This is a genomic window from Clostridium sp. AUH-JLR23 (assembly GCF_964238065.1).
In the GTDB taxonomy this organism is placed as follows: domain Bacteria; phylum Bacillota_I; class Bacilli_A; order Erysipelotrichales; family Coprobacillaceae; genus Allocoprobacillus; species Allocoprobacillus merdigallinarum.
This window is the reverse complement of sequence record NZ_CAXSKY010000024.1, coordinates 1-45,233: the sequence shown is the minus strand read 5'-3', so window position 1 is coordinate 45,233 and position 45,233 is coordinate 1. Positions and strand designations below refer to the sequence as shown.

Genomic DNA, 45,233 nt, shown 5'->3' with positions numbered 1-45,233 from the left:
TGAAACGCCGTGTAGGGAACCCTACGCACGGTGTTGTGAAAGGGGCGAAAGATATTAATTCTTAGCCCCTATTCAATGTTTAAAATGGCAATATTTAAAAAAGTTCACATAAAGTTCTTATGAAATTCACAATGAATTCATATGGCTGGGTTAATATATAAGTGTCTTAAGACAAGACATATAATATGATAAAATATAGACGACCCCTCTCCCTATATATCAAATTCGTCTATAAAAGCAAAAAGAACGTTTCCCCACGTTCTTTTTACTTTTATATAAGATGAAAATGTTCTAAAGCATGTTGAATACCATCCTGGTTAATAGGGGTTGTTATGTAAGTGACTTGGTCCAATAAAAGAGGATGACTATTTCCCATAGCAACTGATTCATGTGTATAAGTTAACATAGGTAAATCATTAAGGGAATCCCCCATACTTATAGTGTCTTTTAAGGTATATCCAAGATAATCAATCAAGTATTGAATACCAGTTGCTTTAGAATATGGAAGAGGCACAATTTCTAAGAAATCAATATCTCTTTGAATAATAAGAAAGTCGTTTTCTAATGCTTTTTTAAAGGCTTCAATTGGTGTGTCAGATTGATACCAGACAGTGAGTTTATCAAAAGGAACATCCTCATGACTAGAAAAACTGTGAACTTGAAAATGAAGATCCTGATATTTCTTTTTAATAGCTTGAATAAATGGATGCTTTAAATGTTGTGAAAAATAAACACCACTTTTTCCTTCTAACATTGCATCGACCTGATATTGATCAATGCTTTGAATCACTTTTTTTCTTAGTTCAAAATCTAATTCAGTATGAAATAATATTTTTTGTTGATATTCGATATAGGTTCCACAACCACAGACATAGCCATCAAAAGGAAGATCAGTGATGACCTTATCAATTGTAGAAATAGGACGACCAGTATTAATAAAACAAAGATGACCATTTTTTTGAGCTTTTTCAATAGCTTCAATTGTAGAGGCTGGCACAGATCCACTCTGTTCATCCAACAAAGTCCCATCTATATCAAAAAATATAAGTTTTTTATTCATAAAACATTTCTCCTTTTTCATATCATAAGCTATGAATCCTATAGTGGTCAAGAGATAATGATGATGTTGTATTGCGAAAAAATTATCCCTGTGATATAATTTTTTAAACTACGAGAGGGGTTGATCGAAATGTATAAGATTTTACACAAAGAAAAATTAAATGATGTTGTAGAGTTAATGGTTGTTCATGCACCCCATGTTGCGAGAAAATGTGAACCAGGACAGTTTATCATTTTAAGAGTGGGTGATGATGGAGAAAGAATCCCATTGACAATTGCTGATTATGATAGAGAAAAAGAAACAATTACGATTATTTATCAAATTGTTGGATATTCTACAAAAGCATTATCTTTATTAAATGAAGGTGATGAAATTACAGATTTTGTAGGACCTTTAGGAGAACCAACAAAATTACATGCTTCAAAACATGTTATTGGTGTTGCTGGTGGTGTAGGAAGTGCACCACTTTATCCACAGTTAAGAGCTTTAGCACAAATGGGTGTTGAGGTTGATGTGATTATTGGTGGAAGAGAAGCACAATATGTTTTATGGGCTGATGAATTTAGAAAGTTCTGTAAAAATGTTTATATAACAACAGATGATGGCTCACTTGGTAGAAAAGGCTTTGTAACTCAAGTGTTAGCTGATTTGATTGAACAAGGTGAAGAGATTGATGAAGTGATTGCGATTGGACCAGTGCCAATGATGAAAGCAGTTGTAGGTGTTACAAAACCCCATAATATAAAAACATCAGTTTCTTTAAATCCAATTATGATTGATGGAACAGGTATGTGTGGATGTTGTCGTGTAACTGTTGATGGTAAAATTAAGTTTGCTTGTGTTGATGGACCAGATTTTGACGGGTTACAAGTTGATTTCGATGAACTGATGGCACGTCAAAGAATGTTTAAAGAAGAAGAACATCAAATGGATGAAAAAGCAAATCGTATGTGTAATTTAATGGGAGGTGTTCAATAATGCCTAATATGTCATTAGAAAAGGTGAAAATGCCTGAACAGGAACCTCAGATTAGAAATCAGAACTTTAAGGAAGTTGCATTAGGATATACAAAAGAACAGGCTATGGAAGAAGCTACAAGATGTTTAAATTGTAAACATAGTCCATGTAAGAATGGTTGTCCAGTCGGTGTACCTATTCCTGAATTTATTGCCGAAGTTGCAAAAGGAAACTTTGAAGAAGCATATGACATTATTACACAGGAAAATGCTCTTCCAGCTATTTGTGGACGTGTCTGTCCTCAAGAAAATCAATGTGAAGGGAAATGTGTTCGTGGTATCAAAGGAGAATCAGTAGGAATTGGACGATTAGAAAGATTTGTTGCTGATTATCATCGAGATTATGGTCAAAAGAAAGACAATCATATTGAAAAGAATGGAAAAAAGGTTGCCGTTGTCGGAAGTGGCCCTGCAGGTATGACTTGTGCAGGAGAATTAGCGAAAAAAGGATATGATGTGACTGTTTTTGAAGCTTTGCATAAAACAGGTGGCGTTTTATCATATGGAATCCCTGAATTCCGTTTACCTAAAGATTTGGTTCAAAAGGAAATTGATGGGGTCGCTGATTTAGGTGTCAAATTTGAAACAAACGTTGTTGTTGGACGTTCTGTAACAATTGATGAATTACAAGAAGAAGGTTATGAAGCTATCTTTGTTGGAAGTGGTGCCGGACTTCCTCGTTTCCAAGGTATTCCTGGTGAAAATTTAAATGGTGTTTATGCAGCTAATGAATTTTTAACACGTGTCAATTTGATGAAAGGTTATGAATTTCCAAATCATCCGACACCAGTGAAAATTACTGAAACAGTTTGTGTTATTGGGGCTGGAAATGTCGCAATGGATGCTGCAAGAACCGCAAAACGTTTAGGAGCAAAAAATGTATATATTGTTTATCGTCGTGGTGAACAAGAAATTCCAGCCAGAGCTGAAGAAGTACATCATGCTAAAGAAGAAGGCATTATTTTCAAGTTGCTTACAAATCCAGTCAAAATTGAAGGAGAAGATGGTTGGGTTAAATCTATGGAATGTGTAGAAATGGAACTTGGAGAACCTGATGAAAGTGGTAGAAGAAGACCAGTTGTAAAGGAAGGTTCTAACTTTGTTATTGAAACGGGAACAGTGATTGTTTCTATTGGTCAAAGTCCTAATCCATTAATCAGACAGACAACACCTGGTTTAGATACTCAAAAATGGGGTGGAATCATTGTGGATGAAGAAACGATGAAAACATCTAAAGATGGTGTTTATGCTGGTGGCGATGTTGTCACTGGAGCAGCTACAGTTATTTTGGCTATGGGCGCTGGTAAAAAAGCAGCTCAAGCGATTGATGAAGCATTAAAACAAAAATAAAACAGGAAAATGAAGTGATCTTTATGATCGGATTATCCAAATCATAAGGGTTGCTTCATCAGTCCTGTTTTTTATTTATCTAAGATATATAGATTTTACAAAATTGATTTTTTATAAAGATTTCAGTTGATAAACACGAAGTTTATCATATGATTTTTGTTAGAAATTATAAAGCTTGACATGATTCTCTTTCTACTAAATAACATGGGAGTTGAATACGCATTGGTAAGAGTTTGGTATGATCTTTAATAGCCTGATGAAGTAATCTGGCCCCAAATTGTCCCATATCAAATGCAGGAGCATAAAAAGTTGTAAGAGGCGGATATGTATAATTGCTGGCATCAATATTATCAAAACCAATAATAGAAATATCGTCAGGAATATGGAAACCATAATCATTCAAAGCTTTCATTGCGCCCATCGCAATCGGATCACTGGCAGCAAAAAGAGCTGTTGGTAAATGATGAGATTGAATCATGTTTGACATCATAGCATAACCTGATTCACTGGTAAATTCTCCTTCAATCATATAATCCTCATATTCTATTTGATATTCTTTAGCATATTTGATAAAAGATTTTTTTCTTATATCATCATAAGCTTGTCCATCATCTAAATATTCAACACCACCAAGATAACCAATCTTTTGATGACCTAGATCTGTTAAATATGTCAGAGCTTGTTTTAAAGCTAAATCAAAATCTAAAACAATCGAACATTCTTTTAAATTTTCATAATCCATATCCAATAAAATAATAGCATCATTATATTTTTTTAAAGTTTCAATATGACTTTTACTAAATTTACCTAGGCAAATAATACCGTCAATTCCCTTTAAAGACTTTTCAATGTTCACATCATCTTTAAATATTCTTCTTAAAATAATTCCGTTTTTGGCACAATAATCTTCTACACCATGACGTAAAGTTAAGTAGTAGGGATCATTGATTTCCTGTTGTAAAGAATACCATTGAATCAGACAAATATGAATACCAGGGTCATTTTTCTTTTTCTTTTGGTATTGCAGTGCTTTTGCGGCTTCTAAGACATTTTCTCTTGTTTGTTGAGGAACGCTTAATGTAGGATCATTGTTTAAGATGCGGGAAACTGTCGCAATTGAAACTTGAGCCATTTGGGCAATATCTTTTAAAGTGGCCATAATTACCTCCTTGTTTTCTATATTATATAGGAAAATGTTATAAAAAGCCATGAAATTCATAGAATAACTTTATAAGTAAAATTTTACTTAAAAATAAGTAAATAATGTTTGAAGTTTTGTTGGAAGCGTGGTATGGTATAGGTAAGAAAAGGGAGGGTCAAAATATGAACCATGAGATTAATCAGTTAATACAATTTGGGTTAGATCATCATCTGATTCAAGAGGAAGATGTGGACTATACAGTCAACTTACTGTTGGATTTATTAAAAATGAATGAATTTTATAAAGAAGATATTCATGAAACGATTAGTGACAGTACAGGTATTTTAGAAAAGATGTTAGACTATGCAGTGGGTAAGGGAATTATTGAAGATAGTATTGTGGAAAAAGATTTATTTGATACACGCATTATGAATTGTCTGATGCCTAGACCTAGTGAGGTGATTCGAGAATTTCGTCAACGCTATGCCCGTTCTCCTCAGGATGCGACAAAGTATTTTTATCAGCTTTCTATTGATTCTCATTATATTCGTAAAAACAGAACGGACCAGAATATTAAATTTCAAAAATATTATAAATATGGCAATATAGATATTACGATTAATCTGTCTAAACCAGAGAAAGATCCTAAAGATATTGCAAAAGCAAAGTTAGTCAAAACAAGTGGATATCCTCAATGTTTACTATGCAAAGAAAATGTAGGTTTTAGCGGTGATTTTAATCGTCCTGCCAGACAAAACCATCGTATTATTCCATTGAAATTAAATGCTACGGATTATTATTTACAATACTCACCTTATGTTTATTACAATGAACACTGTATTGTTTTAAATAAAGAACATATTCCTATGGTGATTAATCAAGATACGTTTCAACATCTTTTATCCTTTGTTGAACAGTTTCCTCATTATATGTTAGGTTCTAATGCAGATTTACCAATTGTAGGAGGATCAATTTTAACACATGATCATTATCAGGGTGGATGTTATGAGTTTCCAATGAATAATGCAGATGTTATTAAAACAATGTCATGGGATAAATATCCTGATTTAAAGATTGAAATATTAAAATGGCCACTTTCAACAATCAGAGTAACTTGCCAAGATTCACAAAAAATTGTTGAATTTGCGACAAAAACATTAAAAGCATGGAAGAATTATTCTAATCCATCTCTAGATATTCTTTCACACAGTGATCAAACACCACATAATACCATCACTCCAATCGCAAGAATGAAAAATCATGACTATCAAATGGATCTTGTCTTAAGAAATAATCGAACTTCTCAAGAACATCCTGATGGTATTTTTCATCCTCATGCTTCATTGCATCATATTAAAAAAGAAAATATTGGTTTAATAGAAGTGATGGGTTTAGCAGTTTTACCAGCACGTTTGAAAGTGGAATTGGAATTATTAAAAGACTGTCTATTAGGAAAAAAAGAAATCAGTGAATATCCTGAATTACAGAAACATGAATTATGGTATAATGAAATCAAAGAAAACTATCAGATTCAAGAAGATACGGTTGATGATGTTTTGAAAACAGCTCTCACAATAAAGTTTGTAGAAGTTTTAGAAGATGCTGGTGTTTTTAAAATGAATGATGAAGGTATTGAAGCGTTTTGTAGTTTTGTAGAGTCATTATGTAAGGAGGAGGATAATAATGATTGAAGTGATCAAACATATAGATGATCAAATTGATTTGATTTCTATGAAAAATGAACAATTAGAAGTTGTTGTATCCAATTATGGATGTACAATTATCAAAGTTATCATGGCAGATAAAAATGGACATAAAGATGATGTCGTTTTAGGTTATGATGATTTTACACAATACCAGACATTAGATGCTTATTTAGGAGCGTTGGTAGGAAGAGTTGCAAATAGAATTAAAGCAGGACAATTTAGTTTAAATGGTCAAGATTACCATTTGGCTGTTAATAACGGTCCTAACCATTTACATGGTGGGATCAAAGGATTTAGTTATCAGGTTTTTGATTACACAATTGAAGATGAACACACATTAAAACTTCACTATTTATCAAAAGATGGAGAAGAAGGTTATCCAGGTGATTTAGATTTAACAGTCATATATACATTAAAAGATGATACTTTAACAGCTCATTATCAGGCAACATCATCAGCAGATACACTTATTAATATTACAAATCATTCATATTTTAATTTGTCAGGACACAAAGAAAACATCTATCAGCATACTTTACAGATTCATGCATCCCAATTTGCCTGCGTTGACTCTGATGGTTTAACAACTGGTGAATTGAAAGATGTTGAAGGAACACCATTTGATTTCAGACAACCTGCACTTATTGGTGAAAGAGTAGAACAGGATGATGAACAGTTAAAAATTGGTAAAGGATTTGATCATCCATTTCTTTTTGATACGCAAAGCAATCAGGTGATTTTAACTCATGAGCCAACAGGAAGACAATTGATTGTGTCAACGACTTTACCACAAGCTCAGATTTATACAGCTAATTATTTGGATGGAAGATTAGGAAAATATGGAGAACGCTATTATGCAAGAGATGCAGTATGTATTGAAACACAGAATATGCCTGATGCGATTCATTTAGAAGAACATCCAACAACACTATTAAAGAAAGGAGAAACATATGATGAAATAACATCATATCAGTTTAAAGTTATTCAATAATGAAAAAAGCAAGTTTAATTATTCAAGATATTCAAAACAATGTTTATAATGATACATTTTTAGATATTTATGTTGATCAGGAACAATTAGAACATCAAAAATCAAGATATGTTCAAGCTATTGAAAAATTCATTGATTTATATGGTGATCAGGAAGTCAGCATTTATAGCACACCTGGAAGAAGCGAGGTTTGTGGGAATCATACTGATCATCAACATGGGGAAGTTTTAGCTGCAGCTATTAATTTAGATATCATTGCAGTGGTTGCAAAAGATGATACAAAGATTAAAATTTTATCTGATGATTATGATATTGAAGCTATTCACATTGATGATTTGACATTAAGAGAAAATGAAAAAGAGTCATCAGAAGGATTGATTCGTGGTATTCTTGCTAGATTCCAACAACTTCAACATAAAATTGGTGGCTTTGTTGGATATATGACAAGTGATGTTTTACAAGGATCTGGATTATCTTCATCAGCTGCCTTTGAAGTGATGATTGGAACAATATTATCAGGTATGTATAATGATATGAAAGTAGATCCTGTCACAATTGCGAAAATTGGTCAATATAGTGAAAATGTTTACTTTGGAAAACCATGTGGATTAATGGATCAATGTGCCTGCTCAGTGGGAAGTTTGATTCATATTGATTTCAAGGATAATGAAAATCCTATTGTAGAAAAAATAAATGTTGATTTTCCACGTTTCCATCATAGTTTGTGTATTGTTGATGTCCATGCTTCACACGCTGATTTAACAGAAGATTATGCGTCTATTCCTGAAGAATTGAAAGAAGTCGATCATTTCTTCCATCAGGAATACTTAAGAGATGTGGACGAAAAAGAATTTTATGAACATTTAACTGAAGTCAGAGAAGCAGTCAATGACCGTGCTGTTTTAAGAGCCATTCATGTCTTTAAAGAAAATAAACGTGTTCAACAGGCTGTTCAGTCATTAAAACAGGAAGACTTTGATACTTTTAAGACAATTGTCAAAGCTTCAGGAGAAAGTTCGTTTAAATATCTTCAAAATATTTATTCTAATCATTATGTTGGACAACAGGCTGTTTCTTTAGCTCTCGCATTGTCTGAAAATTTATTAGGAGCACATGGAGTATGTCGTGTTCATGGTGGTGGTTTTGCTGGAACAATTCAAGCTTTTGTAGAAGATGATTATGTTGAAGCATATAAACAGGGAATTGAAAAATATTTTGGTGAGGGAAGTTGTCATATTTTAAAAATCAGAAAATATGGTGGTATGAAAGTTATTGATTAAAATGATAGGAGACTTAATTTCTATAAAAGAAGTTAAGTCTTTTGTTTTATAGTTTGGATTATGTTTGTTTTGTTATTGAATTCAAAATGATATAATAATATGAAGAAGAGTTATTTTAAAGAATTGAATATGATAATGATGTCATGAAAAGATTGTAGAAAAGGAAGTGGTTTTTGTGTATTGTCAGCATTGTGGAAAAGTGGTTCAGGAGGATATGCAGTATTGTCCAAATTGTGGCTATCCCTTACAAAATTCACCATATGTCTATCATGAAACAGATGCACCCAGTTTTTTTATTTGCTCTGATCTCCTTTTTTGCGCCACTTGTAGGATTGGTTTTATATATCATTTGGCGTAAAGACTTTCCTCAAAAAGCGAAGTCCTGTATGAATGGTATGATATGTGGCATCATTGCAGAAATTCTTGTCACAATCTTTTTGATGAGCTATCTTTCACAGAATATAATGGGAGTGATGATCAATATATGATTGATGCATCTATAGAAATTTCATAATTAGTTTTTATCATGATAAAAAAGCTATCTCTTTTTGAAAATATAGTGTATAATCACATTGGAGGCGAAATTCATGTATAAATTATTAGAACCCTATGCAAAGTTAGTTGATTTTTTAGGGGAGGCTTTAGGTGATAATGTGGAAGTAGCGCTTCATGATCTCACTTCCAAAGAACAGGAAATTGTTGCGATTGCGAATAGTCATATTTCTGGTAGAGAAATAGGTGCTAAATTATCTAATTTATCTATTCATTACTTAAAAACAAAACAATATAAAGATCATGATTATGTCATGAATTATAAAACAACAGGTAGTGATGGAAAATTACTTCGTTCAGCAACATACTTTATCAAAGAAGATGGGCAGGAAATGCCTGTAGGAATGCTTTGTGTCAATGTTAATATTTCTGATTATGAATATATAGAAACGACATTAAAAAGAATTCTTGGTATTAAAGAACGTAAAGACGTAGAATTTAAGCTTGATAATCCAATTGAGATTTTATCATCACCATTGGATGAAATGATTGATAAATATATTAAAGAATGCCTGGAAAAAATGGGCTTTCCAAGTTATTTTCTAGTTGAAAGATTAAATGTTGAAGAAAAGATCAAGGTTGTCAAATACTTACAGGAAAAAGGAACATTTAAAGTCAAGGGTGCAATTGTACTTGTTGCTGAAAAATTGGCTGTAAGTGAACCGACAATTTATCGTTATTTAAAGAAAATGTAGAGAAAGGGGATAGACATGAAAGATATTGTTTTTGTCAGTGGGCATAAAAATCCAGATAGTGATTCTATTTGTAGTGCGATTGCTTATGCCAATTATTTATTTACAATTGGACGTTATAATGCGGTACCAGTCAGATTAGGAGAAATTAATAAGGAAACGGAATATATTTTAAAAAGATTCCATACAGAGATTCCAGTTTTATTAAAAACTGTTAAACAGACAGTTGAAGACTTAGAATATGATAAAGTGACAGTCTTTTCAAAAGAATTAACATTAAAAACAGCATGGTCATTAATGAAACAGCAGAATTTAAAAAGTGCTCCTGTATTAGATGATCATAGTCAGTTATTGGGATTATTATCAACTTCTAATATTATTGAAGGATATATGGACCAATGGGACAGTCAAATTCTAAAAGAAGCAAATACACCAATTGAAAATGTGATTGATACATTGGATGCAAGTATTCTTTATTTGGATAAACAGTTAAAGACAATCAAAGGTGAAATTCATATTGCCGCTATGACTGGCGAAGAAGCTAGTAAACGTGTGCATGAAAATGATGTTGTCATTGTAGGTGGAGATCGTGATGAAGCGATTGAACATTTAATGAATAAAAAGATATCATTGATTATTTTAACTGGATCACTTTCTATCTCTAAAGAATTATTACAGCGTTGTGCAGATGCACATATGAGTGTCATTTCAACACCATTCAATACATTCATGGCATCACAACAAATCATTCAGGCTGTACCAGTAGAATATGTGATGCAAAAAGGTGGTTTAACAACTTTTTCAACTGATGATACAGTCGATTATGTTAAAGAAGTCATGAGTGAAACACGTTATCGTAGTTACCCAGTTATTGATTTTATGGGTAGAGTTGTTGGATCTATTTCACGTTATCAGGTGTTAAATGGAATGAAGAAGAAAGTCATTCAAGTCGATCACAATGAAAGAAGTCAGGCTATTGATGGCATTGAAGAAGCTGAAATTTTAGAAATCATTGACCATCATAGAGTTGCTGATATTCAAACAGTTGGACCAGTATTATTTAGAGCTGAACCAGTTGGATGTACTGCAACAATTGTAGCAAAATGCTATAAAGAATCTGGTGTTGAGATTCCTCAAGATATGGCTGGTTTAATGTTAGGGGCTATTATCAGTGATACATTGTTATTTAAATCTCCGACATGTACACCAACCGATACCAAAATGGCTAAAGAACTTGCAGCTATAGCTGGAGTAGATATTCAAGAATTTGGTATGAGTATGTTTAAAGCAGGAACTTCATTGGTTGGTAAAACTGTTGAAGAAATCTTCAATCAGGATTATAAGAAGTTTACATTTGGTGATTTATCAGCAGGTGTTGCACAAGTCAATACAATGGATATTGAAGGATTTGCTCCATATAAAAAAGATATGCTTGATTATATGGAACAGGTTGCAAAAGATAATCATATGGAATTTACAATGTTGCTTTTAACTGATGTTATTAATGCGACAAGTGAAGTTTTAGTCGCAGGGCCTCGTAAAGATTATGTGGAAACAGCTTTCCATGTTGAACTTGTTGATCAGCAGGCAAGTTTACCTGGTGTTATTTCAAGAAAGAAACAAGTTGTACCTGTGATTACTGAAGTTTTAACACAATAAATCAAAGGACAAGGTTTTCATGCCTTGTCCTTTTATCAAAAATGATAAATGAATATTTAGATGATATGATGTCTTTTGAGTGCCTGATAAATACCATCATGATCAATATCATCAGTGACTTCATCAGCGGCTTCTTTGACTTCATCCTTTGCATTTCCCATTGCAACACCAATGTTAACTAACTTTAACATGTCTATATCATTATGCCCATCACCAAATGCCATTGTTTCTTCAAGTGAGATATGATAGCTTTTTAAAACTTCTAAAATGCCATTTTGTTTACCACCCTTTTTTGGAATGATATCAATGGCTAAATCATGCCAACGTGTATATTGGCAGTGGGGCATCTGTTGGAGAATTTCTTGTTCTTGTTCAACTGTAATATCATAAGGAATGACTTGATAAATAGGATGAGTCAAACCACGTTTTAAATCACCTAATTCAGGTAAAGGGGTAGAAATGGCCTTTTGAACCGTTTCAACAGCTTGATTGTGGTAATTGATATACATTTTATCATCTTCAACAAAAATACATGGAAATGGTTTTTGATCAATGAAAGAAAGAATTTGTTGAATATCTTGTGGATCGATTGGTAAATCATAAATCACTTTGTTTTTGTTGTAACAGTATTGACCATTAAGTGTAATATATCCTTCAAATTCTAAATCATCTAAAGGTAAATCCCTGATTTCAGAAATATGTCTTCCTGTTGCGATAAAAGTATAAATTCCTTTTTCTTTTAATAGTTGTAGAGCTAATTTAGTAGATTCAGGAACACTTTGTGTTGAGTGTGATAAAAGAGTTCCATCAATATCAAAAAATATAGCTTTAATCATTTGTAACACCTCACATTTATAGTATAATATTATAGCATAGTGCAGGTGATAAAGATATGAAATTATTCGCTCATAGAGGATATAGTGCTCAGTATCCAGAAAATACCATGGAAGCTTTTGTTCAAGCTTACCAAAAAGGCTTTGATGGCGTGGAAACAGATGTTCATATGACCAAGGATGGTCAACTGGTTTTGATTCATGATGAAACCATTGATCGAACAAGTGATGGAAAAGGATATATTCAAGACTACACATATGATGAATTAAAAAGATTTTCATTTTCTCATGGATCTGCTGGTTATTATCCTTTACCATTATTAAAAGATTTACTGACTTTTATTCAAGATAAAGATTTTTTAGTCAATATTGAACTTAAGACAGATGTTATTCATTATACTGAGCTTGAAGAAAAAGTGCATCAGCTGGTCTGTCAGTTAGGTGTTGAAAAGAAAATTTATTATTCATCATTTTATTTACCATCAGTATTAAAAATGAAAAGTCTTTATCCACAAGGATATGTAGGATATTTAATGGAAGAAAATTATGATAAAAAATATCAGGAGCTTCTCAAATATCATATTGGTGCTTTTCATCCACGTTATGATTTTTTAAATAGCCAAAGAATCAACCAATTAAAACAACACAATATTCTTGTTGCTTCATGGACAATTCCTGATTTTAAAGAATATCAAAGATTAAAAGAATTGGGAGTGGATATACTAATATCAAATGAATATTTGAGGTGAAAGAGTCATGAAAACAACTGGAATGGTCAGAAGAATTGATGATTTGGGAAGAATTGTTATACCTAAAGAAATTAGAAAACAGTTAATGTTGAAAGAAGGAGAAAGTGTTTCGTTTGCAGTAGAACATAATCACATTGTTTTAACAAAATTTTCTATCTTGCATAAATTAAGTCCCACAATTCAAATCTTATTAGAACGTCTTTATAGTAAGTACCATAATACATTTTTACTATGTGATAAAAGATGTATTGTGGTCTGTTCATCAGATGGACTGGCTAAATATCAAAGACGTGATTTAACAAAAGATTTTCTATTATTATTAGATCAAAAAGAACAGCATATTGAAACGACGATGGAATTTTATGGTAAGCAGGAACAAGTGACTATTTATCCATTGCTTTGTGAACAGGAAATACAAGGGGCTTTGATTATGTTAAGTCATCAGACACCTTATTATTTAATGGATCAGACTTTGCTGGATTTTGTGAAAGATATTATTGAGGAGGAAATAGAATCGTGCGTTTAGATAAATTTTTAAAAGTATCAAGAATTATTAAAAGAAGAACTTTGTCCAAAGAAATGAGTGAAGCTTCACGTGTTAAAGTGAATGGAAAGGTCGCAAAACCTTCCACTCAATTAAAGATAGATGACATCATTGAAGTAGAATTTGGACGTAGTATTCTTGTGGTGAAAGTCAAAGAATTAAGAGATCATGTTTTAAAAGATGATAGTCATATGTTATATGAAATTATAGAAGAGAAGAAAAAGCCAGAGGTTACAATTTTGTAGACCTTTTTTTAGCATAATTCTTTTTGATATACATATGTTGATGTAGGAGGGTTGAATATGGATAATAGTTTACATTTTGAACAGACGCCTTATCATCATGTATGTTTAAAAGATCGTAAAAGTTTAGAGTTAACAGGAGTTAAAAAAATAGAAAGTTTTGATGCATATGAATTTTTGATTGAAACATCCCTAGGTTATTTAAATATTACAGGAAGTGAACTGACGTTAGTGCGTTTAGATCAAGATCAAAATGAAGTCAGTATTCGTGGCAATATTGATAGTATCAGTTATGTTTCAGATAAGAAAAAGCAACATCCTAAAGAAAAAATGTTTAATAAACTCTTGAAATAATGTCTTTAATTGTACAGTTTCAATGTCTGTTTTATTCCTTTTTATTTGGTTTTGTCATGACGGGTGTTTATCATATCATGAATCGTTTGTTGTATGGTATTCCCATGTTTTTAAGATACATTTGTCAATGTCTGATAGGTATCTGTTTTGGAATGCTTTATTTCTATGGTTTGGTGTTCTTGAATGAAGGAATTTTAAGACTTTATTTTTTTATTTTTATGTTGATGGGATATTTGTTATATAGTCATTATTATGCGTATTATCTTTTGTACTTTTTAGAAAAGATTGTATCTATTTTCAAAAGAATATTCTCACCTTTTATCTTCTTTTTTCGTTATATTAATGGTATAATACAAAAAAGAATAGGAAGGATGAAGAGAAAATGGCAAAAAAGAAAACACCAAGATATAAAAAACTCTTAGGCTTTGTCTATATTGGTCTTTCTGCTTTGCTGATTTATACCCTAGGAGTGAATGCTTATCGTGTCATAGGTCAAAAGCAGCAGCTCGCACAACTAGAAGAAAGAAAGGCAGAATTAGAAAAGGAAAAGAAAGAATTATCTGAAGAAGTGGAACTTTTAGCGGATGATGATTATGTTGCCAGATATGCCAGAGAGCAATATATTTTTCCTGATGATGGAGAAGAGGTTATTAAATTACCAGAAACAAAAAAATAAGCTCGGGCTTATTTTTTTGTCTTATCAAAGGAGGTTGTGAAATGTTTGTATCTTTTTGTTTTCCCATGAAAACATTACAGCGAGAACGTGAAATTATTGTATATTTACCAGATGATTATTATCAACAAAATAAAGATTATCCTGTTCTTTATATTCAAGATGGACAAAATGCTTTCTTTGATTATTCCTCTTATTGTGGTATAAGTTGGGGATTTTTAGAGTATGTCAAACAAACAGGAATGGAAATCATCCTTGTCGCCATTCCATGCAATGAAACAGGTTTTAAACGTATGGATGAGTATGGTCCATGGAAGATTAATGAAGCATTGTCTTATCAGGAAACGGGTCAAAAAGGCATGATTATTGGTGGAGAAGGAAAAGCTTATATTGATTGGTTAAAAGATGAGCTTAAACCTTATATTGATCAACGTTTTCGTACCCAAAAAGAAAATACTGGTATTGTGGGTAGCTCTATGGGGGCAGTTATTAGTGCTTATGGGGCTCTTCGTTATCCTGATGTTTTTAAAAAGTGTGCGGCTTTATCTACCGCTTTCTGGTTCTATGTTGATGAATTTTTAGATGTGATCAGGCATCAACAATATAGTCAGGATAATCGTTTTTATTTGGACTTGGGTGAATTTGAAAGTGGTGATGATCAAAAGATTAATCAATGGTACATAGAAAGCAATCAAATCATTTACGAGCAATTACAATCTCGAATAGAACATCTGGAAGCCCATTATTTTGAAGGGGCTGGACATAATGAAAGCGAATGGCGTCAAAGAGTGCCTCTATTCATGGCATTTTTATATGGGGAGGAATAATCATGTATCAAATGATTTTATCCGATTTAGATGAAACATTGTTAGTCAATCATCATGTCCCTAAGTTTAATCAGGAAGCTATCAGACAGCTTAAGGATGTTAAGTTTGTGCCAGCGACGGGACGCTCATTTTCAATGATTGAAGACATTCTTAAAGAAATTGGAACAGCCAACCAGGCCCATGAATATTCTATTTGTTTTAATGGTGGGCTGATTGTAGAAAATCAAAATGCTCAAATATTGTCTTTTCAGGGATTAACTTTTGATCAGGCTAAACAACTTTTTGACTTAGGAGAAAATTATGATGTATGTATTATGATTTTTACATTAAATCATTGTTATTTATTTAAACCAGATCCAACGGAGATTGCAAGAAAAAAAGCTCAAAAAGCAGCGTTTACGGTTATAGATGATTATCATATGGATTTTTTAAAAAATGAAAAGATTGCGAAATTTTTATATGTCAAACCTGATATGGATTATTTAAAGAATGTTGAACAAGATTTACCAGAGGATATCAAAAAACAGTTTTCAATCAGTTATTCATCATATCGTTATCTGGAATTTAATCCTTTAGGTGTCAGTAAAGGGGCAGCATTGAAATGGTTAGCTGATTATCTTCATATAGATAAACAAAATGTGATTGCGATTGGTGATAATTATAATGATGTTTCGATGATTCAGGAAGCTGGTTTAGGTGTTTGTGTGGCTGGAGGAGCTCAAGATATTCAAGCCATCAGTGATTATGTTACAACGGTGGACTATGATCAGGGAGCTGTTAAAGAAGTGATTGAAAAATTTATTTTAAAGGGGGAAAAATAAAAGTGAAATATAAAGTGATCGCAAGTGATATGGATGAAACATTGTTGAATGATCAACATAAGATCTGTCAGAGAAATATTGATTTTATACGAATGGCGAAAGAAAAAGGAGTGAAATTTGTCCCAGCAACTGGGCGTGGTTTCATGTCTATTCAACGTGATTTAAAATTATTAGGATTGTATGATATACCACAAGAATATGTCTTATCTTTCAATGGTGGAGCTTTAACAGAAAACAAAGATAATAAGCTTTTATATTTTGAAGGACTTTCTTTTGAAAAGACAAAAGAAATCTTTGAATTTGGTTTACAGCAAGATGTCTGCCAGCATATTTATACAAAGGATAAAGTATATGTTTATAATTTATCTGAATCTGAAGCGAAGCGTATTCGTGAACAACAGGTTGAATGTGAAATTATGACTGAAAATACAATGGATTTTCTAAAAGATGAGCCTATCTCAAAAATTCTTTTTCAAAATACAGATGTGCCTTATTTAATGAGTCTGGAACCTCAAATGAAAGCTATCACTGAGGGAATGTGTGCAGTAAGCTATTCTTCTAATCGTTATATGGAATTTAATAAGATTGGTGTGGATAAAGGACAGGGATTAAAACATTTAGCTCAAATCATTGGTGTTGATTTATCTGAATGCATTGCTGTAGGGGATAATTATAATGATTTACCAATGTTAGAAGTTGCTGGTTTATCAGTTGCAGCTGGTAATGCTGTGGAAGATGTGAAAAAAGTTTGTGATGTTGTCACAAAAGCAGATAATAATGAAGGTGTCATTGCTGAAATTGTAGAAAGGTTTATTCTTTAATGGATTTTAAAACAATTATTGATCATGAACGTCAACAGCCTTATTATCAGCAGTTAGAAGCTTTTGTGAATCATGAATATCAGATACATACGGTTTATCCACCTCGCAATCGTATTTTTCATTGCTTTAATTTTAAAGATTATGATGATATTAAAGTTGTCATTATTGGGCAGGATCCTTATCATGAAGAACATCAGGCTAATGGCTTGGCTTTTAGTGTCGCAAAGGGTGTGCAAATTCCACCGAGTCTGGTTAATATTTATAAAGAAGCACATGATGATGTTGGAATTGATATTCCTCGTCATGGTGATTTATCTGCGTGGGCACATCAGGGTGTGTTATTATTAAATACTGTTTTGACAGTACAAGCTCATCGTGCTAATTCTCATAAAGAAAAAGGATGGGAAATTTTCACCAATCATATTATTGAGGCTATGAATCAAAGAGAGAAGCCATTAGTATTTATATTGTGGGGAAGACAGGCTATTGATAAAGCGAAAATGATTGATCAGACCAAACACTGTGTCATTACTAGCCCTCATCCTTCACCTTTATCAGCTTATCGTGGTTTTTTTGGTTCGAAACCTTTTTCTAAAACGAATCAGTTTTTAATAAGTCAAGGGATAGAACCGATAGATTGGAGGATTCGTTAATGTTTACTCATGTGAATGATGCCATTGCATATATAGAATCAAAAAGAAGTAAAAGAACAATTGATCAATTTCGAGAAACCTTAAATAAATGTCACATTTTAATGAAACAAAAAAATATGATACATATTGCTGGAACCAATGGAAAAGGTTCAACTGTGAATTATTTAAGAAGTATCTTAAATGCTCATGGATATAAAGTTGGAACTTTTACATCACCTTATTTGATCAGTCATAATGATCGTATTCGTGTTGATGATATTCCTATAAGTGATGAAGATTTATTGAAATACGTGAATCAATATTATCGCATCATTGAAGAAGATCAGTTATCTATGTTTGAAATTGATGTCTTAATCATGTTGGCTTATTTTCAATCTTTAGATTTGGATTATCGTATCATTGAAACGGGTATTGGTGGTTTGAATGATAAAACAAATGTCATTGATCCTATTGTCAGTGCTATTACGAATATAGGGCTTGATCATCAAAAACAATTAGGGGATATTTATGATATTATTAATGAAAAGATGGGTATCATAAAACCTAATCAGATGTTTATTACCAGTGAAACAAAGGGAACAATTCTAGCAAGATTTCAAGAACAATGTGATGCTATGGGAGCAGTGATGTATGTCGTTCCAGAATATCAGGTGTCACGTTATCCATTCCATTTTAGATATCGTGATATGGCATTTACCTTGGAAAATCAAGGAATCTATCAGGTAACAAATGCCAGACTTGCTTTAACTATTGCTTCAAAACTTATTAAGTTTGATCCTGTTGTTACACAACCAGCGATTGAACAGGCTTCATGGAAAGGGCGTTATGAAACATTATCTTATCATGATGTACAGGTTGATATTGATGGAGCACATAATATGCCTGGAATCCAAGCTTTGTTGCAGACATTAAGAGTCAAAAAAGAAAAGGATGTAGCGATTGTCTTTTCTTGTTTGAATGATCGTGATGTTGATGAGATGATTGATGAAATGTTAAAAGCAGGTTATCCTGTCTATGTGACAACGTTTCAGGATGAAAGAGCTATTGATTTATCGACCATAGAACCACGTCCTCAATTAACAATTGTTAAAAGTTATATTGAGGCTATGCAGACAGCTTATATAAAAAAACAGCATATTGTGGTAACGGGGTCATTGCATTTTATCTCGAAAGTGAGAAAATATCTGATTGAATTAAAAAATCAGGAATTAAAGAAAGTAAGTGAATAAAAACCAATAAAGAACGAAACTTTATTGGTTTTTTTAATTGCTATCGTGTATTAAAATTGATAGGTTCATCAAATTCGGCCCAAACGAAATAGACAAATTGAAAAATATAATATTTTTGATTTTTGGGGTCACGTACGACAAAATGGTCACGTCCTACTTCTTCGATAATACCTTTGTATACACGATCGCGCCAGTCTTCACTGCCAGTATATGTGAAGTAAAAAGTACCAAGTTTTCCGATATTTAAACGTAAAATATTTTCTAAATAAGTCTGTTCAGAAATGGGAGTTGGTAGAGATGAAGTTTGAGATCCGGGAACGATTGTTTGATTGTTTGTATCCATATATCCTCCTATAAGTCGCAATTTAATTTAGCACCAGGTGCATAGAAACAGTGATTTTTGTAACGTCCGCTGAGTTCGCCATAAAATTGTTGGGGGCATGAGACATTGCTGCCAGGATTTTTAAACCATAAGGCATTTGTAGCTGGTTCAATACGATAACCATCAATATTGCGTAAAGCCAGTTCTTTTTCTTTGGCGTTAACAGGTTGATTGAATAATGGTTGTCCGACCCCAGAAAAAGCATTTTTTTGATAAACAACTTCAGAAATTGTGCGTGTATCTTTAAAAACATCGCAGTTAGCTACGACACGATTTACGACAACATTACCGACCATCAACATACCTTCTTCACCTTCGCCTAATGCTTCAGCTTTCATAATGCGTGCCAGTAAATCAACATCAGAATCGTTGTATAAGATTCTAGGAGACATTCTAATCACCTCTATTCACTATATGAAAAAATTTAGAAAAGTTGCTAAAAATAAAAAAATATTGATGAGTTCAATATTATTTAAAAACAGGATGAAATTGATAAAAATTTGATAAAAATTTTTAATTAAAATTGACATGAAATAGTATTTTTTTAAAAAAGATTGTGATAAAATAGAGGTATAGGTAAGCACTTTCACAATCACAATTGAGGAGGAAAAATTATGGGAAAAGAAATTGTTGCGATGATTTTAGCTGGAGGACGTGGAACACGTCTTGAAGCATTAACTGCAAAAGTAGCGAAACCTGCTGTACATTTTGGAGGAAAGTATAGAATTATAGACTTTCCTTTAAGTAATTGTGCGAACTCTGGAATTGATGTTGTTGGAGTTTTGACACAATACGAATCAGTCTTGCTTGGAACATATGTAGGTGCTGGAACTAAGTGGGGACTTGATGGAAATAACTCATTAGCTGCTATCTTACCAGCTCGTGAAAGAGGTGGAGTTGGAGCAACATGGTATGCAGGAACAGCTGATGCCATTTATCAGAATATCAGTTTCTTAGATCAATATGATCCTGAATATGTTTTGATTTTATCAGGAGACCATATTTATAAGATGGATTATGCTGAAATGTTGGCAGCACATAAAGAAAAAGGTGCTGATTTAACAGTGGCTGTTTTAAATGTTTCTTTAAAAGAAGCAAGTCGTTTTGGTATTATGAATACAAATAAAGATGGTTCAATTTATGAATTTGAAGAAAAACCTGAAAAACCAAAATCAACTTTGGCATCTATGGGTATTTATATCTTTACTTATAAAGAATTAAGAAAATATTTGATTGAAGATGCAAAAGATGAAAATAGTAAACATGATTTTGGTATGAATATCATTCCAATGATGTTAGAAGATAAGAAAAAATTATATGCTTATGAATTCTCTGGTTATTGGAAAGATGTTGGAACTGTGGAAAGTTTATGGCAAGCCAATATGGACTTGTTAGATGATAAAGAGTTAGATCTTTATAATGTGAAAAAGGATTGGAAAATCTATACTGAAGATACATTGAGTAAACCTCAAATTATTGGTGAAGAAGCATCAATTAAGCATTCACTTGTTACTCAAGGTTGTATCGTTAATGGTGATGTAGAAGGTTCTGTCTTATTCAACAATGTATATATCGGTGAAGGTGCAAAGGTTGTTGATTCTGTCTTAATGCCAGGTGTATTGGTAGAAGAGGGTGCAGAAATCTACAAAGCTATTGTTGATGAAGGTGTTGTCATTAAATCAACTGACGTCATCAATAAAGAAGCTAAAGAAGTGGAACTTGTCAGTGACAATGCATAATAAGAGGGGGTTAACGAGATGGCAAAAGTAGTTGGATATATAAATTTACACTCTGATGTTTCATATAAAGGTTTAACAGAAAAAAGACCAGTAGCTTCAGTAAGCTTTTTAGGTCGTTATGGAATTATTGATTTTGTTTTATCAAATATGTCAAATTCTAATGTGGATACAGTGGGTATTCTTATTAAAGAAAAACCAAGATCATTGTTTAAACATTTAGGAAATGGAAACTCTTGGAATTTTAACTCTAAATCTGGAGGAGTTTCACTTTTATATAATGAAAAATATGCAAATAGTTCAATGTATAATCATGATATTAATAATATTGTGGAAAATATTGCTTTTCTTGAAAAATCAAAAGCAGATTATGTTGTGATTGCACCAGCTCATATTATTACAACAATGAATTATGCTGATGTTGTTGATGCACATGCAAAATCTGGTGCTGAAATTACAATGGTTTATCAAAAAATCGATAATGCTGATGAAACATTTGTTGGTTCTGATTTCTTACGTTTAAAAGGTAAACAAGTTATGGAAATCAAGAATAATAAAGGAAATAGAAAAGAGAGAAATATTTCTTTAGAAACATATGTTATTAATAAAAAGACATTATTAAAATTAATTAGCTATGCTCAAAAGATTAGTTCATTCTTTAATTTAAGAGATACACTTGCTTACTTATGTGATGAAAGAAAAATCATGGCTTATGAATATAAAGGATTTGCAAGATGCATTGATTCTTATGAAGCTTATTATAAAGTGAGCATGGAATTCTTGGATATGGATGTTTCAACACAAGTCTTTAAGAGTACTTGGCCAATCTTTACCAATACAAATGATACACCACCTACAAAATATTTAAAGAATGCTGTTGTTAAAAAATCATTTGTGGCTAATGGGGCTGTCATTGATGGTGAAGTTGATGGATGTATTTTATCACGTAATGTTACAATTGGTAAAAATGCCGTTGTGAAAAATTGTATTATATTAAATGGTTCTAAAGTTTGCGCAGGAGCTCATTTGGAAAATGTAGTTATTGATAAAGATGCTCGTGTAGAAAAGAAAACAGAGCTTATTGGTGAAGGAGAACCACTTTATGTTAAAGAAGGGGATGTTGTATAATGAAAATCGTATTTGCAACAAGTGAAGCGAATCCCTATATTAAATCAGGTGGTTTAGCAGATGTTTTAGGATCACTTCCAAAAGCACTTGTTCAAAAAGGACATGAATGTATTGTTGTTTTGCCTAAATATCAGGATATGAAATTGGCAGATACAATTGAATATGTGACAAACTATGATATCTGGGTTGGTTGGAGAAAATGCTATTGTGGTGTTTTTAAAGCTGAATATGATGGTGTCACTTATTATTTCATTGATAATGAACAATACTTTAGAAGACCTGGTTTATATGGTTATGATGATGATAATGAAAGATTTGCATTTTTTGACTTTGCAGTTTTAGAATTGTTATCACACATTGATATTAAACCAGACATCTTACATTTACATGATTGGCAAACGGCCATGATTGCCACATTATATAAAGAAAGATATGCATATTATGAATATTATCAAGGTATTAAAATTGTTTTCACAATCCATAATATTGCATATCAGGGAAAATGTGATCCTGCATTGTTAAGTGATCATTTTGGATTAGATAATTATCTCTATTATAATGGTAACTGCCGTAATGATGGATGTTTCAATATGATGAAAGCGGCTATTTATTATAGTGATATTATTACGACTGTATCACCAACTTATGCTAAAGAAATATTAACAGATAGCTTTGGTGAAGGATTACAGAATATCTTACAAATGCGTCGTCATGATTTGTATGGTATTTTAAATGGTATTGATTATGAAACAATCAATCCTGCCACAGATCCTGAAATTGTAGAACATTTTGACATTACAAATGTTGATGAAAAGAAAGTTATTAATAAATTAGCTTTACAAAAAGAATGCGGATTGCCAGAAAATAAAGATGTCCCATTAATTGGTATTGTCACAAGATTGACTTGGCAAAAGGGATTAGATTTAATTATTAATCGTATGGAAGAATTGATGAAACGTGATGTTCAAGTTGTGATTTTAGGTGCTGGTGATCAAAAATATGAAGAACCACTTAAAGGAATAGCAGCTTATCATAATCAAAAGTTATCATTAAATCTTAAATATGACTTTGGTTTATCTTGTCGTATCTATGCTGGTTGTGATATGTTCTTGATGCCATCATTATTTGAACCTTGTGGTTTATCACAAATGATGTCACTTCGTTATGGAACAATACCAATTGTCAGAGAAACAGGTGGATTAAAGGATAGCGTGGAACCATATAATGAGTATGAAAATACAGGTGATGGATTCAGCTTTAAAAATTATAATGCACATGAAATGATGGACATTATTGACTATGCATTAAAGGTTTATCAGGATAAAGAAAAATGGCAAGGATTGGTTCATCGTGCAATGGAAGCGAAACTTGATTGGGATAAAAGTGCTGATGCCTATTTGAAAGTTTTTAATTCATTGTTAGATTAATAAAGGGGATAGGGAAACCTATCTCTTTTGTTTGATAAAGAAATTTTATTTGATTTTCAGAGTTGAGTTTAGTACAATGTTTCCATAAGGAGGGAGGAAAATGAAGATCTCAATCAAAATTTTGGCGGTTTTATTATTGGTTGTGACTCTTTTTGCATGTGAAAAAGAGAAAACAGATATATCTTTAGAAAGAGATGGGACTCTTTATGAAGTCGCTGATCAGGTTTCCTTCTATTACCCTAAAGATTTTCAATTAAATGTGAACAATGAAAATCAAAAAGATGTTCGATTTACAAAAAATGATGAAATGTATATTTACGCAACAATCATTGATGATACGGATAATGTTTTAAATGAATTGCCTCAATTATATGGAGGACAATTGGAAGAAGAAGGTGCCATTGATGTTGATTATTATAAGGAAGTTATTCCAAGTGGTATCGAGTGTTATCAGTTTACAGGGACTTATCAGGCTTCGGGTATGAAATTTGTACAAATGGTATATTTTACTGAGGAAGCAAGTTATATTTATAGTTATCAAGCTCCAGAAAATGTATATGATGAACAAAGTGGTGTGGCTTTACAGTATTTAGAATCTTTGACAGTTCATCATTAATCTTGATTAACTCATATGAATTTGTTATAGTATTGATAGATAAAGAGTTAATAAAGCATTTGATAAGGTTAATAGAAGTGAAATCTTTATCATATGCTTTTTTATTTAAGGAGGAAAGGGAATGAAGCTGTTTAATTCACTCACAAATCAAAAGGAAGAGTTTGTTCCAATTAAAAAGGGAGAAGTCAGTATTTATGTTTGTGGACCAACGGTTTACAATTATGTGCATATTGGTAATACACGTCCAATGATTGTGTTTGACATATTGAGAAGAACTTTTGAATATTTAGGTTATAAGGTGACATTTGTTTCTAATTTTACGGATGTAGATGATAAAATCATAAAAGCTGCTAAAGAAGAAGGTGTCAGTGAAAAAGAATTAACAGATAAATATATTAAAGCCTATGAAGATGTTCGTAGAGGTTTAAATTTGTTGTTTCCAACTTATGCTCCACGTGTAACTGAAACGATGCAGCCTATTATTGATTTTATTGCTGGTCTTGTTGAACAGGGATATGCATATGAAGTTGATGGTGACGTTTATTTTAGAGTTACAAAAATTCATGAATATGGGATGTTATCAGGGATTAAAATTGAAGATTTGATTGCTGGAGCAAGTGAACGTGTGGATGATAATGATAAAAAAGAAAGCTCAACAGATTTTGCATTATGGAAAAAAACAGATGAAGGAATTCAATTTGATAGTCCATGGTCTAAAGGAAGACCAGGATGGCATACAGAATGTGTTGTTATGATTAATGATATCTTTGAAAATGGACGCATTGATATTCATGGTGGTGGACAGGATTTAAAATTCCCACATCATGAAAATGAAATTGCACAGTCTATGGCATGTCATCATCATCCGATTGCACATATCTGGATGCATAATCAGATGATTAACATTAATAATCAGAAAATGTCAAAATCTTTAGGAAATGTTTTATGGGCTAAAGATTTATTAGAACAACTTGGCTGCAATGTTTATAAATGGCTTATGCTTTCTACACATTATCGTAATCCATTGAATTTTACAGATGAAGTCTTGAATAATGTGAAAAAAGAAGTTGAAAAAGTAGAAAATATTATTAAACAAGTGTCTTTATATTTACAGATTCAACATATTGATCATAAAGATTATTATAAAAATATTGTGGATCAAATGGTGGAAGCATTGAGTGATGATTTGAATACTTCATTAGCATTGTCACAAATTTTAGGACAAGTGAAAGTTTTGAATCAATTGATGAGAGTCAAAGAAAAAGATGATTTAGAAATATCAAAGAATTATCAGACGTTGCTGTGTATGTTAGATACAATGGGATTTGTTTATAATCCAAAACAGTTAAGTGATAGTGAAATTGCTTTATATCAGCAATGGCAAAAAGAAAAAAGTGCAAAGAATTTTGAACAGGCAGATTTATTAAGACAAGAATTACAGAATAAAGGAATTTTATAATGAAACCAGAATTAATAAATGTATTAGCTTTAGCGTATTTAGGTGATAGTGTTTTTGAGGTTTATGTGAGAGAATATCTATTGGTTGAAAAAGGCATCATGAAGCCAGATTTATTACAGCAGGCCTCTAAGTCATTTGTCAGTGCCAAAGCTCAGGCAGCATTTATGCAGGAAGCTATTTTGAAACAATGGTTAAGTGAAGAAGAAATAAGTATTTATAAAAGAGGGAGAAATGCAAAGAGTCGACATGTACCGAAAAATACATCAGTATTTATCTATAATCAGTCGACAGGTTTTGAAGCGTTAATAGGACATTTGTATTTATTAAAAAAGCAAGAGAGAATAACAGAAATTTTTGAGTTATTTAAATTATTTGTTTGTGAAAATGAGAAAAACATGAGAAAAATTTGAGACGCATGGAGTGAAAAATATGACACAATATATTTATGGAAAAAACACAGTTATAGAATCTTTAAAGGGAAATAAACCAGTTTATGAGGTTTATTTGATGAAAAATGCAAAAGATGATAAAGTTCTTTCCCTTGCAAAAGCTAAACATGTGAAGGTGCATATGGTGCGTCATAAAGATGAGTTAAATCAACTTGTTGGATCTGTTGTTCATCAAGGTATTGTGGCAGCAGTACAAGATTATCGTTATTATACGCTTGAAGAAATTTTAAATGCTATTCCACAAGGGAAACAACCATTGTTGCTGATGCTTGATGGTTTGGAAGATCCACATAATCTAGGAGCTATTTTAAGAACTTGTGATGCTATTGAAGTCGATGGTGTTATTATTGGTAAAAATAGGAGTGTAGGATTATCTGCAACCGTAGCTAAAGTATCTACTGGAGCCATTGATTATGTGAAAGTTGCACAAGTGACGAATTTATCAAGAACTTTAGACGATTTAAAGGAAAAAGGTTTTTGGGTCGTTGGTTGTGACTTAGATGAATCACAGGACTATCGTGCCATTGATTACAATATGCCTCTTGTCGTTGTGATTGGCTCAGAGGGGTTTGGTATATCACGTCTGGTTAAAAAGCATTGTGATATGAATGTTGTTTTACCTATGACGGGACATGTTACGTCTTTAAATGCTTCTGTTGCTTCAGCGATTATACTTTATCAGATTTACAATTCACGTCATCCTTTAAAGTAGAAAGGAGGTAGCATGCAAGGCTACAATTATGATGATGAATTGGTTTATTTAATGCGATGTGGCAGTGAGGAAGCTCAAGATATACTTTATAAACGCTATTATCGCAGAGTTTCAAAATGGGTATTAGCTTTTACAAAATATTTTATAAATGGTTATGAATATGAAGATTTTATTCAAATGGCTATGATGGGTTTTCATGATATTCTGGATAGTTATCGTGATGACCAAAAAGCAAGCTTATCGACATTTATGAAGATTGCTATTACCAAACGTATTTTAAGTTTAATGCGTGTGAATAAGGATGTTTGTTATCGTGCAGGAATGACAATTCTTTCCTTGGATAGTTATACGAGTGAAGATGAAGATACACGCTATATAGATCTGGTCGCTGATATTCATGAGCGCTATCAGCCTGAAGTTCATCTGATTGTTAAAGAAACAGCCACTTACTATGCTTTACAGATTGATGCCAAAACATCGCAACGTGAAAAGATGGTTATGAATTACAAAAAGGCTGGTTATGACGAAGTAGAAATTGCAAAAAAGCTTCATATTTCAGTAAAAAGTGTCTATAATGCGGTTTATCGCTATTCAAAGAAAATAGTTGCCATTGACGAGCTAAAATAAATATGTTAAATTATATTAACGGTAAAGGAGTGATGAACATGAAACAAAAAGTAATCTTGGTTTGTAGTGAGTGTTTATCACGTAATTATTCAGTCACTAAAAATAAAAGATTAAATGTAGAAAGACTTGAGTTGAGAAAATATTGTAAAAAATGTGGAAAACATACAATCCATAAAGAAACAAAATAGGAGGTAGACATGAAAATCAAAGAATGGTGTACACTAAAGGGTATTCGTGCTGAAATCAAGAATATTCATTGGTTAACAAAAAAAGAATTGGCTTATAATTCAGTTGTTGTTTTGGTTTTTTGCTTTTTGTTTGGAATTTACTTTTATGGTAGCGATGCAGTTATTGCATTAATTTTAAAAGCATTGGGGTTGAATTAAGATGTCTGGAATGAATGATGAAGGAAGACGCTGGTATGTTGTGAATACATATTCAGGTCATGAAAATAAAGTTAAAGAAAATTTAGAAAAACGTGTTGAATCAATGGGATTACAGGACTGTTTATTTAATATTGTGATTCCTGAACACGTAGAAACTGAAATCAAAGATGGTAAAAAAATTAATAAAACGAAAAATATGTTTCCTGGTTATGTACTGGTAGAAATGATCATGACAGATGAGGCATGGTATATTGTTCGTAATACATCAGGAGTAACTGGGTTCATTGGATCTTCTGGTGGTGGAGCGAAACCATTCCCATTACCTAAGGAAGAAATTGATCCTATTTTAAAAAGTATGGGTATCAAAACATCTCAAGTTGAAGTTGATTTTGGTGTTGGTGATGAAGTTCGTGTTGTTTCTGGTCCATTTGCTGGAAAACAGGGAAAAGTGGAATCTATTGATCATGAAAAAGAAGAAGCTTCTGTTTTGATTGATTTCTTAGGTAATCAAAATTTAATGGAAATTGGGCTTGTTCAGTTAGAAAAAGTTGAATTATAATGAAAAGACCTGAAATATGGTCTTTTTTTGATAAAAAAGTTGATTTATTCAATAAAAAACTATTGCATTCCTTAATAGATTATGTATAATAATTAAACGACGCAATATGTGTTACTATGCGTGGGAGGATTGACTGTCCTGTACCACAGCACGGACAAATTTTTATAGGAGGTGTGTCGCGTGAGTAAAAAAGTCACAAGAGTTATGAAAATTCAATTCCCTGCTGGGGGAGCAAAACCAGGGCCAGCTTTAGCAGGTGCTGGAATTCAGATGCCAAAATTCTGTACTGCTTTCAACGATCAAACTAAAGATCGTATGGGAGAAACTGTACCAGTTGTTTTGACAATCTATGAAGATAAAAGTTTTGATTTCGTATTAAAAACTGCTCCAACTGCAGAAATGATCAAAAAGGCATGTGGAATTAAGAAAGCTGCTTCTGATTCTAAACAAACAGTTGCAACTTTATCAGCTGAAAAATTAAAAGAAATCGCTGAATACAAAATGCCTGATTTAAATGCTAACGATTTAGAAGGAGCTATGAAAATCGTAGCTGGTACTGCTCGTAATATGGGTGTAAAAGTTGAAGGCTTAGATGCTTAATTTAATGAAGAGGAGATAAGAAAATGGCTAAAAGAAGTAAAAAATATCAAGAAGCCGCTGCTCTTATTGAAAAAGGTAAAGCTTACCCAATTGATGAAGCAGTTGCTTTAGTAAAGAAAACAAGTAAAGTTAATTTTGATGCAAGTGTGGATGTTGTATTTAAATTAGGATTAGATACAAGACATGCTGATCAACAATTACGTGGTGCAGTTGTGTTACCACACGGAACTGGAAAAACTAAAAAAGTTTTAGTTGTCACTCAAGGAGCTAAAGTTGAAGAAGCTAAAGCTGCTGGAGCAGATGTTGTAGGTGGAAAAGAAATTCTTGAAGATATCCAAAAAGGATGGCTTGATTTCGAAGTTATGATTGCAACACCTGATATGATGGCTGAATTAGGAAAATTAGGACGTATTTTAGGGCCTAAAGGATTAATGCCTAACCCTAAAACTGGAACAGTCACTATGGATGTAGCAAAAGCTGTTCAAGAAACAAAAGCTGGTAAAGTGACTTACCGTACTGATAAAGATGGTAATGTTCATATGCCAATCGGAAGAGTATCTTTCGATGATGAAAAACTTGCAGAAAACTTTAAAACAGTTTACGACTTATTATTAAGAGTTAAACCATCTTCTGCAAAAGGAACTTATATGAAGAACATCGTTGTTTCTTCAACTATGGGTCCTTCAGTAAAAGTTGCTTCAATGTAATTGAAGTCATAACAAAAAGACGCAATCAATATACCGTAGACAGCAACGGGGAAACCTTAATGAAGTTGCCGAGGTGATATTGTCAAAGAATTGACAACTCCCTCGTGTTTACTGAGGGAGTTTTTCACGGATATATTGTTGCATATATAAAATCAATAGGAGGTGTAACAATGTCAAAAGAAATCTTAGAAGCGAAACAACAGGTTGTTGCTGAAATTAGTGAACAATTAAAAGCTTCACAATCAACAGTTGTTGTAGAATATCGTGGATTAACAGTGGCTGAAGTTACTGAATTACGTAGAGCTTTAAGAGCTGAAAATGTGGGATTTAAAGTTTATAAAAACACATTAGTTCAAAGAGCTGTTGAACAAGAAGGTATGAACGAATTAGAAGAATACCTTGTTGGTCCAAATGCTTTAGCGTTTGGTAAAGATGATGCAGTGGCTCCTGCAAGAATCTTAGCTGATTTTGCAAAAGACCATGAAGCATTACAAATTAAAGCTGCTTATATCGAAGGTAAATTCTTACCAAAAGAAGAAGTTATGGCAGTGGCAAAATTACCTAATCGTGAAGGTATGTACTCAATGTTACTTGCATGTATGAAAGAACCTGTTGCAAAAGTGGCAAGAGTTATTCAAGCTGTTGCTGATGCAAAAGGTGGAGATGCAGCTGAAGAAGCTGCTGCTGAATAGTTAAAAATGAACGGAGGAAAATAAAATGGCAAAATTAACACATGAAGATATCTTAGCTTATTTAGAAGAAGCTACAATTTTAGAATTAAATGATTTAGTAAAAGCAATCGAAGAAAAATTTGATGTAACTGCTGCTGCTCCTGTAGCTGTTGTTGCTGGTGGAGAAGCTGCTGCAGATGCTGCACCTGCTAACGTAACTGTAACATTAACTGATGTTGGTGCTACTAAAGTTGCTGTTATCAAAGCAGTAAGAGAAATCACTGGTTTAGGATTAGTTGATGCTAAAGGATTAGTAGACAAAGTTCCAGCTGAAATTAAGAAAGATATTCCTGCAGAAGAAGGAGCTAAGATTAAAGAACAATTAGAAGCTGCTGGTGCAACTGTAGAAGTTAAATAATTTCTTGGAATAAAAAAGCCCTTGTCAAAGGGCTTTTTATCTTAGGAGAATAGAAGATGACACATTATTATACAAATAATATTGATTTAAAATCTCAAAAAACACAAATTTCTTTTCAATATAGAGGACATCATCTGGTTTTTATAAGTGATAGTGGCGTTTTTTCAAAAGAACGTATTGATTATGGTTCGCGTGTTTTATTGGAAAGCATGAATATACAATCTCATCAAAAAACATTATTAGATGTTGGTTGTGGTTATGGGACTTTAGGTATTTCTTTAAAGAAAGTCTATCCATGGTTACATGTTGAAATGGTTGATGTGAATGAACGTGCTATTGCATTGGCTAATGAGTCTATTGAACATAATCAGGAAAATGATATTATTGCTTATAAAAGCTCGGTTTATGAAAATGTAAAAGATACATTTGATATTATTGTTTCTAATCCGCCTATTCGTGCAGGGAAAAAAATTGTTTTTGAAATATTAGAAAAAGCATATGATCATTTAAATAATCAAGGAGAATTATTTATTGTTATTCAAAAAAAACAAGGCGCTCCTTCAGCTAAGAAAAAAATGGAAGATGTTTTTGGAAATTGTGAAATTATAAAACGTGATAAAGGATATTTTATTTTAAAATCTGTAAAATAACACTGTTTTTTTACTGTTTCAAAAGTTATTTTGAAATTTATGATTTGGTATTGACTTCAACTGGCCTCTATGCTAGTATAATAAAATGCCTACTCATATATAAAAAGCAGTGTTTTTTGCGTGCTTTAAATAAGGAGATAGAGATAATTGATAAGGAGTGAAGCGGGCTTGGAAAAAAATGTAACTCAGGCAAAAAGTCGTATTAATCGTCGTAATTATTCAAGAATTAGTGGGTCTTTAGAATTACCAAATTTAGTAGAAATCCAAACAAATTCTTATGAATGGTTTAAGAACGAAGGTATCAAAGAAGTTTTTAACGATGTTTATCCTATTAGCAATTTTAATGAAACTTTAACTTTAGAGTTTGTTGATTGCCGTTTTGATGAGCCAAAATATTCAGTAGATGAAGCTAAAGATAGAGATGCAAATTATTCTGCTCCTATTCGTGCTACTTTACGTTTAGTGAATAATGGAACTGGCGAAATTAAAGAAAACGAAGTCTTTATGGGAGATTTTCCATTAATGACTGATGCTGGTACTTTTATCATTAATGGTGCTGAACGTGTTATTGTTTCACAATTAGTGCGTTCACCAGGTGCATATTTTGCTGATGCCATGGATAAAAGTGGTAAGACAGTCTTTACAGGAAGCATGATTCCTTCAAGAGGAACATGGCTTGAATTTGAAAATGACGCAAAAGATATTTTAAATGTACGTATTGACCGTACACGTAAAATTCCTGGTACAATTTTATTACGTGCTTTAGGTTTAAGCAGTGATGAAGATATTATTGAAGTGTTAGGTGATCATGAGTTTATTAGAAATACTCTAGCCAAAGATACAACTCACAATACTGATGAAGCTTTAATTGAAATTTACAATAAATTAAGACCAGGAGAACCTGCAACGCTAGAAGGTGCTAATACTTTATTATATACAAGATTTTTTGATGCAAAAAGATATGATCTTGCGCGTGCAGGACGTTTTAAACTTGGCAAAAAATTGAGTTTATTAGATAGAATTACAAACCGTGTTTTAGCTCAGGATGTTATAGATATAGATGGAAATGTTGTCATGAAAGAAGGAACTTTATTAACAAAAGATAAAGTTGACCTTTTAGCTCCTGTTTTCCAGGCTGGAGCTCATACAATGGACATTAAAACAAATGATTTCTTAAAATCACATGGACGTATTCAAGTGCTTGAAGTCTATGTTGATGAAACAAAATCAAAGAAAATGAGAGTTGTTGGGACAGATTTATCATTAGATTGTAAATATATTACAATTTCTGATATGATTGCTGCCTATTCATATATGTTGAATCTTGTTGATATTTATGATTCATTAGATTTAGCAAGTGACGATAGAGTCAACTTAATGAGTCGTATTGGTTTATTAGATGATATTGATCATTTAGGAAATAGACGTGTACGTTCTGTTGGTGAATTAATTCAAAATCAATTTAGAATTGGTTTATCAAGAATGGAGAGAGTCGTTAAAGAAAGAATGTCATTATCTGAAATTGATAGTGTCACTCCTCAGTCATTAACTAACATTCGTCCATTAACTGCCGCTATGAAAGAATTTTTCTCATCATCTCAGTTATCTCAATTTATGGATCAGATTAATCCATTAGCCGAGTTAACAAATAAACGTCGTTTATCAGCATTAGGACCAGGTGGTTTATCAAGAGATCGTGCTGGTTATGAAGTCCGTGACGTTCATGCCTCTCACTATGGTCGTATTTGTCCAATTGAAACACCTGAAGGTCCAAATATCGGGTTAATTTCTACACTTGCTTCTTATGCAAAAATCAATAAATATGGATTTATTGAAACACCATATCGTAAAGTGAATCATAGTGTGATTGACGAAAATGATGTGCGTTATTTAACAGCCGATGAAGAAAAGAATTATGTCATTGCACAAGCAAAAGTTCAACATGATGAAAATGGAAAAATCTTGGATGAACAAGTTATTGCCCGTCATTTGGGAGAAAATATTATGGCTAAGCCTGAAGAAATTGATTTTATTGATATTTCTCCAAAACAGATCGTTTCTGTAGCCACTTCATGTATTCCTTTCCTAGAAAATGACGATGCGACTCGTGCTTTGATGGGTGCCAACATGCAACGTCAGGCCGTACCATTATTAAATCCACACACACCTCTTGTAGGAACTGGTATGGAATATCAGGCTGCTAGAGATTCTGGAGCTGCAGTTGTGGCTAAAAAAGATGGTATTGTCACATATGTTGATGCGAAAAAGATTATTGTTGAAGAAGATACAGGTCCACATAAGTATCGTTTAACAAAATTTGCGATTTCCAATGCGGGAACTTGCATTAATCATAGACCAATCGTAAAAGCTGGAGATAAAGTTGTCAAAGGGGAAATTTTAGCTGATGGTCCATCTATGGAACAAGGTGAATTAGCCCTTGGACAAAACGTATTGGTTGGTTTCATGACATGGAATGGTTATAACTACGAAGATGCTGTTATCATGTCTGAAAGATTAGTGAAAGAAGATGTTTATACATCTATTCATATTGAAGAATATAGTATTGAATGTCGTGATACAAAATTAGGTCCTGAAGAAATTACGCGTGATATTCCAAACGTTGGGGAAGATGCCCGTAAAAACTTGAATAGCGAAGGTATCATTATGATTGGTGCTGAAGTGAAAGAAGGGGATATCTTAGTTGGTAAAGTAACACCTAAAGGACAGGCAGAATTATCTGCTGAAGAAAAATTATTACTAGCAATCTTTGGTGAAAAATCAAGAGAAGTCAAAGATAATTCATTAAGAGTTCCTCATGGTGGTGCTGGTATTGTTCATGATATTAAAATCTTCTCTAGAAAAAATGGTGATGAATTACAACCAGGTGTTAATAAAGTTGTTAAAGTGTATATCGTTCAAAAACGTAAGATTTCTGAAGGAGATAAAATGGCCGGACGTCATGGTAACAAAGGGGTTATCTCTAAGATCTTACCTATCGAAGATATGCCACATTTGGAAGATGGTACAATTCTTGATATCATGTTAAATCCATTAGGGGTACCATCACGTATGAACATTGGTCAGGTATTGGAATTACATTTAGGATATGCTGCTAGAGAGTTAGGAATGTACTTTGCAACTCCTGCATTTGATGGTATTAACTCAAAAGATCTTGAGAATATCATGAAAGAAGCTGGAATGTCAGTTGATGGAAAACAACCAGTTATTTCTGGTATGACTGGAGAATATTTTGATTCTAATATTTCAGTTGGGGTTATGTATATGATTAAATTAGCCCACATGGTTGACGATAAATTACATGCCAGATCAGTAGGTCCATACTCATTAGTTACACAACAGCCTTTAGGTGGTAAGGCTCAAAACGGTGGACAGAGATTTGGGGAAATGGAAGTTTGGGCACTTGAAGCATATGGTGCAGCTTATACATTAAGAGAAATCTTAACGGTTAAATCTGACGATGTTGTTGGTCGTGTCAAAACTTATGAAGCCATTGTAAAAGGTCAAAAATTACCTGAACCTGGTTTGCCAGAATCATTTAGAGTTTTAACAAAAGAATTACAGGCATTAGCTTTAGATATTCGTATGTTAGATAAAGATGGTCAAGAAATAGATGCAAGAAAGATTGAAGATGAAGAACGTCGTTTCCCAACTTCAATTGATACAACTCCTGAACAACCAGAAGTCACTGAAGAAGAAGTGGCTGAGGTAGAAGGTGATTTCTCTGAAGATGAAGAATCATTTGATGATTTGGATTCTGTAATTGATGAACTCTTCACTGATGATGAAGAAGAAAGTAACGAAGAATAGGAGGAAACAATGAATGGCAGATGTCAATAACTTTTCAGCAATCCAGATTGGATTAGCTTCTCCAGAAAAAATTCGTGAATGGTCTTATGGTGAAGTTAAAAAACCTGAAACTATTAATTATCGTTCTCAAAAACCTGAAAAAGATGGTCTATTCTGTGAAAGAATCTTTGGACCATCTAAGGATTGGGAATGTAGCTGTGGAAAATATAAGAAAGTCAGATATAAAGGCGTAATCTGTGATCGTTGTGGTGTCGAAGTCACAAAATCTTCTGTACGTCGTGAACGTATGGGACATATTGAGCTTGCGACTCCAGTCGCACATATCTGGTATTTAAAAGGTATTCCATCAAGAATGGGGCTTATTCTTGATATGTCACCAAAACAACTTGAAGAAATCATTTATTTCGTTTCTTATGTTGTCACTGATAAAGGAAGTACACCTTTAGAATATAAACAAGTTTTATCTGAAAGAGATTATCGTAACTGTTATGAAAAATTTGGTCATCAGTTTGAAGCCAAAACTGGGGCAGAAGCGATTAAAATCTTACTTCAAAAAGTTGATTTAGATGAAGAATTTGAATCAGTAACAAAAGATTTAAAAGAAGCACAGGGACAAAGACGTTCTAAATTATTGAAGAGACTAGAAGCTATTGAAGCTTTCAGAACTTCACATAATCAGCCTGAATGGATGATTCTTGATGTGCTTCCAGTTATTCCACCTGATTTAAGACCAATGTTACAGTTGGATGGTGGACGTTTTGCGACAAGTGATTTGAATGATTTATATCGTCGTGTGATTACACGTAATAATCGTTTAAAGAAATTATTAGAACTTGGAACGCCATCAATCATTGTCCAAAATGAAAAACGTATGTTACAGGAAGCGGTTGATGCTTTGATTGATAATGGACGTCGTTCTAAACCAATTACAGGTGCTGGAGGAAGACCATTAAAATCATTAAGCCATACGTTAAAAGGAAAACAAGGACGTTTCCGTCAAAACTTACTTGGGAAACGTGTTGACTATTCAGGACGTTCAGTTATCGCTGTTGGTCCAGACTTAAAAATGTATCAATGTGGTATTCCACGTGAAATGGCATTGAATTTATTTAAACCATTTGTGATTAGTGGATTAGTGAGAGAGCAGATTGCAACAAATATCAAAGCTGCTGAAAGATTAATTGATAAGATGGATGATGTGATTTGGCCAATCGTTGAAGAAGTCATCAAAGAACATCCAGTCTTATTAAACCGTGCGCCTACATTGCATAGATTAGGTATTCAGGCATTCGAACCTAAATTGGTTGAAGGACGTGCTATTCGTTTGCATCCATTAGTATGTCCAGCGTTCAACGCTGACTTTGATGGTGACCAGATGGCAGTTCACGTTCCATTAGGGGAAGAAGCTATTCAAGAAGCTAGACAGTTAATGTTAGGTTCTCACAATATCCTTGGACCAAAAGATGGAAAACCTATCGTTACACCTTCTCAGGACATGGTGTTAGGTAACTATTACTTAACATTAGAAGATGAAGGGGCTGTTGGTGAAGGAACTGTTTTTGCAGATGTTAATGAAGTTTTAATGGCATATGATGCAAAAACTGTACATTTACACACAAGAATTGCAATTAGAGGAAAATCTTTAAAGAATAAGACATTTACTGAAAAACAAAATAATAGCTATTTAATTACAAGTGTTGGTAAAATTATCTTTAACCAGATTTTTGATGGGGCATTCCCATTTATCAATGATTCTAGTAAAGAAAATTTAGTTGCAACACCAGATAAATATTTCGTACCAATGGGTACTGATATTAAAGCACATATTAAAGCACAACCTTTAATTAAACCATTGGGTAAAAAAGCTTTAGGAAACATTATCAATGAAATGTTTGATCCTACAAAAATTAGTGATACAACAGCGATGTTGGATAAATTAAAGGATCAAGGATTCTATTATTCTACAATTGCTGGTATTACAGTTTCTGTTTATGATATTCAGGTTCCACAAAGTAAATACGTTTTATTTGATGAAGCTGATGAAAAACTTGAAGTAATCAAGAAATTATATCGTAAAGGGAAAATCACTGATGAAGAAAGACATAATATCGTTATTAAGTTATGGGAATCTGTTAAAGATCAGGTTCAGGCTGTCGTTAAAGATGAGTTTGAAGCTGATGACCGTAATCCAATCTTCATTATGTCTGATTCAGGTGCCCGTGGTAATATTTCTAACTTTACACAGTTAGTAGGTATGCGTGGATTGATGTCTAATCCAAAAGGTGAAACAATTGAGTTGCCTATCAAATCTTCATTTAGAGAAGGTTTAACTGCATCTGAATTCTTCATCTCTACACATGGTGCTCGTAAAGGATCTACCGATACAGCCTTAAAAACAGCCGATTCAGGATATTTGACAAGACGTTTGGTTGACGTTGCTCAAGAAGTCATTGTTACTGAAGATGATTGTGGTACAGATCAGGGATTTGTTGTTACAGAATTGTACAATACTTCAGATAATTCGGTTATTGTGCCATTATATGACCGTCTAGTGGGACGTTATTCTCAAAAGGATATTGTTCATCCTGAAACAGGTGAAACGCTTGTTAAAGCTGGCGAAATGATTGATGAAGCGATTGCTAAGAATATTACTGATGCAGGTATTAAAGAAGTTGAAATTCGTTCTATTTTTGGATGTAAAGCGAAAAATGGAATTTGTAGAAAATGTTATGGTCGTAATCTAGCAACTGGTGAACAAGTTGAATTAGGAGAAGCTATTGGTATTATGGCGGCTCAATCAATTGGTGAACCTGGTACACAGTTAACAATGCGTACATTCCACATGGGTGGAGTTGCTGGTGGTGCCGATATCACTCAAGGTTTACCTCGTATTCAAGAGTTATTTGAAGCAAGAAATCCAAAAGCAAAATCTATTATTTCTGAAATTGATGGTGAAGTTTCTAATATCATTGATAACAATGGTAGAGCTGAAGTTGTCGTTTCTAACTTACTTGAAACAAAGAGTTATTTAACACCTTATGGTGCAAAATTAAGAGTTTCTGTAGGTGATGAAGTTGGTATTGGTTCTAAAATTACTGAAGGATCAATTGATCCAAAAGAATTATTAGCTGTTGCTGATGTCAAAGCTGTAGAAAATTATATCTTGAAAGAAGTTCAAAAAGTTTATCGTTTACAAGGTATTGAAATTTCAGATAAACACATTGAAGTTATTATTCATCAAATGTTGAAGAAGATGAGAATTGTTGAAGGTGGAGATACTGGAGCATTACCTGGTACTCATATTAATGTTCAAAAATTTACTGAATTAAATAAAGAAGCCTTAAAAGCTGGAAAACATCCTGCTGTTGCAAGACCAATCTTGTTAGGGATCACAAAAGCTTCACTTGAAACTGAATCATTCTTATCTGCTGCTTCATTCCAGGAAACAACAAAAATCTTAACAGATGCGGCTATTAAAGGTAAGGTTGATGAATTAAGAGGTCTTAAAGAAAATGTTATTATTGGTAAATTATTACCTGCTGGTACAGGATTAAGAGGACCTTTAAAATCACCTGAAACGATTGCTAGAGAGTTAGAAGAAGCACGCAAAGAAAAGGAATTAGAAGAAGCTGAACATTTACAAGCTGAAACTTTATCAGAAAGTTTGTTAAGCAGTACTGAAATTGATGAAGAATTTTCAACAACAGAATAAAATAAAGAAACAAGGTCTTAAAAAAGATCTTGTTTTTCTTTGATAAAAAGAGTAAAAAGTGTTGACTTTATAAATTTTGTCGTATATAATTGCTTTCGGTACTCGACTAAGAGTGCATTTTATCTCATCAAAAAATGAAACACCCGGAATTGTGTGTTAAGAAGAAAGGAAAGGAGAAAAACATGCCTACAATTAATCAATTAGTCAGAAAAGGACGTAGTGAAAAAACATCTAAATCAAAATCACCTGCGTTAAATAGAGGTTACAACTCATTATTAAAGAAACCAACTAATATTAGTTCACCTCAAAAACGTGGTGTTTGTACTCGTGTTGCCACTATGACACCAAAGAAACCTAACTCGGCTTTACGTAAATATGCCCGTGTTCGTTTATCAAACGGAATGGAAGTAACTGCATATATTCCAGGAATTGGGCACAACTTACAGGAACACAGCGTTGTGTTAATTCGTGGAGGACGTGTTAAGGACTTACCAGGGGTTCGTTATCATATTATTCGTGGTACTATGGACTGTGCTGGTGTAAAAGATCGTATGCAAGGACGCTCTCGTTATGGAGCTAAAAAACCTAAAAAATAAGAGATAGGAGGAAAAACTGATGTCAAGAAGAGGACGCGTAGCAAAAAGAGATGTACTACCTGATCCAATTTATAATTCTAAGGTAGTTACAAAATTAATTAACAATATCATGCTTGATGGTAAAAAAGGTGTTGCTCAAAACATCTTATATGAAGCATTTAAAAAAGTTGAAGAAAAAACTGGAAATCCTGCAATGGAAGTATTTGATCAAGCAATCAACAATATCATGCCTGTACTTGAATTAAAAGTAAGACGTATTGGAGGAGCTAACTATCAAGTACCTGTTGAAGTATCTCCAGAAAGAAGAATGACATTAGGATTAAGATGGTTAGTTAACTATTCTCGTTTAAGAAACGAAAAAAGCATGATTGATCGTCTTGCTAATGAAATTATTGATGCCTCTAATGGAACTGGTGCTTCTGTGAAAAAGAAAGAAGATACTCATAAGATGGCTGAAGCTAATAAAGCATTTGCACATTTCCGTTGGTAATATATGATTTAGAGGAAATATTTGAAAGGAGAAAAATATGGCTCGTGAATTTTCGTTAGAAAAAACTCGTAATATTGGAATCATGGCTCACATTGATGCTGGTAAAACAACAACAACTGAACGTGTTCTTTATTACACTGGAAAAATTCATAAAATTGGTGAAACACATGATGGTGCTTCACAAATGGACTGGATGGAACAAGAGCAAGAACGTGGTATTACAATCACTTCAGCAGCAACAACTGCACAATGGAATGGATACCGTGTTAACATCATTGATACTCCAGGCCATGTCGATTTCACTGTTGAAGTAGAACGTTCTTTACGTGTACTTGATGGTGCTGTTACTGTATTAGACTCAAAAGCTGGTGTTGAACCACAAACAGAAACTGTTTGGCGTCAAGCAACAACTTATGGAGTACCTCGAATTGTCTTCTGTAACAAAATGGATGCAACTGGGGCAGATTTCTTAATGTCTGTTGAATCTATTGGAAAAAGATTAGATGCTAACGCTGTAGCTATTCAATTACCAATTGGTGCCGAAGATACATTTGAAGGTGTTATTGACTTAATTAAAATGAAAGCTGTTCATTTTGAAGGAGCTAAGGGTGAAAACGTTGTTTATTCTGAAATTCCTGAAAATATGAAAGCTCAAGCAGAAGAATATCGTCAAAAAATGATTGATTCAGCTGCATCTTTTGATGATGATTTAATGATGAAAGTCTTAGAAGAAGAACCAGTTACTGAAGAAGAAATTAAAGCAGCAATCCGTAAAGGAGTATTAGCTGTTGAATTATTCCCAGTATTATGTGGATCTGCTTATAAAGACAAAGGTGTACAGTTAATGTTAGATGCTGTTATCGACTTCTTACCTGCACCAACTGATGTTCCATCAATTAAAGGTGAAGATGAAGATGGTAACGAAATCGAAAGACATGCAAGTGATGATGAGCCATTCTCTGCATTAGCATTTAAGATTATGGCTGACCCATTTGTTGGTAAATTAACATTCTTCCGTGTATATTCAGGACATATTGAATCTGGATCATATGTTTTAAACTCTTCTAAAGATAAAAAAGAACGTTTAGGACGTATCTTACAGATGCATGCTAATACACGTAAAGAAATTAGCGAAGTTTACGCTGGAGATATTGCTGCAGCTGTTGGATTTAAAAATACAACAACTGGGGATACTATCTGTGATGAAAAGAATTTCATTATCTTAGAAAAAATGGAATTCCCTGAACCAGTTATTGAATTAGCAATTGAACCAAAAACAAAACAAGACCAAGATAAATTAAGTAACGGTTTAGCAAGATTAGCTGAAGAAGACCCTACATTTAGAGTCACTACAAATCCTGAAACTGGTGATACAATTATTGCCGGAGTTGGGGAATTACACTTAGACGTTATCGTTGATCGTTTAAAGAGAGAATACAAAGTTGAAGCTAATGTTGGGGCACCACAAGTTGCTTATCGTGAAACAATTAGAAAAACTGCTGATTGTGAAGGTAAATTCGTACGTCAATCTGGTGGACGTGGACAATACGGACATGTATGGATTAAATTCGAACCAAATGAAGGTAAAGGATTTGAATTCGTTGATGCTGTAGTTGGTGGAACTGTCCCTAGAGAATACATTGGTTCTGTTAAAGCTGGTCTTGAAGAAGCATTAGATAATGGTATGATTGCTGGATATCCAGTATTAGATATTAAAGCAACATTATTTGATGGGTCTTACCATGATGTCGATTCATCAGAAATGGCATATAAGGTAGCTGCAAGTTTAGCATTAAAAGAAGCTGGTAAAAAATGTGATCCAGTTATCTTGGAACCAATTATGGCTGTAGAAGTCACTGCACCTTCTGAATACTTAGGAAGCGTTATGGGAGATATCTCTTCTAGACGTGGTATGATTGAAGGACAAGAAGAAAGAGGAAACGCTGTTTTAGTACAAGCAAGTGTACCTTTATCTGAAATGTTTGGATATGTTACTGATTTAAGATCATTTACACAAGGACGTGGAAATTACACTATGCAATTTGATCGTTATGAACCAGTTCCTAAGTCAATTGCAGAAAGTATTATTAAGAAAAATGGTGGAAATAATTAATCCACTAAAAGTATTGCATTTTTGAGATAAATCATTTAGAATGTATATGTAAAAATTTAATGAAATTTATATAGGAGGAAGCTTAAATGGCTAAAGAAAAATTTGACCGCTCTAAAGCGCATGTTAATATTGGAACAATTGGTCACGTTGACCATGGTAAAACAACTTTAACTGCAGCAATCACTACTGTTTTAGCACAAGAAGGAAATGCTCAAGCAATGGATTATGCTGCAATCGATGCTGCACCTGAAGAAAAAGAACGTGGAATCACAATCAACACTGCACACGTTGAATATCAAACAGCAACTCGTCACTATGCACACGTTGACTGTCCAGGTCATGCTGACTACATCAAAAACATGATCACTGGTGCTGCTCAAATGGATGGAGCTATCTTAGTAGTAGCTGCTACTGATGGACCTATGCCACAAACAAGAGAACACATCTTATTATCTCGTCAGGTAGGTGTACCTTACATCATCGTATTCTTAAATAAATGTGATATGGTTGATGATGACGAATTAATCGAATTAGTTGAAATGGAAGTTCGTGAATTATTAAATGAATACGGATTCCCAGGAGATGACACTCCAATTATTCGTGGATCAGCTTTAAAAGCATTAGAAGGAGATCCAAAATGGGTACCAGCTATTCATGAATTAATGGATGCTGTAGATACTTATATTCCAACTCCAACTCGTGATACTGATAAACCATTCTTAATGCCAGTTGAAGACGTATTTACAATCACTGGACGTGGAACAGTTGCTACAGGACGTGTTGAAAGAGGACAATTAAAATTAAATGACCCAATCGAAATCGTTGGTATTCATGAAACTCAAAATACAGTTGCTACTGGTATCGAAATGTTCCGTAAATTATTAGATTACGCTGAAGCAGGAGATAACGTAGGGGTATTATTAAGAGGTATCAACAGAGATCAAATTCAACGTGGACAAGTATTAGCTAAACCAGGATCAGTACATCCACACAAAAAATTCGTATGCCAAGTTTACGTTTTATCAAAAGATGAAGGTGGACGTCATACACCATTCTTCTCTAACTATAGACCACAATTCTATTTCAGAACTACTGACATCACTGGTGTTATCGAATTACCAGATGGTGTAGAAATGGTTATGCCAGGAGATAACGTAGAATTAACAGTTGAATTAATCCATGCTATCGCACTTGAAAATGGTACTAAATTCTCAATTCGTGAAGGTGGAAGAACTGTTGCTTCTGGAACAGTTACTGAAGTTATTGAATAATTTTCATGAAAAGGTATCTTATTGATACCTTTTTTGTTTACACTTTTTTATAAAAAGGTTATGATGTTAAGGTATGGAGGTGGAGTATGGAAAAATTATTTTTCTTTGATATAGATGGAACACTTATTGAATGTAATAAAGGTATATATCGTATCCCAAATGATGTCCGCTATGGGATGAATCAACTAAAGAAACAGGGGCATGATGTTTTTTTAGCGACTGGAAGATGTCAATGCTTTATTGTGGATGGAGTTATGGATTATCCTTTTAATGGTTATGTAACTTGTAATGGTGCTTATGTAGAATATAAAGGGAAAGAAATATATAAAAAGGTTGTTCCAAAAGAAGCTATTGAAAAAACACATCAGCTATGTGTTGAAAGAAACCTGGCATACTATTTTGAGGGGAATGATCATATTTATGTTTTAAATAAACAAAACCCTAAACATATTGAGTTTAAGAATAATTGGGGAATGAAAGATGAAATTATTATTGATTCATATCAAATTGATGAGATTGAAACATATATTGGGATGATTGTTTTAAATTCTCTTGATGATAGAGAAATAATGTATCAAACATTAACACCTTATTTTGATATTCAACAGCATCAAAGTGGATTATCTTTTGATTTAACTTTAAAAGGTGAATCTAAAGCAAAAGGAATACAAAAGCTTGTTGAAGCTTTAGGCAAAAATATTAAAGATACGATTGCATTTGGAGATGGACGAAATGATATTGAAATGATCTCTTTTGTTGGATTAGGAATTGCTATGGGTAATGCTGCTGATGAAACAAAAGCAGTTGCCGATTATATTACGGATAATGTTGATTGCGATGGTATATTGAAAGCACTTAAACATTTTTCTTTTCTTTAGTGTTTATAGTTGAAATTATAAAGTTGATTTGATAAAATAAATATACAGAGTAATTCTGAATTTGTTTGTTAAAGGAGAAATTGAAAATGGATGAACAAGAACAAGTAGTTATTAACCTTATCGTAAACAGTGGAAGTGCACGCAGCTCTGCTATCGAAGCTATTCAATATGCAAAAGCTGGTGATTTAGATAAGGCTGATGAATCATTACAAAATGCAAAAGAAACTGTAAATGAAGCACATCATGCACAAACTGAATTAATTCAGGCTGAAATTAGAGGAGAAAAAGCTCCATTAAACTTATTAATGGTACATGCTCAAGATCATTTAATGACTGCATTAGTTGTTATTGATTTAGCACAAGAATTTATTGATCTTTATAAAAAAATCAAATAATTAAAAGATTAGTGATTCAAGCAAAACCCCAATGACGGAGGATTAACTCAGTTAATGGGGTTTTATTTTTTAAATTTATGAGTGAATCTTTATAAAATTACAAATAAAAAAACATTGATAAATCCAATGAAAAATAGAATTTTGTAAAAAGAGGAATAAAAAAAACGAAAAAAAGTAAAAAAAAGACTTGCAAAGGTAGAGGATAGATGGTATTATAGATGAGCACTCGA

General features: G+C 32.9%; 48 protein-coding genes and 1 other annotated feature. Of the genes, 43 read left to right on the top strand and 5 right to left on the bottom strand.

Features of this window, described 5'->3' with window-relative positions; translation table 11 throughout:
• Positions 1–271 precede the first annotated feature (271 nt).
• Positions 272–1,060: a Cof-type HAD-IIB family hydrolase gene (locus tag ACESR5_RS11055; RefSeq protein WP_373155748.1), complete on the bottom strand. Its 789-nt coding sequence runs from the start codon at positions 1,058–1,060 to the stop codon at positions 272–274.
• A gap of 129 nt (positions 1,061–1,189) precedes the next feature.
• Here ACESR5_RS11055 and ACESR5_RS11050 point away from each other — a divergent pair, with 129 nt between their 5' ends.
• Both ACESR5_RS11050 and gltA read left to right on the top strand, forming a co-directional pair.
• Positions 1,190–2,038 carry a sulfide/dihydroorotate dehydrogenase-like FAD/NAD-binding protein gene (locus ACESR5_RS11050; protein WP_087244328.1) on the top strand — a complete coding sequence of 283 codons (849 nt, stop codon included), beginning with the start codon at positions 1,190–1,192 and terminating at the stop codon, positions 2,036–2,038.
• Positions 2,038–3,426, top strand: coding sequence for an NADPH-dependent glutamate synthase (gene gltA / locus ACESR5_RS11045; RefSeq protein ID WP_373155745.1), 1,389 nt, complete (start codon positions 2,038–2,040; stop codon positions 3,424–3,426). Before ACESR5_RS11050 ends, gltA begins: the two co-directional genes overlap by 1 nt.
• Before the next feature lie 166 nt (positions 3,427–3,592).
• Here the strand turns inward: gltA and ACESR5_RS11040 are convergent, their stop codons facing one another.
• A complete protein-coding gene (locus tag ACESR5_RS11040; protein ID WP_087303775.1) occupies positions 3,593–4,585 on the bottom strand; it encodes a LacI family DNA-binding transcriptional regulator in 993 nt (330 codons plus the stop codon).
• A gap of 164 nt (positions 4,586–4,749) precedes the next feature.
• Here ACESR5_RS11040 and ACESR5_RS11035 point away from each other — a divergent pair, with 164 nt between their 5' ends.
• From ACESR5_RS11035 to ACESR5_RS11010, 6 genes are all read left to right on the top strand, one after another.
• Positions 4,750–6,258, top strand: a complete 1,509-nt coding sequence (locus ACESR5_RS11035) for a UDP-glucose--hexose-1-phosphate uridylyltransferase (protein WP_373155742.1) — start codon at positions 4,750–4,752, stop codon at positions 6,256–6,258.
• Positions 6,251–7,264, top strand: a complete 1,014-nt coding sequence (locus ACESR5_RS11030) for an aldose epimerase family protein (RefSeq protein WP_087244324.1) — start codon at positions 6,251–6,253, stop codon at positions 7,262–7,264. Before ACESR5_RS11035 ends, ACESR5_RS11030 begins: the two co-directional genes overlap by 8 nt.
• A complete protein-coding gene (locus ACESR5_RS11025; protein WP_087303777.1) occupies positions 7,264–8,544 on the top strand; it encodes a galactokinase family protein in 1,281 nt (426 codons plus the stop codon). The genes ACESR5_RS11030 and ACESR5_RS11025 overlap by 1 nt, the downstream gene beginning before the upstream one ends.
• Before the next feature lie 166 nt (positions 8,545–8,710).
• Entirely contained in the window at positions 8,711–8,902 is a 192-nt protein-coding gene (locus tag ACESR5_RS11020; RefSeq protein WP_373155739.1) for a zinc-ribbon domain-containing protein, read from the top strand.
• Positions 8,903–9,131: 229 nt separating this feature from the next.
• The gene (locus ACESR5_RS11015; protein ID WP_087244321.1) at positions 9,132–9,791 is read left to right on the top strand and encodes a transcriptional regulator; all 660 of its coding nucleotides are present in this window, start codon (positions 9,132–9,134) and stop codon (positions 9,789–9,791) included.
• Positions 9,792–9,806: 15 nt separating this feature from the next.
• Positions 9,807–11,447 (top strand): putative manganese-dependent inorganic diphosphatase, encoded by a 1,641-nt coding sequence (locus ACESR5_RS11010; protein WP_087297198.1) that lies wholly within the window; start codon positions 9,807–9,809, stop codon positions 11,445–11,447.
• 56 nt (positions 11,448–11,503) lie between these two features.
• On the opposite strand, the gene ACESR5_RS11005 is transcribed toward ACESR5_RS11010, so the two are convergent.
• Positions 11,504–12,283, bottom strand: coding sequence for a Cof-type HAD-IIB family hydrolase (locus tag ACESR5_RS11005; RefSeq protein WP_087303780.1), 780 nt, complete (start codon positions 12,281–12,283; stop codon positions 11,504–11,506).
• Between the two features lie 56 nt (positions 12,284–12,339).
• Between ACESR5_RS11005 and ACESR5_RS11000 the strand changes: the two genes are divergently transcribed.
• The 11 genes from ACESR5_RS11000 to ACESR5_RS10950 are packed head-to-tail and all read left to right on the top strand — an operon-like array spanning position 12,340 to position 19,193.
• Positions 12,340–13,029: a glycerophosphodiester phosphodiesterase family protein gene (locus tag ACESR5_RS11000; protein ID WP_373155736.1), complete on the top strand. Its 690-nt coding sequence runs from the start codon at positions 12,340–12,342 to the stop codon at positions 13,027–13,029.
• Between the two features lie 7 nt (positions 13,030–13,036).
• Entirely contained in the window at positions 13,037–13,555 is a 519-nt protein-coding gene (locus ACESR5_RS10995) for an AbrB/MazE/SpoVT family DNA-binding domain-containing protein (protein ID WP_087244317.1), read from the top strand.
• Positions 13,546–13,818 (top strand): RNA-binding S4 domain-containing protein, encoded by a 273-nt coding sequence (locus ACESR5_RS10990; protein WP_373155733.1) that lies wholly within the window; start codon positions 13,546–13,548, stop codon positions 13,816–13,818. The genes ACESR5_RS10995 and ACESR5_RS10990 overlap by 10 nt, the downstream gene beginning before the upstream one ends.
• A gap of 57 nt (positions 13,819–13,875) precedes the next feature.
• Positions 13,876–14,169: a sporulation protein YabP gene (gene yabP, locus ACESR5_RS10985; RefSeq protein ID WP_087244315.1), complete on the top strand. Its 294-nt coding sequence runs from the start codon at positions 13,876–13,878 to the stop codon at positions 14,167–14,169.
• A complete protein-coding gene (gene yabQ, locus ACESR5_RS10980; protein WP_087936571.1) occupies positions 14,169–14,591 on the top strand; it encodes a spore cortex biosynthesis protein YabQ in 423 nt (140 codons plus the stop codon). Before yabP ends, yabQ begins: the two co-directional genes overlap by 1 nt.
• A complete protein-coding gene (locus ACESR5_RS10975; protein WP_087244313.1) occupies positions 14,552–14,845 on the top strand; it encodes a septum formation initiator family protein in 294 nt (97 codons plus the stop codon). The genes yabQ and ACESR5_RS10975 overlap by 40 nt, the downstream gene beginning before the upstream one ends.
• A 41-nt stretch (positions 14,846–14,886) precedes the next feature.
• Positions 14,887–15,669, top strand: a complete 783-nt coding sequence (locus ACESR5_RS10970; RefSeq protein ID WP_373155729.1) for an alpha/beta hydrolase — start codon at positions 14,887–14,889, stop codon at positions 15,667–15,669.
• Between the two features lie 2 nt (positions 15,670–15,671).
• Positions 15,672–16,490 carry a Cof-type HAD-IIB family hydrolase gene (locus tag ACESR5_RS10965; protein WP_373155726.1) on the top strand — a complete coding sequence of 273 codons (819 nt, stop codon included), beginning with the start codon at positions 15,672–15,674 and terminating at the stop codon, positions 16,488–16,490.
• A gap of 2 nt (positions 16,491–16,492) precedes the next feature.
• On the top strand, positions 16,493–17,311 hold the full coding sequence (locus ACESR5_RS10960) for a Cof-type HAD-IIB family hydrolase (RefSeq protein ID WP_129736033.1): 819 nt from the start codon (positions 16,493–16,495) through the stop codon (positions 17,309–17,311).
• The gene (locus ACESR5_RS10955; protein WP_087244310.1) at positions 17,311–17,964 is read left to right on the top strand and encodes a uracil-DNA glycosylase; all 654 of its coding nucleotides are present in this window, start codon (positions 17,311–17,313) and stop codon (positions 17,962–17,964) included. The genes ACESR5_RS10960 and ACESR5_RS10955 overlap by 1 nt, the downstream gene beginning before the upstream one ends.
• The gene (locus ACESR5_RS10950) at positions 17,964–19,193 is read left to right on the top strand and encodes a folylpolyglutamate synthase/dihydrofolate synthase family protein (protein ID WP_087244309.1); all 1,230 of its coding nucleotides are present in this window, start codon (positions 17,964–17,966) and stop codon (positions 19,191–19,193) included. The genes ACESR5_RS10955 and ACESR5_RS10950 overlap by 1 nt, the downstream gene beginning before the upstream one ends.
• Positions 19,194–19,233: 40 nt before the next feature.
• Here ACESR5_RS10950 and ACESR5_RS10945 read toward each other — a convergent pair whose 3' ends face one another.
• Entirely contained in the window at positions 19,234–19,536 is a 303-nt protein-coding gene (locus ACESR5_RS10945; protein ID WP_087297190.1) for a spore coat protein GerQ, read from the bottom strand.
• An 8-nt stretch (positions 19,537–19,544) separates the two neighbouring features.
• A complete protein-coding gene (locus tag ACESR5_RS10940; RefSeq protein ID WP_087244307.1) occupies positions 19,545–19,967 on the bottom strand; it encodes a cell wall hydrolase in 423 nt (140 codons plus the stop codon).
• 219 nt (positions 19,968–20,186) lie between these two features.
• On the opposite strand from ACESR5_RS10940, the gene ACESR5_RS10935 reads away from it, so the two are divergent.
• From ACESR5_RS10935 to ACESR5_RS10820, 24 genes are all read left to right on the top strand, one after another.
• Positions 20,187–21,314, top strand: coding sequence for a glucose-1-phosphate adenylyltransferase (locus ACESR5_RS10935; RefSeq protein ID WP_373155751.1), 1,128 nt, complete (start codon positions 20,187–20,189; stop codon positions 21,312–21,314).
• 18 nt (positions 21,315–21,332) lie between these two features.
• Entirely contained in the window at positions 21,333–22,439 is a 1,107-nt protein-coding gene (gene glgD / locus ACESR5_RS10930; RefSeq protein WP_373155721.1) for a glucose-1-phosphate adenylyltransferase subunit GlgD, read from the top strand.
• Positions 22,439–23,866 carry a glycogen synthase GlgA gene (gene glgA, locus ACESR5_RS10925; RefSeq protein WP_087244304.1) on the top strand — a complete coding sequence of 476 codons (1,428 nt, stop codon included), beginning with the start codon at positions 22,439–22,441 and terminating at the stop codon, positions 23,864–23,866. Before glgD ends, glgA begins: the two co-directional genes overlap by 1 nt.
• Before the next feature lie 100 nt (positions 23,867–23,966).
• Positions 23,967–24,482 (top strand): hypothetical protein, encoded by a 516-nt coding sequence (locus tag ACESR5_RS10920; RefSeq protein WP_373155718.1) that lies wholly within the window; start codon positions 23,967–23,969, stop codon positions 24,480–24,482.
• A 121-nt stretch (positions 24,483–24,603) separates the two neighbouring features.
• On the top strand, positions 24,604–25,941 hold the full coding sequence (cysS, locus tag ACESR5_RS10915; RefSeq protein ID WP_087244302.1) for a cysteine--tRNA ligase: 1,338 nt from the start codon (positions 24,604–24,606) through the stop codon (positions 25,939–25,941).
• A complete protein-coding gene (locus ACESR5_RS10910) occupies positions 25,941–26,351 on the top strand; it encodes a Mini-ribonuclease 3 (RefSeq protein ID WP_087244301.1) in 411 nt (136 codons plus the stop codon). Before cysS ends, ACESR5_RS10910 begins: the two co-directional genes overlap by 1 nt.
• A gap of 19 nt (positions 26,352–26,370) precedes the next feature.
• Complete coding sequence (rlmB, locus tag ACESR5_RS10905; protein ID WP_087244300.1) at positions 26,371–27,102, top strand: 23S rRNA (guanosine(2251)-2'-O)-methyltransferase RlmB; 732 nt, start codon at positions 26,371–26,373, stop codon at positions 27,100–27,102.
• Between the two features lie 12 nt (positions 27,103–27,114).
• Positions 27,115–27,729 carry a sigma-70 family RNA polymerase sigma factor gene (locus ACESR5_RS10900; protein WP_087244299.1) on the top strand — a complete coding sequence of 205 codons (615 nt, stop codon included), beginning with the start codon at positions 27,115–27,117 and terminating at the stop codon, positions 27,727–27,729.
• Between the two features lie 38 nt (positions 27,730–27,767).
• Positions 27,768–27,917, top strand: a complete 150-nt coding sequence (rpmG, locus tag ACESR5_RS10895; protein WP_087244298.1) for a 50S ribosomal protein L33 — start codon at positions 27,768–27,770, stop codon at positions 27,915–27,917.
• Between the two features lie 9 nt (positions 27,918–27,926).
• Positions 27,927–28,115: a preprotein translocase subunit SecE gene (gene secE / locus ACESR5_RS10890; RefSeq protein WP_087297185.1), complete on the top strand. Its 189-nt coding sequence runs from the start codon at positions 27,927–27,929 to the stop codon at positions 28,113–28,115.
• Between the two features lies 1 nt (position 28,116).
• Entirely contained in the window at positions 28,117–28,674 is a 558-nt protein-coding gene (gene nusG, locus ACESR5_RS10885) for a transcription termination/antitermination protein NusG (protein WP_087244296.1), read from the top strand.
• Between the two features lie 180 nt (positions 28,675–28,854).
• Positions 28,855–29,274 (top strand): 50S ribosomal protein L11, encoded by a 420-nt coding sequence (gene rplK, locus ACESR5_RS10880; protein WP_087244295.1) that lies wholly within the window; start codon positions 28,855–28,857, stop codon positions 29,272–29,274.
• 23 nt (positions 29,275–29,297) lie between these two features.
• Entirely contained in the window at positions 29,298–29,981 is a 684-nt protein-coding gene (gene rplA, locus ACESR5_RS10875; protein WP_087244294.1) for a 50S ribosomal protein L1, read from the top strand.
• 15 nt (positions 29,982–29,996) lie between these two features.
• Positions 29,997–30,116, top strand: a sequence feature (ribosomal protein L10 leader region).
• Positions 30,117–30,151: 35 nt separating this feature from the next.
• Positions 30,152–30,673, top strand: a complete 522-nt coding sequence (gene rplJ, locus ACESR5_RS10870; RefSeq protein ID WP_087244293.1) for a 50S ribosomal protein L10 — start codon at positions 30,152–30,154, stop codon at positions 30,671–30,673.
• 25 nt (positions 30,674–30,698) lie between these two features.
• Positions 30,699–31,070 carry a 50S ribosomal protein L7/L12 gene (gene rplL, locus ACESR5_RS10865; protein ID WP_087244292.1) on the top strand — a complete coding sequence of 124 codons (372 nt, stop codon included), beginning with the start codon at positions 30,699–30,701 and terminating at the stop codon, positions 31,068–31,070.
• Between the two features lie 56 nt (positions 31,071–31,126).
• Positions 31,127–31,720: a class I SAM-dependent methyltransferase gene (locus tag ACESR5_RS10860; protein WP_087303785.1), complete on the top strand. Its 594-nt coding sequence runs from the start codon at positions 31,127–31,129 to the stop codon at positions 31,718–31,720.
• 168 nt (positions 31,721–31,888) lie between these two features.
• Positions 31,889–35,548 carry a DNA-directed RNA polymerase subunit beta gene (locus tag ACESR5_RS10855; RefSeq protein WP_087297183.1) on the top strand — a complete coding sequence of 1,220 codons (3,660 nt, stop codon included), beginning with the start codon at positions 31,889–31,891 and terminating at the stop codon, positions 35,546–35,548.
• Positions 35,549–35,561: 13 nt separating this feature from the next.
• On the top strand, positions 35,562–39,260 hold the full coding sequence (gene rpoC / locus ACESR5_RS10850; protein ID WP_087303786.1) for a DNA-directed RNA polymerase subunit beta': 3,699 nt from the start codon (positions 35,562–35,564) through the stop codon (positions 39,258–39,260).
• 182 nt (positions 39,261–39,442) lie between these two features.
• Complete coding sequence (gene rpsL / locus ACESR5_RS10845; protein ID WP_087244288.1) at positions 39,443–39,856, top strand: 30S ribosomal protein S12; 414 nt, start codon at positions 39,443–39,445, stop codon at positions 39,854–39,856.
• Between the two features lie 19 nt (positions 39,857–39,875).
• Positions 39,876–40,346 carry a 30S ribosomal protein S7 gene (gene rpsG, locus ACESR5_RS10840; RefSeq protein ID WP_087244287.1) on the top strand — a complete coding sequence of 157 codons (471 nt, stop codon included), beginning with the start codon at positions 39,876–39,878 and terminating at the stop codon, positions 40,344–40,346.
• 37 nt (positions 40,347–40,383) lie between these two features.
• The gene (gene fusA / locus ACESR5_RS10835; protein WP_087244286.1) at positions 40,384–42,459 is read left to right on the top strand and encodes an elongation factor G; all 2,076 of its coding nucleotides are present in this window, start codon (positions 40,384–40,386) and stop codon (positions 42,457–42,459) included.
• 86 nt (positions 42,460–42,545) lie between these two features.
• Complete coding sequence (tuf, locus tag ACESR5_RS10830) at positions 42,546–43,730, top strand: elongation factor Tu (protein WP_087244285.1); 1,185 nt, start codon at positions 42,546–42,548, stop codon at positions 43,728–43,730.
• 86 nt (positions 43,731–43,816) lie between these two features.
• Entirely contained in the window at positions 43,817–44,608 is a 792-nt protein-coding gene (locus ACESR5_RS10825) for a Cof-type HAD-IIB family hydrolase (protein WP_373155707.1), read from the top strand.
• A gap of 86 nt (positions 44,609–44,694) precedes the next feature.
• Positions 44,695–45,003, top strand: a complete 309-nt coding sequence (locus ACESR5_RS10820; RefSeq protein ID WP_087244283.1) for a PTS lactose/cellobiose transporter subunit IIA — start codon at positions 44,695–44,697, stop codon at positions 45,001–45,003.
• Positions 45,004–45,233 lie beyond the last annotated feature (230 nt).

Bases quoted from the DNA above. Each gene is read 5' to 3' on its own strand.
- rplJ (WP_087244293.1), top strand. From the start codon at position 30,152: ATGTCAAAAGAAATCTTAGAAGCGAAACAACAGGTTGTTGCTGAAATT.
- yabP (WP_087244315.1), top strand. From the start codon at position 13,876: ATGGATAATAGTTTACATTTTGAACAGACGCCTTATCATCATGTATGT.
- ACESR5_RS10950 (WP_087244309.1), top strand. From the start codon at position 17,964: ATGTTTACTCATGTGAATGATGCCATTGCATATATAGAATCAAAAAGA.
- ACESR5_RS11040 (WP_087303775.1), bottom strand. From the start codon at position 4,585: ATGGCCACTTTAAAAGATATTGCCCAAATGGCTCAAGTTTCAATTGCG.
- ACESR5_RS11000 (WP_373155736.1), top strand. From the start codon at position 12,340: ATGAAATTATTCGCTCATAGAGGATATAGTGCTCAGTATCCAGAAAAT.
- glgA (WP_087244304.1), top strand. From the start codon at position 22,439: ATGAAAATCGTATTTGCAACAAGTGAAGCGAATCCCTATATTAAATCA.
- fusA (WP_087244286.1), top strand. From the start codon at position 40,384: ATGGCTCGTGAATTTTCGTTAGAAAAAACTCGTAATATTGGAATCATG.
- ACESR5_RS11055 (WP_373155748.1), bottom strand. From the start codon at position 1,060: ATGAATAAAAAACTTATATTTTTTGATATAGATGGGACTTTGTTGGAT.
- gltA (WP_373155745.1), top strand. From the start codon at position 2,038: ATGCCTAATATGTCATTAGAAAAGGTGAAAATGCCTGAACAGGAACCT.
- rpsL (WP_087244288.1), top strand. From the start codon at position 39,443: ATGCCTACAATTAATCAATTAGTCAGAAAAGGACGTAGTGAAAAAACA.
- tuf (WP_087244285.1), top strand. From the start codon at position 42,546: ATGGCTAAAGAAAAATTTGACCGCTCTAAAGCGCATGTTAATATTGGA.
- ACESR5_RS10965 (WP_373155726.1), top strand. From the start codon at position 15,672: ATGTATCAAATGATTTTATCCGATTTAGATGAAACATTGTTAGTCAAT.
- cysS (WP_087244302.1), top strand. From the start codon at position 24,604: ATGAAGCTGTTTAATTCACTCACAAATCAAAAGGAAGAGTTTGTTCCA.
- ACESR5_RS11010 (WP_087297198.1), top strand. From the start codon at position 9,807: ATGAAAGATATTGTTTTTGTCAGTGGGCATAAAAATCCAGATAGTGAT.
- ACESR5_RS11035 (WP_373155742.1), top strand. From the start codon at position 4,750: ATGAACCATGAGATTAATCAGTTAATACAATTTGGGTTAGATCATCAT.
- ACESR5_RS10975 (WP_087244313.1), top strand. From the start codon at position 14,552: ATGGCAAAAAAGAAAACACCAAGATATAAAAAACTCTTAGGCTTTGTC.
- ACESR5_RS10920 (WP_373155718.1), top strand. From the start codon at position 23,967: ATGAAGATCTCAATCAAAATTTTGGCGGTTTTATTATTGGTTGTGACT.
- glgD (WP_373155721.1), top strand. From the start codon at position 21,333: ATGGCAAAAGTAGTTGGATATATAAATTTACACTCTGATGTTTCATAT.
- yabQ (WP_087936571.1), top strand. From the start codon at position 14,169: ATGTCTTTAATTGTACAGTTTCAATGTCTGTTTTATTCCTTTTTATTT.
- rpoC (WP_087303786.1), top strand. From the start codon at position 35,562: ATGGCAGATGTCAATAACTTTTCAGCAATCCAGATTGGATTAGCTTCT.
- ACESR5_RS10910 (WP_087244301.1), top strand. From the start codon at position 25,941: ATGAAACCAGAATTAATAAATGTATTAGCTTTAGCGTATTTAGGTGAT.
- ACESR5_RS10820 (WP_087244283.1), top strand. From the start codon at position 44,695: ATGGATGAACAAGAACAAGTAGTTATTAACCTTATCGTAAACAGTGGA.
- rlmB (WP_087244300.1), top strand. From the start codon at position 26,371: ATGACACAATATATTTATGGAAAAAACACAGTTATAGAATCTTTAAAG.
- ACESR5_RS11015 (WP_087244321.1), top strand. From the start codon at position 9,132: ATGTATAAATTATTAGAACCCTATGCAAAGTTAGTTGATTTTTTAGGG.
- ACESR5_RS10900 (WP_087244299.1), top strand. From the start codon at position 27,115: ATGCAAGGCTACAATTATGATGATGAATTGGTTTATTTAATGCGATGT.
- ACESR5_RS11030 (WP_087244324.1), top strand. From the start codon at position 6,251: ATGATTGAAGTGATCAAACATATAGATGATCAAATTGATTTGATTTCT.
- rplA (WP_087244294.1), top strand. From the start codon at position 29,298: ATGGCTAAAAGAAGTAAAAAATATCAAGAAGCCGCTGCTCTTATTGAA.
- ACESR5_RS11025 (WP_087303777.1), top strand. From the start codon at position 7,264: ATGAAAAAAGCAAGTTTAATTATTCAAGATATTCAAAACAATGTTTAT.
- ACESR5_RS10955 (WP_087244310.1), top strand. From the start codon at position 17,311: ATGGATTTTAAAACAATTATTGATCATGAACGTCAACAGCCTTATTAT.
- ACESR5_RS10825 (WP_373155707.1), top strand. From the start codon at position 43,817: ATGGAAAAATTATTTTTCTTTGATATAGATGGAACACTTATTGAATGT.
- ACESR5_RS10970 (WP_373155729.1), top strand. From the start codon at position 14,887: ATGTTTGTATCTTTTTGTTTTCCCATGAAAACATTACAGCGAGAACGT.
- ACESR5_RS11005 (WP_087303780.1), bottom strand. From the start codon at position 12,283: ATGATTAAAGCTATATTTTTTGATATTGATGGAACTCTTTTATCACAC.
- ACESR5_RS11050 (WP_087244328.1), top strand. From the start codon at position 1,190: ATGTATAAGATTTTACACAAAGAAAAATTAAATGATGTTGTAGAGTTA.
- rpsG (WP_087244287.1), top strand. From the start codon at position 39,876: ATGTCAAGAAGAGGACGCGTAGCAAAAAGAGATGTACTACCTGATCCA.
- nusG (WP_087244296.1), top strand. From the start codon at position 28,117: ATGTCTGGAATGAATGATGAAGGAAGACGCTGGTATGTTGTGAATACA.
- ACESR5_RS10940 (WP_087244307.1), bottom strand. From the start codon at position 19,967: ATGTCTCCTAGAATCTTATACAACGATTCTGATGTTGATTTACTGGCA.
- ACESR5_RS10945 (WP_087297190.1), bottom strand. From the start codon at position 19,536: ATGGATACAAACAATCAAACAATCGTTCCCGGATCTCAAACTTCATCT.
- secE (WP_087297185.1), top strand. From the start codon at position 27,927: ATGAAAATCAAAGAATGGTGTACACTAAAGGGTATTCGTGCTGAAATC.
- rpmG (WP_087244298.1), top strand. From the start codon at position 27,768: ATGAAACAAAAAGTAATCTTGGTTTGTAGTGAGTGTTTATCACGTAAT.
- ACESR5_RS10860 (WP_087303785.1), top strand. From the start codon at position 31,127: ATGACACATTATTATACAAATAATATTGATTTAAAATCTCAAAAAACA.
- ACESR5_RS10995 (WP_087244317.1), top strand. From the start codon at position 13,037: ATGAAAACAACTGGAATGGTCAGAAGAATTGATGATTTGGGAAGAATT.
- rplL (WP_087244292.1), top strand. From the start codon at position 30,699: ATGGCAAAATTAACACATGAAGATATCTTAGCTTATTTAGAAGAAGCT.